This is a genomic window from Paenibacillus sp. BSR1-1 (assembly GCF_030403775.1).
GTDB lineage: Bacteria > Bacillota > Bacilli > Bacillales > Cytobacillaceae > Neobacillus.
Map to the genome: position 1 here is coordinate 115343 of NZ_JAQMWQ010000003.1, position 57671 is coordinate 173013.

At 38.4% G+C, this 57671-nt stretch carries 59 protein-coding genes (2 of these 59 running past the window's edge); 50 read left to right on the forward strand and 9 right to left on the reverse strand.

The window, feature by feature from the left end; translation table 11 throughout:
- The 6 genes from PH210_RS06330 to speB (PH210_RS06355) all read left to right on the forward strand — a co-directional run.
- Positions 1 to 867: the 3' portion of an NCS1 family nucleobase:cation symporter-1 gene (locus tag PH210_RS06330; protein ID WP_289983988.1), read on the forward strand. 597 nt of this gene lie to the left of the window's left edge; the window shows 867 of its 1464 coding nt (coding positions 598–1464); its start codon lies beyond the left edge, outside the window; it ends in the stop codon at positions 865 to 867.
- 123 nt (positions 868 to 990) lie between these two features.
- The gene (locus PH210_RS06335; protein WP_289983990.1) at positions 991 to 1740 is read left to right on the forward strand and encodes an aspartate/glutamate racemase family protein; all 750 of its coding nucleotides are present in this window, start codon (positions 991 to 993) and stop codon (positions 1738 to 1740) included.
- Between the two features lie 511 nt (positions 1741 to 2251).
- Entirely contained in the window at positions 2252 to 3616 is a 1365-nt protein-coding gene (locus PH210_RS06340) for a sigma-54 interaction domain-containing protein (protein ID WP_289983991.1), read from the forward strand.
- A gap of 99 nt (positions 3617 to 3715) precedes the next feature.
- Positions 3716 to 4708, forward strand: coding sequence for an agmatinase (gene speB, locus PH210_RS06345; RefSeq protein ID WP_289983993.1), 993 nt, complete (start codon positions 3716 to 3718; stop codon positions 4706 to 4708).
- Positions 4709 to 4747: 39 nt separating this feature from the next.
- On the forward strand, positions 4748 to 6142 hold the full coding sequence (locus PH210_RS06350; RefSeq protein ID WP_289983996.1) for a purine-cytosine permease family protein: 1395 nt from the start codon (positions 4748 to 4750) through the stop codon (positions 6140 to 6142).
- A gap of 77 nt (positions 6143 to 6219) precedes the next feature.
- Positions 6220 to 7179 carry an agmatinase gene (speB, locus tag PH210_RS06355; RefSeq protein WP_289983998.1) on the forward strand — a complete coding sequence of 320 codons (960 nt, stop codon included), beginning with the start codon at positions 6220 to 6222 and terminating at the stop codon, positions 7177 to 7179.
- A 64-nt stretch (positions 7180 to 7243) separates the two neighbouring features.
- Here speB (PH210_RS06355) and PH210_RS06360 read toward each other — a convergent pair whose 3' ends face one another.
- Positions 7244 to 8563: a helix-turn-helix domain-containing protein gene (locus PH210_RS06360; RefSeq protein WP_289983999.1), complete on the reverse strand. Its 1320-nt coding sequence runs from the start codon at positions 8561 to 8563 to the stop codon at positions 7244 to 7246.
- A gap of 220 nt (positions 8564 to 8783) precedes the next feature.
- Here PH210_RS06360 and PH210_RS06365 point away from each other — a divergent pair, with 220 nt between their 5' ends.
- The 13 genes from PH210_RS06365 to fabG all read left to right on the forward strand — a co-directional run bounded on the left by PH210_RS06365 (position 8784) and on the right by fabG (position 22080).
- Positions 8784 to 9299 (forward strand): flavin reductase family protein, encoded by a 516-nt coding sequence (locus tag PH210_RS06365; protein WP_289984002.1) that lies wholly within the window; start codon positions 8784 to 8786, stop codon positions 9297 to 9299.
- A gap of 22 nt (positions 9300 to 9321) precedes the next feature.
- Entirely contained in the window at positions 9322 to 10785 is a 1464-nt protein-coding gene (locus PH210_RS06370) for a 4-hydroxyphenylacetate 3-hydroxylase family protein (protein WP_289984004.1), read from the forward strand.
- 28 nt (positions 10786 to 10813) lie between these two features.
- The gene (locus tag PH210_RS06375; protein WP_289984005.1) at positions 10814 to 11398 is read left to right on the forward strand and encodes an FAD synthetase; all 585 of its coding nucleotides are present in this window, start codon (positions 10814 to 10816) and stop codon (positions 11396 to 11398) included.
- A 94-nt stretch (positions 11399 to 11492) separates the two neighbouring features.
- Positions 11493 to 12749 (forward strand): Zn-dependent hydrolase, encoded by a 1257-nt coding sequence (locus tag PH210_RS06380; protein WP_289984006.1) that lies wholly within the window; start codon positions 11493 to 11495, stop codon positions 12747 to 12749.
- Positions 12750 to 13038: 289 nt separating this feature from the next.
- Positions 13039 to 14199, forward strand: a complete 1161-nt coding sequence (locus tag PH210_RS06385) for an ABC transporter substrate-binding protein (protein WP_289984007.1) — start codon at positions 13039 to 13041, stop codon at positions 14197 to 14199.
- Positions 14200 to 14210: 11 nt separating this feature from the next.
- Positions 14211 to 15077, forward strand: a complete 867-nt coding sequence (locus PH210_RS06390) for a branched-chain amino acid ABC transporter permease (protein ID WP_289984008.1) — start codon at positions 14211 to 14213, stop codon at positions 15075 to 15077.
- A 13-nt stretch (positions 15078 to 15090) separates the two neighbouring features.
- Complete coding sequence (locus PH210_RS06395) at positions 15091 to 16116, forward strand: branched-chain amino acid ABC transporter permease (protein WP_289984009.1); 1026 nt, start codon at positions 15091 to 15093, stop codon at positions 16114 to 16116.
- A complete protein-coding gene (locus tag PH210_RS06400) occupies positions 16106 to 16900 on the forward strand; it encodes an ABC transporter ATP-binding protein (protein ID WP_289984011.1) in 795 nt (264 codons plus the stop codon). The genes PH210_RS06395 and PH210_RS06400 overlap by 11 nt, the downstream gene beginning before the upstream one ends.
- The gene (locus tag PH210_RS06405) at positions 16893 to 17597 is read left to right on the forward strand and encodes an ABC transporter ATP-binding protein (RefSeq protein WP_289984012.1); all 705 of its coding nucleotides are present in this window, start codon (positions 16893 to 16895) and stop codon (positions 17595 to 17597) included. The genes PH210_RS06400 and PH210_RS06405 overlap by 8 nt, the downstream gene beginning before the upstream one ends.
- Positions 17598 to 17646: 49 nt before the next feature.
- Positions 17647 to 18099, forward strand: a complete 453-nt coding sequence (locus PH210_RS06410; RefSeq protein ID WP_289984015.1) for a RidA family protein — start codon at positions 17647 to 17649, stop codon at positions 18097 to 18099.
- A gap of 31 nt (positions 18100 to 18130) precedes the next feature.
- Positions 18131 to 18805, forward strand: a complete 675-nt coding sequence (locus PH210_RS06415; RefSeq protein ID WP_289984017.1) for a DUF1028 domain-containing protein — start codon at positions 18131 to 18133, stop codon at positions 18803 to 18805.
- A gap of 1021 nt (positions 18806 to 19826) precedes the next feature.
- Positions 19827 to 21263, forward strand: a complete 1437-nt coding sequence (locus PH210_RS06420; RefSeq protein WP_289984019.1) for an APC family permease — start codon at positions 19827 to 19829, stop codon at positions 21261 to 21263.
- 43 nt (positions 21264 to 21306) lie between these two features.
- On the forward strand, positions 21307 to 22080 hold the full coding sequence (gene fabG, locus PH210_RS06425; protein ID WP_289984021.1) for a 3-oxoacyl-ACP reductase FabG: 774 nt from the start codon (positions 21307 to 21309) through the stop codon (positions 22078 to 22080).
- A gap of 85 nt (positions 22081 to 22165) precedes the next feature.
- Here fabG and PH210_RS06430 read toward each other — a convergent pair whose 3' ends face one another.
- Positions 22166 to 22993 (reverse strand): AraC family transcriptional regulator, encoded by an 828-nt coding sequence (locus PH210_RS06430; RefSeq protein ID WP_289984022.1) that lies wholly within the window; start codon positions 22991 to 22993, stop codon positions 22166 to 22168.
- A gap of 212 nt (positions 22994 to 23205) precedes the next feature.
- On the opposite strand from PH210_RS06430, the gene PH210_RS06435 reads away from it, so the two are divergent.
- The 12 genes from PH210_RS06435 (at position 23206) to PH210_RS06490 (ending at position 32288) form a co-directional block, all read left to right on the forward strand.
- Positions 23206 to 24468 carry a class-III pyridoxal-phosphate-dependent aminotransferase gene (locus PH210_RS06435; protein WP_289984024.1) on the forward strand — a complete coding sequence of 421 codons (1263 nt, stop codon included), beginning with the start codon at positions 23206 to 23208 and terminating at the stop codon, positions 24466 to 24468.
- A 31-nt stretch (positions 24469 to 24499) separates the two neighbouring features.
- Complete coding sequence (locus PH210_RS06440) at positions 24500 to 25516, forward strand: phosphotransferase enzyme family protein (RefSeq protein WP_289984025.1); 1017 nt, start codon at positions 24500 to 24502, stop codon at positions 25514 to 25516.
- 65 nt (positions 25517 to 25581) lie between these two features.
- Positions 25582 to 25956 carry a hypothetical protein gene (locus PH210_RS06445; protein ID WP_289984026.1) on the forward strand — a complete coding sequence of 125 codons (375 nt, stop codon included), beginning with the start codon at positions 25582 to 25584 and terminating at the stop codon, positions 25954 to 25956.
- 52 nt (positions 25957 to 26008) lie between these two features.
- Positions 26009 to 26302: a BMC domain-containing protein gene (locus tag PH210_RS06450; RefSeq protein WP_289984028.1), complete on the forward strand. Its 294-nt coding sequence runs from the start codon at positions 26009 to 26011 to the stop codon at positions 26300 to 26302.
- Positions 26303 to 26409: 107 nt separating this feature from the next.
- Complete coding sequence (locus PH210_RS06455; protein ID WP_289984029.1) at positions 26410 to 26715, forward strand: BMC domain-containing protein; 306 nt, start codon at positions 26410 to 26412, stop codon at positions 26713 to 26715.
- Between the two features lie 30 nt (positions 26716 to 26745).
- Positions 26746 to 28296 (forward strand): aldehyde dehydrogenase family protein, encoded by a 1551-nt coding sequence (locus PH210_RS06460; RefSeq protein ID WP_289984030.1) that lies wholly within the window; start codon positions 26746 to 26748, stop codon positions 28294 to 28296.
- 1 nt (position 28297) lies between these two features.
- Positions 28298 to 28627 (forward strand): BMC domain-containing protein, encoded by a 330-nt coding sequence (locus PH210_RS06465; RefSeq protein WP_289984031.1) that lies wholly within the window; start codon positions 28298 to 28300, stop codon positions 28625 to 28627.
- 46 nt (positions 28628 to 28673) lie between these two features.
- A complete protein-coding gene (pduL, locus tag PH210_RS06470) occupies positions 28674 to 29534 on the forward strand; it encodes a phosphate propanoyltransferase (protein ID WP_289984033.1) in 861 nt (286 codons plus the stop codon).
- Positions 29535 to 29545: 11 nt separating this feature from the next.
- On the forward strand, positions 29546 to 29809 hold the full coding sequence (locus PH210_RS06475) for a EutN/CcmL family microcompartment protein (protein ID WP_289984034.1): 264 nt from the start codon (positions 29546 to 29548) through the stop codon (positions 29807 to 29809).
- Between the two features lie 17 nt (positions 29810 to 29826).
- Positions 29827 to 30102: a BMC domain-containing protein gene (locus tag PH210_RS06480; RefSeq protein ID WP_289984035.1), complete on the forward strand. Its 276-nt coding sequence runs from the start codon at positions 29827 to 29829 to the stop codon at positions 30100 to 30102.
- Between the two features lie 83 nt (positions 30103 to 30185).
- A complete protein-coding gene (gene mdh / locus PH210_RS06485; RefSeq protein WP_289984037.1) occupies positions 30186 to 31127 on the forward strand; it encodes a malate dehydrogenase in 942 nt (313 codons plus the stop codon).
- A 504-nt stretch (positions 31128 to 31631) separates the two neighbouring features.
- A complete protein-coding gene (locus PH210_RS06490; protein ID WP_289984040.1) occupies positions 31632 to 32288 on the forward strand; it encodes an apurinic/apyrimidinic endonuclease family protein in 657 nt (218 codons plus the stop codon).
- A gap of 172 nt (positions 32289 to 32460) precedes the next feature.
- Here the strand turns inward: PH210_RS06490 and PH210_RS06495 are convergent, their stop codons facing one another.
- On the reverse strand, positions 32461 to 32934 hold the full coding sequence (locus tag PH210_RS06495) for a hypothetical protein (RefSeq protein WP_289984041.1): 474 nt from the start codon (positions 32932 to 32934) through the stop codon (positions 32461 to 32463).
- Between the two features lie 267 nt (positions 32935 to 33201).
- On the opposite strand from PH210_RS06495, the gene PH210_RS06500 reads away from it, so the two are divergent.
- Both PH210_RS06500 and PH210_RS06505 read left to right on the forward strand, forming a co-directional pair.
- Positions 33202 to 33624: a hypothetical protein gene (locus PH210_RS06500; RefSeq protein ID WP_289984044.1), complete on the forward strand. Its 423-nt coding sequence runs from the start codon at positions 33202 to 33204 to the stop codon at positions 33622 to 33624.
- A gap of 60 nt (positions 33625 to 33684) precedes the next feature.
- Complete coding sequence (locus tag PH210_RS06505; RefSeq protein ID WP_289984046.1) at positions 33685 to 33984, forward strand: hypothetical protein; 300 nt, start codon at positions 33685 to 33687, stop codon at positions 33982 to 33984.
- A gap of 221 nt (positions 33985 to 34205) precedes the next feature.
- On the opposite strand, the gene PH210_RS06510 is transcribed toward PH210_RS06505, so the two are convergent.
- The 3 genes from PH210_RS06510 to PH210_RS06520 form a co-directional block, all read right to left on the reverse strand.
- Positions 34206 to 35222: a DUF3231 family protein gene (locus PH210_RS06510; RefSeq protein WP_289984047.1), complete on the reverse strand. Its 1017-nt coding sequence runs from the start codon at positions 35220 to 35222 to the stop codon at positions 34206 to 34208.
- 263 nt (positions 35223 to 35485) lie between these two features.
- Complete coding sequence (locus tag PH210_RS06515) at positions 35486 to 35719, reverse strand: hypothetical protein (RefSeq protein WP_289984049.1); 234 nt, start codon at positions 35717 to 35719, stop codon at positions 35486 to 35488.
- A gap of 243 nt (positions 35720 to 35962) precedes the next feature.
- Positions 35963 to 36859, reverse strand: a complete 897-nt coding sequence (locus tag PH210_RS06520) for a LysR family transcriptional regulator (RefSeq protein ID WP_289984051.1) — start codon at positions 36857 to 36859, stop codon at positions 35963 to 35965.
- Positions 36860 to 37117: 258 nt separating this feature from the next.
- On the opposite strand from PH210_RS06520, the gene PH210_RS06525 reads away from it, so the two are divergent.
- The 7 genes from PH210_RS06525 to PH210_RS06555 all read left to right on the forward strand — a co-directional run bounded on the left by PH210_RS06525 (position 37118) and on the right by PH210_RS06555 (position 47427).
- Entirely contained in the window at positions 37118 to 38077 is a 960-nt protein-coding gene (locus PH210_RS06525) for a formylglycine-generating enzyme family protein (RefSeq protein ID WP_289984052.1), read from the forward strand.
- A gap of 129 nt (positions 38078 to 38206) precedes the next feature.
- Positions 38207 to 40327: an arylsulfatase gene (locus PH210_RS06530; protein ID WP_289984053.1), complete on the forward strand. Its 2121-nt coding sequence runs from the start codon at positions 38207 to 38209 to the stop codon at positions 40325 to 40327.
- A gap of 1534 nt (positions 40328 to 41861) precedes the next feature.
- Positions 41862 to 43532: an ABC transporter substrate-binding protein gene (locus tag PH210_RS06535; RefSeq protein ID WP_289984428.1), complete on the forward strand. Its 1671-nt coding sequence runs from the start codon at positions 41862 to 41864 to the stop codon at positions 43530 to 43532.
- 52 nt (positions 43533 to 43584) lie between these two features.
- A complete protein-coding gene (locus PH210_RS06540) occupies positions 43585 to 44541 on the forward strand; it encodes an ABC transporter permease (protein ID WP_289984055.1) in 957 nt (318 codons plus the stop codon).
- 12 nt (positions 44542 to 44553) lie between these two features.
- The gene (gene opp4C / locus PH210_RS06545; protein WP_289984056.1) at positions 44554 to 45477 is read left to right on the forward strand and encodes an oligopeptide ABC transporter permease; all 924 of its coding nucleotides are present in this window, start codon (positions 44554 to 44556) and stop codon (positions 45475 to 45477) included.
- A gap of 10 nt (positions 45478 to 45487) precedes the next feature.
- Positions 45488 to 46465, forward strand: coding sequence for an ABC transporter ATP-binding protein (locus PH210_RS06550; protein WP_289984058.1), 978 nt, complete (start codon positions 45488 to 45490; stop codon positions 46463 to 46465).
- The gene (locus PH210_RS06555) at positions 46462 to 47427 is read left to right on the forward strand and encodes an ABC transporter ATP-binding protein (protein ID WP_289984061.1); all 966 of its coding nucleotides are present in this window, start codon (positions 46462 to 46464) and stop codon (positions 47425 to 47427) included. The genes PH210_RS06550 and PH210_RS06555 overlap by 4 nt, the downstream gene beginning before the upstream one ends.
- A 298-nt stretch (positions 47428 to 47725) precedes the next feature.
- On the opposite strand, the gene PH210_RS06560 is transcribed toward PH210_RS06555, so the two are convergent.
- On the reverse strand, positions 47726 to 47977 hold the full coding sequence (locus tag PH210_RS06560) for a hypothetical protein (protein ID WP_289984062.1): 252 nt from the start codon (positions 47975 to 47977) through the stop codon (positions 47726 to 47728).
- A gap of 449 nt (positions 47978 to 48426) precedes the next feature.
- On the opposite strand from PH210_RS06560, the gene PH210_RS06565 reads away from it, so the two are divergent.
- The 3 genes from PH210_RS06565 (at position 48427) to PH210_RS06575 (ending at position 49996) form a co-directional block, all read left to right on the forward strand.
- Positions 48427 to 48867: an SRPBCC family protein gene (locus PH210_RS06565; protein WP_289984064.1), complete on the forward strand. Its 441-nt coding sequence runs from the start codon at positions 48427 to 48429 to the stop codon at positions 48865 to 48867.
- A gap of 282 nt (positions 48868 to 49149) precedes the next feature.
- The gene (locus PH210_RS06570) at positions 49150 to 49413 is read left to right on the forward strand and encodes a CPCC family cysteine-rich protein (RefSeq protein ID WP_289984065.1); all 264 of its coding nucleotides are present in this window, start codon (positions 49150 to 49152) and stop codon (positions 49411 to 49413) included.
- A 409-nt stretch (positions 49414 to 49822) separates the two neighbouring features.
- Positions 49823 to 49996: a hypothetical protein gene (locus tag PH210_RS06575; RefSeq protein WP_289984067.1), complete on the forward strand. Its 174-nt coding sequence runs from the start codon at positions 49823 to 49825 to the stop codon at positions 49994 to 49996.
- A 108-nt stretch (positions 49997 to 50104) separates the two neighbouring features.
- On the opposite strand, the gene PH210_RS06580 is transcribed toward PH210_RS06575, so the two are convergent.
- Positions 50105 to 50539: an Rrf2 family transcriptional regulator gene (locus tag PH210_RS06580; RefSeq protein ID WP_289984068.1), complete on the reverse strand. Its 435-nt coding sequence runs from the start codon at positions 50537 to 50539 to the stop codon at positions 50105 to 50107.
- Between the two features lie 203 nt (positions 50540 to 50742).
- Here PH210_RS06580 and PH210_RS06585 point away from each other — a divergent pair, with 203 nt between their 5' ends.
- From PH210_RS06585 to PH210_RS06610, 7 genes are all read left to right on the forward strand, one after another.
- Positions 50743 to 51606 carry an SDR family oxidoreductase gene (locus PH210_RS06585; protein WP_289984069.1) on the forward strand — a complete coding sequence of 288 codons (864 nt, stop codon included), beginning with the start codon at positions 50743 to 50745 and terminating at the stop codon, positions 51604 to 51606.
- 89 nt (positions 51607 to 51695) lie between these two features.
- Positions 51696 to 51914, forward strand: a complete 219-nt coding sequence (locus PH210_RS29730; protein WP_354669966.1) for a macro domain-containing protein — start codon at positions 51696 to 51698, stop codon at positions 51912 to 51914.
- A 387-nt stretch (positions 51915 to 52301) separates the two neighbouring features.
- On the forward strand, positions 52302 to 53018 hold the full coding sequence (locus PH210_RS06590; protein ID WP_289984070.1) for a sporulation protein: 717 nt from the start codon (positions 52302 to 52304) through the stop codon (positions 53016 to 53018).
- A 590-nt stretch (positions 53019 to 53608) separates the two neighbouring features.
- Complete coding sequence (locus PH210_RS06595; protein ID WP_289984071.1) at positions 53609 to 54253, forward strand: TetR/AcrR family transcriptional regulator; 645 nt, start codon at positions 53609 to 53611, stop codon at positions 54251 to 54253.
- 79 nt (positions 54254 to 54332) lie between these two features.
- Complete coding sequence (locus PH210_RS06600; protein ID WP_289984072.1) at positions 54333 to 55070, forward strand: ABC transporter ATP-binding protein; 738 nt, start codon at positions 54333 to 54335, stop codon at positions 55068 to 55070.
- Positions 55063 to 55770 carry an ABC transporter permease gene (locus PH210_RS06605; protein WP_289984075.1) on the forward strand — a complete coding sequence of 236 codons (708 nt, stop codon included), beginning with the start codon at positions 55063 to 55065 and terminating at the stop codon, positions 55768 to 55770. The genes PH210_RS06600 and PH210_RS06605 overlap by 8 nt, the downstream gene beginning before the upstream one ends.
- A gap of 819 nt (positions 55771 to 56589) precedes the next feature.
- Complete coding sequence (locus PH210_RS06610) at positions 56590 to 56871, forward strand: immunity 53 family protein (RefSeq protein ID WP_289984429.1); 282 nt, start codon at positions 56590 to 56592, stop codon at positions 56869 to 56871.
- A 521-nt stretch (positions 56872 to 57392) separates the two neighbouring features.
- On the opposite strand, the gene PH210_RS06615 is transcribed toward PH210_RS06610, so the two are convergent.
- Positions 57393 to 57671 carry the final stretch of a DUF3231 family protein gene (locus tag PH210_RS06615; protein ID WP_289984077.1) on the reverse strand. 735 nt of this gene lie beyond the right edge of the window, so 279 of the gene's 1014 nt are visible here — the last part of the coding sequence; the start codon falls outside the window, past its right edge; the stop codon is at positions 57393 to 57395.

The window sequence follows — 57671 nt, forward strand, 5'->3', positions numbered from 1 at the left end:
TTTTGGTCAATCAAAGTAGCAAATGGTATCGGGCCTATTTTCGCCGTGGAGGCAAAAATTTCTGGCGGGGCATTTTGGAACAGCTTTTTAATCGGTGTAACGGGGATGATAGGAGCATTTGCTACTTTAGTATTAAATATCCCTGACCTCACACGTTTTGCCAAAAGCCAAAAGGACCAAACTATCGGCCAGGCTGTTGGATTACCGATAATGATGACGTTTTTTGGTTTGATGAGCATCATGATTACTGTGGGAACAATTATGGCCTTCGGTAGACCGATTACCAATCCGGTGGAAGTCCTGCTCCAATTTAAAAATCAACCTGTAGTGGTCTTATTGGGGGCATTCGCCCTATTAGTTGCTACTCTCTCTGTCAATGTTGTTGCAAACGTTGTTTCCCCGGCATACGATTTGATTAATTTAGTTCCTAGTAAACTCAATTTTGTTAAAGCAGGCATTATTTCTATAGTAGTAGGAGTATTTTTTGCACCATGGCTCTGGATTGATAATGCAAATTTAATCTTTACTATTGCAGGAGCAATTGGAGGTGCACTAGGACCGGTAGCAGGCATTATGATTGTAGATTATTATTTAATACAAAACCGTAGCTATGATTTAAATAGTTTCTTCGTTAAGGATGGGGATTACACCTATAGAAATGGATGGAATCCGCGGGCTTTTGTCGCAATAATACTAGGTGCAATTGTGGCCTTAATAGGCCTTGTGGTTCCTGCACTACACTCTCTCTATACTTATAACTGGTTTTTAGGAATAATAGTGGGCGGACTTACCTATTATTTCTTGATGCGATCTAAGCAAAACCAGGCAGTATCAACATCGGTAGAAAAGAAAGTTTCAAATGAATAATACAAACATAATAAATGATTCAACCTGCAATTTTACCTTTCCCAACATCTAGATTCAATAGCATAAAGCATTCTGAAATAAGTTAATGGTTTAGATTATGAAATTGATTGGGAGGATAAAAAAATGAAAATTAAAGTAATCAATCCGAATACGACGTTGGAGATGACGAAAGGAATTGAACATGCAGCCTTATCCGCTGCGCGTCCTGATACACAAATACTTGCAGTAAGCCCGAAAATGGGCCCATCTTCAATTGAATCCTTTTATGATGAGTACTTAGCCATTCCTGGGGTGATTGAAGAGATTAAAAAGGGAGAAGAAGAAGGGGTGGATGCTTATGTTATTGCCTGCTATGGCGACCCTGGATTACAGGCAGCCAGAGAAGTGACTGACAAACCTGTGGTAGGGATTGCGGAAGCATCGCTTTATTTAGCATCTATGCTTGCTGCGAGATTTTCGGTTGTAACTGTGCTGCCTAGAATTAAATCGATGTTAGAAGAACTCGTTGATTCCTATGGTATGAGTAAACGTGTCTTAAACATCAGATGTACCCCACTCGCAGTGCTTGATTTTGAAAGAGATCCTGAAGGCGGCATTGAAACATTAAGACAGGAAGGAAAAAGGGCTGTGGAGGAAGATAAGGCAGAAGCTATCTTGCTTGGATGTGCAGGTATGGCTGAATTTGCAAATAGCCTTGAAAAAGAGTTAGGTGTACCGGTTCTCGATGGAGTAACAGCGGCAGTGAAATTTGCTGAATCCATTGTCGATCTAGGTAAGAAAACAAGTAAGCTTAACACCTACAAATACCCTGAGAAAAAAGAATACATCGGCAACTTAGCCAGCTTTGGTGTTAGTGCCGTAAAGGAAAAATAATTTTTAGCTTCAGCGATTGTTAAACAGCAAATGTACCCAGGCAATTTCCCACCTAATTTTAGGTGGGGATTTTTTATTTTTAAATAATAAATATTTTTTTAGTTTAATAGATAAAATTGTTGGTTGATAATAATGTAAAAACTCGAAATATTTAAGCCAGTGACTTTTACGAGTGATGGAATATAAGAAAACGTATGGAGGTCCTTTAGCAGATTTCGGTCAGTCCATTGAAGCAACAAAAGATGGGGCTATATCCTTCTTGGTCATACACATTCCTTTGCATCTGGTGATGAATCCGATAGAGATATGTATTTAATAAAATTGAGTAGTGCGGTTAATAAATAATCAAATATGATCGAACGTCTCAATGATGTGACATTCGATTTTTTTAGATTCGATACAGAATAGAAAAATCCTCTTATCAAAAAATTATTCCTAAAATATTTCTAAAAATATTGAATTTTTAGTCATTTTTGAATATCATTATCTCAAAAATGACTAGGAGGTAAAAATGAATCTAAGCGAGAATGATACGATTCTATTAAAACATATTTTAGAGCATTCTTTTGATGAAATCTTTATTGCGGATGCAGCCGGAATGGTTTTATATACAAGCCAGACCACTGAACTAGTATTTGGTATTCCCCGCGAGCAAATCGTCAATCACAACCTTTTCGACCTTGAAAAACAAGGACTTTTTTCTCCTTCTGTCATTGCCAATGTGTTAAGAACCAAAAAGAAAGATACACTCATTCAAGAAACCATCCTTAATCGAAAACTCATCATCTCCGGATACCCCATTTTTGATTCATCAGGCCTATTAATCGGCGCGATGAGTGTTTCAAGGGATATAACGGAGTTCGAGTATTTAAAAAAGGAAAATGACCAGGTCGCAAAGGCATTACAGCTCTATCAAGAGGAAAATGAAAAACTACGAAAACAGGCTGCCAGCCCCTTCTTACATAGGAATGATAAGATGGCCAAAGTTTTCGATATTGCTTCAAAAGTAGCAAATATAAACGTTACGGTCTTACTTGAAGGGGAGTCAGGCACAGGTAAAAACCATATTGCCCATATGATCCATCAAATGTCTTCAAGAAAAGCTGAGCCCTTTATTGAAATGAACTGTGGTGCAATACCTGAATCTTTATTTGAGTCAGAGCTTTTTGGATACGAGGAAGGGGCTTTTACCGGTTCTAAAAAGGGCGGGAAGAAGGGTTATTTTGAATGCGCAAGAAAGGGAACCCTTTTTCTCGATGAAATCGGAGAACTGCCTATGAATCTTCAAGTGAAATTACTGTCGGTTTTGCAAAATCATTCCTTTATGAGAATTGGTGGAACGAAAGAAATAGAAGTGAACTGCAGAATTATTTGTGCCACCAATCAACAATTAGAAACGCTGATCAAAGAAAGGAGATTTAGAGAAGATCTATATTACCGGATTAATGTCGTAAAAATAGACATTCCTCCACTAAGGGAGCGAAGGGAAGAAATCATTCCACTCATATACGAGATTACCGAGCAGCTGAATCGTAAATATGGTTTAGACAAATATTTTACCCCAACAATGGCCGCCTGGCTAAGCCAGCAGCAATGGCCAGGTAACGTCAGAGAGTTACGAAACTACATTGAAAAACAGATTATCACAACAAGTGGTAACGAAATTGACCTCGAATCAGATGAGGATACAAATCAGAATTCCTCCATCGATGCAAACCAAGAAATCCCTTTAGACGATTACATAGAAACACTGGAAAAGGAATATATCGTGCGGATGTATCAAAAATATCCCAGCAGCATTAAACTGGCCGAAAAATTGGGAATTAGCCAATCCACTGCGAATCGGAAAATCCAAAAATATGTCGGAACCAGGTAGTCAATTTTGACTAATGTATCGACCATATTCCCTTTCTATCAACGCTGGCATGAAAATTGCATTCTCCATTAGTAAGAAATTTTAAAAGGAGGCAGTTTTATGTCAAATCAAGATGAAAAACAATTTTTAAATTTACCTTTTACGGGAATCTGTACGTTTGGGAAATATCCTGTCTGTCCAGATTTGGATCAATTAAATGCGGATGTAGCTGTCATTGGAGTACCAAATGATATGGGCACCCAATGGAAGTCAGGAGCAAGAATGGGACCAAGGGGGATTCGTGAAGGTTCTACCCTTTACAGCTTTGGCTTAAATGGGGCCTATGATATTGAAAAAGACATTATGTATTTGGGACCTAAATGGAAAGTGGTTGATTGCGGCGATGTGGACATGGTCCATGGGGATCTCATGCAGTGTCATGAAAATACGGAAGCAGCCGTACGAAAAATAGTCTCAAAAGGTGCCATGCCGGTTGTATTAGGCGGCGATCACTCCATTACCATCCCAGTTGGTAAAGCATTAGAGGAATTGGGACCATTTCACGTCATTCAAATCGATGCCCATTTGGACTGGGCGGATCATCGTTCAGGTCAGCGTTATGGTCACGGCAGCAGTATCCGCCGGTTATCAGAAATGGACCATGTTCAGAGGATCTTCCAATTTGGGATTCGGGGAATCAGCAGTAGTCTTAAGGAAGATGTCGAGGCTGCACGAGAATACGGCAGTGTCATTTTATCACCTAGACAAATCAGAAAAATGGGAATAGAAAATGTAATCGAAATGCTTCCAGAGGGAGAAAAATACTATGTTACTTTAGATATTGACGGACTGGATCCATCCGTGGCACCGGCAACAGGCACACCTTCACCAGGAGGATTTATGTATGATGAAGTTAATGAAATGCTAGAAGGAATTGCCAAAAGAGGGAGGGTGATTGGCTTTGATTTGGTAGAGGTAGCACCCCCATATGATCCGGCAGGCATGACAGGTCAAGTAGGTGCCCGGTTAGCATTAGATTTACTGAGCTTTGTTTTAAAGGAAAAAGAGAATGCTGAGGACCGCAATTTGCATAAGAAGGAAGTTCACTCCTAGGATAAATCAAGAAAATAATTGATAACAGGGGGAAGGTCTATGAAAATTGAGACAAGAAGCATTGAGTATATTCCAGCAAATGAACGGCATGGAAAACCAAGAGGATTATTTTCCGTTTGGTTTGCCGCCAATATGCATATTACCACACTTGTAACCGGATCACTTTGTGTCACTTTTGGTTTAAATCTTTTTTGGAGTGTAGTAGCTATTATTGTGGGGAATTTACTAGGAGCCATTTTCATGGCATCCCATTCTGCTCAAGGACCTAAACTTGGTATTCCGCAAATGATTCAAAGCCGTGCCCAATTTGGTGTTATTGGCGCGGTGATTCCTTTAATTCTCGTTATTTTTATGTATTTAGGCTTTTTTGCCAGCAGCGGGCTGTTAGGGGCACAAGTATTAAGCAGTGCCTTAAACCTTAATTTAACTGTAAGTATCATTATTCTGAATGTCATCACCTTTATCGTGACAATGGTTGGACATGATCTTATTCATAAAATCCAAAAGTATTTAACCTGGGTGTTTTTTCTCGTCTTTATTGCGGCTACAGTTATTGTCTTTAAACTGCCTGTTCCGGCAGGAAGCTGGTCTCCAAGCGGGTTTAATCTGCCGATTTTTATGTTAAGTGTTAGTGTGGTCGCCACTTGGCAGATTTCCTATGCACCATATGTTGCGGACTACTCCAGGTATTTGCCCATTGATACCAATTATTCTAAAACCTTTTGGTATACGTATGCAGGGACCATTTTAGGAACGGTTTGGATGATGGTTTTGGGAGTCCTATTGACTACGGCCATTCCGAATTTCTTAAGTAATTCTGGTACGAATCTCGCGAACCAGTTTGGGAGCCTCTCTATCATTATGTTTGTTGTGATCATCTTAGGGCAGCTTTCCATCAATGCGTTTAATCTATACGGTGCCTTTATGTCAACGGTAACCACTGTGGAGCCTTTTTCAAAAATTAAAGTGACGCCAAAGGTCAGGATGTTTTTCGTTGCTGGAATTGCAGTGGTCGGTACTTTGCTCTCTATATTAGGACAGGGAAATTTCTTATCCAATTTTATCGACTTTATTTTATTTATTAGTTACTTCTTAATCCCATGGACAGCGATTAACCTCATTGATTTTTATGTTGTCCGCCACGGGGAGTATAGTATTAAAGATATCTTTGATCTTAATGGTAAGTACGGAAAAATTAACAAAATTACCTCTATTTCTTATATCATTTCTGTCATTGCGGAAGTCCCTTTCATGAATACTTCTATTTATGTAGGACCAGGAGCGAAAGCAATGGGAGGAGCAGATGTTGCCTGGATTTTAGGACTAGTTGTTCCGTCGGTGCTTTACTATGTCTTGATGAAACGTAAATTAAAATCTGAGGAGACCATTGAGGGACCTATCTCCTTTGAAGATGAACAACTTCACAAAATTTAATGTGTTAATTTTTCAAGGATAGAAAATGGGAATAGACGATTCCCATTTCTATCCTTTTTAATGAAGGAGGAATGACGATGAGCAAGAACTTTGAACTACCGAACCCCAGTACGATGCCCAGATTTTCGGGAATCCGTACGTTTATGCGATTACCGTATCAACAGGAAATCGACAAAAAAGATTTTGTCATCCTCGGTGCACCCTTTGATACTTCTGCGACTTACCGCTCTGGTGCGCGATTTGGCCCCGAGGCCATTCGCCGCAGCTCTGTCCTGCTAAGGCCGGCAAATGTTTACCATCAAATTCGTCCTGTTGATTATCTGGAGGGAGTGGATGGAGGAGATGTTATGGTTATTCCCGGCAACACGGCTCAAAGCCATCAATACATTACGGAGCATGTCAAAGCGTGGGCGATGGAGGGGGTGGTTCCGATTGTGCTTGGCGGGGATCACTCGATTTCTTTACCGGAATTACGGGCACTCGCCAGTGTTCACGGTCCATTATCTCTTATTCATTTTGATGCCCACGGGGATACATGGGACGAGTATTGGGGAGAAAAGTATACGCACGGAACGCCTTTTCGCCGGGCGTTTGAAGAAGGGATCATTGATCCGTCTCGTTCGATTCAAATTGGGATGCGCGGCACCGTCTATGATCCTAATGATATTAACGAAGCGCGGGAACTTGGGTTTGAAGTCATTACGGCCGATGAAATGCGGGTTATCGGGCTCACAGAAACGATGAAGCGCGCGCGCGAAAGAGTTGGAAACAACAAGGTTTTTCTCACCTTTGACATTGACTTTCTCGACCCGGTCTATGCACCCGGAACCGGCACTCCAGAAATCGCTGGATTTACGAGCGCAGAAGCCCAGCAGATGCTGCGCCAGCTCTCAGGAATAAACTTTATAGGCTTTGATCTGGTAGAAGTGCTGCCTGCACTCGACCCCACTGAAGTAACAGCCTTAACAGCCGCCAGTGTCGTCTTTGAATTTTTAAGTTTATTGGCTGTTGCGAGAAGGGAACATACTCAATCATAGGACTGGGAGTATGTAAAAACGGATGCCATCTTAACATGGCATCCGTTTTTACATTACATTGCTATTATTTCTGATTTTCCTGTAAGACATTGCTTACACGATATATTTTCCTCGGCCGTCCTTTCGCGCTAGGAGCCTCGTCCCCGATAATTTCGGCAATTCCTTGTTCAACCAAACCAGTTAGAATTCGCCGGGCGTTTCTTGGAGTCATTTTTAGCCATTCTGCAATCTGTGAGGTAGTGATAGAACCATTACCCATTCTTTTTTGAACCGATAAAATTTTGTTGAAGGTTGTAATCGTAATTCCACTGTGTTTAAGTTTCTCACTTATTTCCTTGTTTTCCGTCCGGTATTGGTAGGTGATCGATTCTTGTTCTTTTAATGGTCCTTCAATATTTCCATTATCATCAACGAGGAAAGCACAAAAAGAGTCATAGTTTTGGGCATGATGGATGGCAAGACGAGCATTCTCTTCAGCAGATAGGGCCGTATCACCGTAACCTATCCCAATATTAGACGGCATGTCCGTAATTAACGCTAATTTTTCCAGAAGAGAACTAATTGGCTGCTCCGTTTCTTCCACCGAACCTCTTGTGGAAAAAATAACAAAGATGCCCGTTCCCACTGAGACAAACGATCCTGAAATTGATTCAGCAAAGTTTATAACGGCAGCCTGAATTTCTAAATGTAATCGGTGTAAATCATATGTCACCATGTTATGAACATCTTTTTTCTCTATTCCTTCAACCTTTACGAGTATGGCGGCAATCTGTGATTGTTTAAAGTGCAGTGTTTCCCACTGTTGAACGGCTGATGATAATGTTTCGCGTATGTTGCTTCTTGTTGGAGTCACTCTATAAGCGGGAATGTTCTCCTTGCGCAATTGATCATAAATGGCCCGTAAACATGTGACACAAAGATCCACTTTCCCCGTTCGATAAAGTTGTTGATGAAAGGATAGTAGATTGCTAACAGGTGTTTCATTCGTATACTCATGGACATGAATTTGATTGCTCGGAATTCCAAGATCTCGGAAGGTTTCATAAACATCTCGTTTTGCTAGCATATCAATACTGGCCGTCTCAACGTTCTTCTTATCGTTGTAACCGATTTCAACTAAAGTCTTGGTTAAACTTGCACCATCTAATTTAAAGAGGTAATAAGGTTGGTTAACGCCGCTCTTTAGATATGAATGATAAAGAGCCGGCCCTGTCAGGATCCAAAAGTCTACTAAATGTTGATTATTTCGGATAATCTCTGACGCTTCCTCCGTATCCCGATAGATGAAGGGAACAGGCTGGAGCCGGTCACTAAATTCAGTTGCAATTTCAGAAGTAAGACGGATATAGTCATCTGGTCCGATAAATCCAGCTCTTGGTTTCAAAGTATCCCCCCAAAAATGTTGTTTCCTTGTAACTATAATTTACTATTTTTGAATAATCTTCTTCAACTATAAGTTTATCTCATCTTTCAAAAATTTCCAATATAAACATATTGAATATTGAGAAAATTCCGTTGACAATCGTTCTTTTGCGCTGTATAGTCACATTAAAGGAATACATTAAGAATAATTCCGTTAATAAAAAAGGAGGAATGGTTATCACATGGATTCATCAACTAAGGATTCCCGAAATACTGTCTCTACAGTGGAACAAAATCAATATAAGCATGTTATCGGACACTTTACGACCGGTGTCTCGATTATATCCGTAACGAATAACGGAATCGATTTTGGGATTACAGCCAGCGCCGTCAGCTCCGTTTCTGTTGAACCTCCCATGCTGCTTGTTTGTGTCAATAAAAATACGGGAACATGTCATGCGATATCGGAATCGAAATCCTTTACAGTCAACATTTTGACGGAGGATCAGAAAGATTTAGCCCTGCAATTTGCTAAGGCCAATACAGATAAATTTAAGAATGCAGACTTTAGGTATGGTGAGCTCGGAAATCCTGTCTTTAACCAAACATTGGCTTATCTTGAATGCCGTGTGGTGGAAGAAGTTACGGGAGGAACACATTCTGTTTTTATGGCGGAAGTACAAACCGCTCATGCAGCCACAGGTGAACCATTGGTTTATTATCGCGGAAAGTTTGGTCAATTTATAGAAAATAAGTGATAAATTTGGGGGAGGAAATCGAATGGCATTAATGACAGGTAAACAGTACCGTGAATCACTGAATGACGGCAGGGAGGTCTATATTGATGGAGAAAAGGTTCGGAATGTAGCCGAACATCCATCCTTTAAGCCGATTATTGATGTAAAGGCGAGAATGTATGATATGGCGCTTGAAGCCAAATATGCCGATACCTTAACGGCAAGACTTCCTGATGGGGAAATCGTATCCCGTGCTTACAAAGCCCCTGAAACAAAAGAAGACTTAGCAGCCATCCGCAAGCATGTCGAAACCGTACTCGATGATCTTAACGGGGTCGTTTACCGGGTGGGGGACGAAACGATTGGGGAAATGTGGTCCCTATATGACGCCCAGGATAAATTGAATGAAATCGATCCAACTTATGCAAAAAATATAAAGTATCATATTGACCGAGTGGCAAGGGAAGACTTGTTCCATGTATCAGCCAACACGGACCCGAAAGGTGATCGAAGCAAACTGTTCAGTGGAAAAGACGGTGGGACACTGCTTCATGTCGTCGAGGAAAATGATAAGGGAATTGTCGTTAAAGGGGCAAAATTTGAGACAGCCGCCGCTTATGCCCACCAAGCCTTCGTCAAACCGACGATTTTGGACTGGAATGCCGGATCTGAGAAAATGGCCCCATTTGCCTGCGGATTCATCTGCGATATGGGCTCGCCGGGACTTAAACATATTTGCCGGACTTCCCTTGGTAAAGACCGAAATGCAGAAGATTATCCGATTGCGACAAAATTTGAAGAAATTGATACTTTACTTATTTTTGATAACGTCTTAATCCCTTGGGAAAATGTCCTTTTCCATCGCTCCTTAGATTCTGCCGCCTATATACGTTCTACTCTTCATCGCTATTCTGCCTTTAATTACACCCTTAGAATGCTTCGCCGAGCCGATTATTTAATCGGAGCAGCCTTATTAAATGTCGAACAAACCGGTTTAACCCATCTGCAGGCCGTAAAAGAAAAAATATCTCAATTAATCAACTACCGTGAGGGAATCAATGCTCATTTAACCGCCGCTGTTGCGGAAGCGGAAAGAAGTCCGGGCGGATTAATGATGCCAAACCAATCGCTTCTTTATACCGGCCGTGTATTCGCACTAGCGAACTTCCCAGCCATGGCCCATTTAACAAGAGAACTTGTCGGTGGCCAATTAGCGGTAACGCCGGATTCAGCAACGATGGCAGATCCGGAAATCAAGCAATATTTTGATGAATATTATGCTGTTGGCGAGTGGACGCCTGAGGACCGTGGGAAATTACTCTATTTTGCAAGGGACTTATTAAATTCCTCCTACGCAGGCCATCGAACCACGTTTGAATTATTTGCCCAAAGTCCGCCTTTTGCGCAACAAATGGCCGTGTTTAATAACTTTGATCTGGAACCACAGCGTGAATTGGTGCGAAAGGCAGCAGGGATCAACCAGTCCGTTCGTATTTCCAGCCGCTAATTCCTTAAGTTAGAAAGGAGTTATTCCATTGGAAATTCATCCAACTGGTACGCTAAAGCTTCCATCCTCCGTGCTTACCATCGGTGCATTTGATGGTGTGCACCGCGGCCATCAGGCTTTAATTTTAAAAACAAAAGAACAGGCAAAGGCTCATGGTGTTCCATGTGTGGTCTATACCTTCGATCCACCGCCGAAGGTCCATTTCAAAAAAGGCCAATTGATCACCTCACTGGATGAAAAGCTCAACCGCTTAAAGGCACTTGGCGTGGATTATGTTATCGTGGGCAAATTTATTGAATCATTTATGAACAAAACGGTTTCTGCCTTTATTGAAGAGCTGCAATTCATCCACCCCGTTGAAATCTGGGAAGGACCTTGTTTTCAATTTGGAAAAGGCCGTAGTGGTACCATTGAAGATTTAAAAACTCATTTTCATGTCGGTGTATTACATCCGATGCAATGTGAACAAGGTGAAATTATTTCATCCACACGTATTCGTTCCCTTCTAAAGCAAGGAAATTTTTCGTTAGCGAAAAGCCTTCTTGGGGATATCCGTTCTATTTCCTTTTTGGAAGAAAGAAACTACGCGGGAACGGCCATGAAAGCAAATTAGTAGAGTGAGTGAAAATCCGGAGCAGCAATCATGGTGTGAAACCATTCGTTGCTCTCTTTTTTATGAAACAGAAAGAAAGTGAGGGCATAAAGGTTTGAAAATAAATCTTAGCAGGTTACAAAAAGACATTGAACGATATGCAACATATGGGAAAAATGAACACGGAGGTGTTACGAGACCTAGTTTCTCTCATGAGGATCATCAAGTCCGAAGATTGTTTATCGAAGAGTTAACGGAATTGGGCCTGCAGGTAACGATTGATGGTGCCGCCAATATTTGGGGCAAATATGAAGGCACCAGCAAAAAGAAAGGGAGTATTGTTATTGGATCCCACTTGGATTCCGTTCCCAATGGAGGGAAATATGATGGGCCGCTGGGGGTACTAACGGCAAAAGAAATCATCACAACATTAAAAGAACATCAGATCAAACTGAATCATGATCTTGAAATTGTTTCCTTTACGGCAGAGGAATCAAACGATTTCAACTTATCTACCTTTGGCAGCCGCGCATTTGTTGGGAAACTAAAACCTCAAAACTTACGAGAAACCCGTGATTCTAAAGGAGCTCTCCTTCAGGAAGAACTGATGAAAGTGGGAGGGGGACTTGATCAATTCTCCAACCTGGAGTCGATGCAAAAAGAGAAAAAAGCATTTATTGAAATCCATATTGAACAGGGGCAGCGGTTAGAAAATGCCAATATTTCTATGGCGATTATTGATAGAGTCGTAGGGACATTTCGTAGTTTCGTTACCGTAATTGGTGAAGCCAATCATTCCGGAACCACGATGATGAACAATCGAAAAGATGCTCTCACCGCAGCAGCTGAAATGATACTTGAGGTAGAAAGGTATTGCAGAATAAAAGGAAATATGGTGGGTACAGTTGGAAAATTAACGGTCACACCGAATGCGGCCAATATTATTCCTGGCCAAATTGACTTTATTTTAGAGGTTAGAGCCGAAACGGAGGAAGCCATTCAAAACGGGGTAAACGCCATCAATCAGGTTTGGCAGAAGATTGCTGAAAAAAGAGAGGTAGTCATCCAGCAAGAAGTCTTTCTAGATCAAAAACCTGTTGTGTTAGATGAGGACCTTGTAGCCATTCTTGAAAACACTGCCAGTGAAATGAATGAGCCTTATTTGAGGCTGCCAAGCATGGCCGTCCATGATGCCGCCCATATGGCAAGTGTCACCAAATCAGTTATGGTCTTCGTGAAAAGCATTGGCGGGAAAAGTCATTGCCCTGAGGAGTATAGTGAACCTTACGATATTCAAAAAGCAGCCAATTTAGTGTTGCAGGGCATTGTTCAGTTGGATCGCAAGATGTCTGAAACAGAGCTTAGTGTTTAATTAGAAGGAGAATTATTTTTTATAAAATATTGAATCTTTTGAAAATTGAATTGACTTAATACTATGGACCTGTTATTTTTAATTAAAAGAATAATTAAAGAAAATATCCGTAAATAAAACAACATACTCTCCCTAGAATCTACCGCCTATTTTCCTTTCAACTCTTCAAAGCATCAGGACTTAACCCCAAAACTACCATATCGATCACCCTGTCATTGATTTTGCCCATATAGGTTTTTACATTTACAAATTTCTATATAAGTTAAAAGAAAAAAGGGGGACAAAGTTGGTGCATTCCAAAAAATTAGTTGTTAAAAAGATGGTCATGTTTTTGGTATTAGCCTTCTTATTGGTAGGGTGTTCAGCAAAAAATTCTTCTACTGGTTCTAGTAACTCAGCAAGCGGTGACACGTTACGTGTTGGTCTTCAAGCACCCATGACCGGTGATAATGCCCAATATGGACAGGATATGAAAAATGGTGTGGAGCTCGCGTTTAAGAAGATTAATAGTGAAGGCGGGATCAATGGGAAGAAGCTTGAGTTAATCGTAGGGGACGATAAGGCCACTCCATCTGAAGCCGTTGCCGTAGTCAATAAAATGATTAATAACGATAGGGTAAAGGCCATTATTGGGGGTTATAATTCCTCGCCAACTTTGGCTTCTCAAGAAGTATCCGGACCGGCAAAAGTGCTTCATTTAAACATGGGGGCCAGCCCTGATTTGTCTAAAACCAAGAATCCATACCTTTTCCGTGTCATTTTAACGGGTTCCGTATATGTTCCTGCCGTGATGAATTATATGGCAAAAGAAAAAAATGTGAAGAAAATTGCCGCGATATTCGAAAATACCGACTATGGTATCACGATGTATGATGCTGCCAAGCAATCAACGAAAGATCTTGGGGTAGATTTTATCACGGCTGAAAAATATAACCCAGGCGATAAAAACTTTTCGGCTCAATTATCCAAGATTAAAACGCTAAAACCGGATGCCGTCATGGTCGTAGGCTTGTACAATGAGGTCGCCTTGATCGAACAGCAGGCCAAGCAGGCTGGGTTAAATGTCCAGTTCTTCTCTCCAGATGACTCGATGTATTCAGAGCAGCTGATCAAATTGGGTGGAGATGCGGTAGAAAATCATATTTTTGCCTCCATGATTGATTTAAATGCCAATACTCCTCAAATGAAAGAGTTTAAAGCTTTAGCTGAAAAGAATAATGTTCCTGCCCAGGCGAATACAGCCATTGCTTTTGACGCAGCCATGGCGATTGCCAAGGCATTAGAAAAAGGCGGAGGAAACGCCGATAAAGACCGTGATGCCCTGGCAAACATTGATATTTCAGGAATCACAGGTCCGATTAAATTTGATAAAAATGGTGATCGTTCCAACACACCAATGATCATGCAAGTTCAAAACGGTACCTTTAAAGTGATTAAAGATTCAGAATAGGGGGATAATTTGTGTTCGTAGATCAATTAATCAATGGAATTGTCCTCGGCAGCATTTATGCGTTAATGGCAATTGGTTACACCATGGTGTGGAATGTGCTGCGTTTTATCAACTTTGCACATGGTGAAGTCTATATGGGAGGGGCATTCGTGTCCCTTTATCTTCTATTATTAGATACGCCGATCTGGTTAGCTTATCTCGGTGGCGTATGTGCAGGGGCTTTTCTCGGCTATCTAATGGAGAAAGTCGTTTACATGAGGATGCGAAAGGCACCAAAGTTAAATTTGCTGATTGCAGCCATTGGGATTTCGATTGTTCTCCAAAACGTTGCTCAATATATTTGGGGGGCAACACCTGAGCGATTAAACTCACCATTCCTGTCCAAGAATTTTACGATTGCTGACATGGAGATTAATCAGCACTACGTTTTTATCATTATCCTAACCATCCTTGTCATGATCGTACTAGAGCTATTTATGAATAGAACGCTAATGGGAAAAGCCGTTCAAGCAGCCTCGCAAGATATCAATGCAACACAATTAATGGGAATTAACGCAAATAAGATTATTTCAATCACATTTGCCATCGGTTCAGCTGTCGGTGCTCTTGCGGGTATATTAGTCGGACCTGTTTTCCTGGTGTATCCAACGATGGGTGTATTTGCAGGCCTGAAAGGATTTACTGCTTCCGTTATGGGAGGAATGGGGAATATACCAGGTGCCATGATAGCCGGTTTATTATTGGGGATCATTGAGAGCTTTGCTGCTGGTTTTATATCCTCTGGCTATAGGGATGCAGTCGCGATGGTCATCTTATTATTTATTTTATTAGTTCGTCCTCAAGGAATCTTTGGCAAGATCATTCAGCAGAAAGTGTAAGGGAGGAGAAGAGATGATACAAACCAATAAAACAGTTTACCGGAAATTCCTGTTGATTCTTGGAGTGATCGCCTTATTTTTCCTCCCCCTTGCCGTTACCAATCCATACGTGATGTATGTTATTAATCTCATTTTAATCTATACCCTGTTAGCCTTAGGTCTAGATTTAATTGTTGGTTATACCGGGCAAGTCTCAGTTGGACACGGAGCATTTTTCGGAATTGGCGCCTATGTTGCCGCCATATTGTCCAAAAACCTTGGATTTTCCTTTTGGGTAAATCTGCCGTTATCAATCATCCTAACAGCGTTAATCGGGTTTATCATTGGCTTTATTGGCTTGAAACTTATTGAAGAATACCTGGTAATGGCGACACTGGCATTCGGAACGATTATCTGGCTTGTCTTTTTAAATTGGACAGATTTAACTGGCGGACCAATGGGGATTGCAGGTATAACACCTCCGCCTCCGATCAAAATCGGCACCTTTGAATTTGTGTTTTTTCAATACCAGGACTATTACCCATTATTATTACTCTTTGTTTTCCTTGGTATTTTGGTTACAAGGTTAATCATTCGTTCTGGATTCGGGCGTGCCTGTACGGCCATTCGCGATGATGAACTTGCGGCTCAATCGATGGGAATCCCTGTTTTTAAAACAAAGGTCATTATGTTCACGATTTCAGCTGCTTTCTGCGGGGCTGCAGGTGCCTTATACGCCCATTTCCTTCGTGTCGTTAGTCCGGAAACCTTTACGTTTTCGATGTCCGTCACCATTCTAACGATGGTCATGATCGGCGGCCAAGGATCGATTGCAGGGGCGGTGATTGGAGCATCCATCCTGACTGTTTCCTCGGAGGCCTTGAGGGAAACCCCTGAATTGAGAATGATCATTTACGGATTTCTGATCGTTGTCATGATTATGTTTTTCCCTAAGGGAATAATGGGATTATTCCAGTTAGTCAAAAGACGTCTACAGAAAAGAACGATTCAAACACCCGAAACAACTCCAGAGAAAGAGGGGTTAAGTTATGAGCATTGATCTCCATAATGATTCCGCTATACTTACCATCCAAAATCTTTCTAAATCTTTTGGAGGCGTTAAGGCCGTTAACAATCTATCGTTTTCTGTATTGCAAAACAATATTCATGCGATTATCGGTCCTAACGGAGCAGGAAAAAGTACGTTATTTAACCTTATTACGGGAGTTATTAAACCAGATATGGGGAACGTCCAGTTTTTACATCAAGACATTACATCATTGAGACCAGATAAAATTGCCCAGCATGGGGTTTCACGAACGTTCCAAAATATTCGATTATTTCCAGATATGACAGTGTTTGAAACGGTGTTAATAGGAACCTATCAATTTACAGGCGGAAATCTACTGCCTGCCTTTTTCCGGACCAAAACCTTTCGGAACAAAGAATCAGAAGCGAAAGAACGGATTGAGGAAACCCTGAAATTCGTGGGATTATGGGACGTTCGAAACGAGTACGCTGCCCAGCTTTCATATGGAAATCAAAGACGTGTCGAAATTGCTAGAGCATTAGCCACGAATCCACATCTGTTATTACTTGATGAACCTACGGCCGGAATGAATCAGAAGGAAACGCAAGAGCTGATGAGTCTATTTTCAGAGGTGAATCAGCAGGGGATTACCATCTTAATCATTGCTCATGATATGCATCTCGTATATTCGTTATCTAACCAAATTACGGTGATAAATTTTGGAGAAAAGCTAGCAGAAGGTCCTCCTGAAGTGATTCAAAATCATCCAGCTGTATTGGAAGCCTATATGGGGAGGGCTGAAACGCATGCTTAATGTTCAAAATCTAAGTACCTATTACGGCCAAATATGTGCTTTAGACAATGTTAGTTTAAGGGTGGAAGAAAGGGAAGCCGTTTCCGTTATTGGGGCAAATGGTGCTGGTAAAAGCACGCTATTAAAAACGATTATCGGAGAGATCCGTCCCAAAACTGGAGATATTCAACTGTCAGGCAAATCAATTGTTAAAGAAAAAACGTTTAAACTAGTAAGCCAGGGGATGTCGCTAGTTCCAGAAGGAAGACATGTATTTCCTTTACTCTCCGTTTGGGATAACTTACTTTTAGGCGGTTATACGCTGCCAGCTAAATATCGCCAGCAGCGGGCGGAAAAAGTAACAGAACCTTTTCCAATCTTAAGAGAAAGAAAGGATCAATTAGCAGGCCTTCTTTCTGGGGGAGAACAACAAATGCTAGCAATAGCCAGGGCGATGATGACAAGTCCAAAGCTATTATTATTAGATGAACCGTCCATGGGTCTTTCTCCCAAACTAGTATTTGAGGTTTATGATAAAATCACCGAACTGCATCAGCAGGGAACGACGATCCTTTTGGTCGATCAAAATGCGGAAATGGCGATTGATTTTTGCAGCCGCGGCTATGTTTTAATGGCAGGGCGTTTAGCCGGACAAGGAACAAAAAGCGAGTTAAAAGAAAGTGAAATCGTGCAGCGTTCCTATCTTGGATCTGCTTAGATTCAGAATTATTCCTATAAAACATACCATTAAAGGAGGAAATATTATTATGTCAGTTCATGGTGAAACAAAAAAAGTGGAAATTCAAAGATTTCGAAAGTTCAAAACGGATCAGTTTTATCCGAAAAACATGGGAAAACCAGAACATCACATTGCGAATGAGTTTAGCATGGCTGTTCGAGCAGGAAATCGCATTTTCTTGAGAGGGCAGACAGGATTTGATTTGGATGGGAATTTTCACGGAGTTGGAGATGTGGCAGCACAGGCGGAGATGGCTTGTGCATGTGTTAAACAGCTAATTGAAGAGGCAGGCGGCACGATTCAGGATATTTGTAAAATAACTGTTTATCTCATGCACCGTGAAGATAGAAGCAAAGTCTATCCGGTGATCGCTAAACATTTTAAGGATGTCTATCCGTGCAGTACTGGTTTGCTCGTAAGTGGATTTGCCATGCCTGAGATGTTAATGGAAATTGATGTAGAGGCCGTCATTAGCGAATAAATCAAGAAAAATTACGACAAGGAGGAGAAAAATGACATTTTCGGTAGCAGGACGCTGTTCTTCCACAGGTGCCTTAGGGGTAATTGTTACGTCCAGTAGTCCATCCGTTGGGGCAAGATGTCCCTGGGTTAAAACAGGAGTTGGGGCTATTTTAACCCAAAACGTTACAGATCCAAGATTAGCTGGCATCGGTTTTACGGTGTTGGAGAATGGATTTGATGCAGAGTCCACAATCCGATCGATGAAGGAAGCTTCTCCGTTTCCAGAGTACAGGCAGCTAGCGGTTGTCGATTCAAAAGGAAACTCTGCTGCTTTCACAGGTAGTAAGGCTTTAGGTGTACACGGAGAATTTTGTGCAAAAAATGTTGCAAGTATCGGGAATCTTCTCAGTAACTCTAAGATTCCGGAAGCCATGGGCCAGGCGTTTCTAGAAACTGAAGGCCGGCCATTGGCTGAAAGGTTAATTTTGGCGATTGAAAAAGGCTTTCAAATGGGTGGGGAGCTGGACCAGGAGCATTCGATTGGTCTTCTGGTCTATACGGATGAGCCATTCGCCTATGTTGACTTAAGAGTGGACTATAGTGAACAACCTCTTGAGGATTTAAAGAAACTTTGGGAAATCTACAGTCCACAAGCAGATGACTATAAAGTAAGGGCGATTGTTCCAGAGTTGGCTCCATCTTATGGCGTTATAGGAGATGAATAACCTTTAACCGGGTTATCACGAAATCTGTTTCAAATAAATTAGAACCCCGCTAATCTATGATTAGCGGGGTTAGTTATTTTAAGTAGTCAAAAAGTCACTTCAGATTACACAGCAGGTCAAAGGGCATCCTTGAGATTGCCCTTTTTGTTTTCCCCTTATCTTTTTTTCGTTTTCAATAAGGCCGCGTAGTTGAAGGTAGGCGTTGAATTTCTCCTCAGAGGAAAAAAAGAGGGAGACTTGGCGGAGAAGTCCTATTTTCATGAGGGGGCGAGCGATCTCCTGTTTGTTTTCCAAATTTGCGGGGCGGTCCACTTAAGTATATGGATTGATGAATCCTACTCTACGTGACCATTAGGGCGTACAGCTTTTTGCATTTTTAGACTTACCCTTTCCGAATGAGACATGCTTTCAGACAACAAGATTAAATAACACCCCATCAAATTGAATTAGGGCACAGCAAACTAGCCCAAACTTATACAAAATAAACACCAAAATTGGAGTTATAATATTCAGAAAGTTCCGTTTTTTACAATATATTTATTTTTTTAGATGTTATATTATTTCTATCTAGTTTATAGAAGAGATTTTTTACAGGGAGGGAGGTCCGTTTGTATCAGACAAAAAAATTTTCGAAGGAACATATGACTAAATGAAAATGAAGTACTAGTATTAAAAAATCCTTTCACATTCTACCAACGAATTATTTTGAAAAACGCTAACTGAATTAACTGGTTGGGCTCAAGTAACTATTTAACTTTTTTAGAAAACGCTTACACATAAATTTCTACTTTTGTGACGGACAAGACCAAGTTTAGGCAATTTAAATGATTGTATTTAACAGCAATAATTCCATCGTATCTTTTGCTTTTATTCTCTTGATTAAAAACATCTACTAAATTTTAAACAGATTTTTGTAAAGCAATACTATCAACTTCTTTCCAATCACCATCTCAATGGCTTTAGTCTAATGCCTTAAGGTGAGAGTTTTCTGTCGGGATATGATAAAAGGGAGGTAAAACAAATGTCTGTTGAAGAAAGAGAATTAAATATTGAAGTAAAATTGCCTACTGATATTTCAAAATTTGGTTATACGCAAGAACTTGATCGAACGATGAACATTTGGCAACTAACGGCATTCGGACTAAACTATATGGTTCCTATTGCTCCTGCCATTATTTTTGGATTGTTGCTTCAAACCTCAGGTGGAACGGTAGCACTTCCCTATTTACTGGCTGGAGTTGCTATGCTTTTCACTGCCTTCAGTTACTCGGTCATGGTCAGGAATTTCCCGCTTGCAGGGTCAGTTTACAGCTATGTTGGAAGAGGATGGAATCCACATTTGGGATTTATATCTGGATGGGTATTAACATTGGATTACATATTAATCCCAACGGTTACTGCATCTAGTTCAGCATATTTTGCCCAACAATATTTTCCCGGAATTCCTTATTGGATTTTATTAGCGATATTCTCAATCGGTACAGGGTTATTAAACCTATTCGGTGTTGAATTAATATCCAAATTGGGATTAGGACTTCTCATACTTGGTGAATTTGTTGTTTGGCTTTCCATCATTATTTGGGCTCATGCCGTACATGGTGGAATGGGAACTGGGACTTTATTTAATGCTGAACCCTTTCATTTTACCAATTTTTCCACTTTAGCTGCTGGTACTTCACTAGCCATCTTTAGCTTTCTGGGCTTTGATGCGATAACAACCTTAGCGGAGGAAACGAAGAGACCCAAGAGGGATATTCCAAAGGCGATTTATTGGTGCATTGGGATCGGAACAATAACGATGTTTGCATGCGGATATTTTGGGATGCTCGTCATACCTGATTGGCAATCTCATATGAATAATGAAACTTGGGTAAATACCGTATTATTCCAAGTATCAAAAATGACAGGTGGAGATGGTTTTGGAATCTTTTTTACAGCAGGGTATTTAACAGAATTAGCTGTCTTTAATCTTGTGGCAACTGCTGCAGGAGCACGCCTTTTATATGGAATGGGTAGAGACAATCTGCTGCCAAAGAATGTATTTGCAAAAGTGAATAAAAGATGGAAAACACCTCATTGGAGTATCCTTATTATTGTTTCCATCGAATTTATCTTAGGCCTTAGCTCAAACATGGCAACACTTTCAAATCTAGTAAACTATGGTGCGTTATTCGGATTTGCTGCATTAAATTTTTCGGTGGTTTGGCTATACTATGTGAAGAAAAAAGGAGAGTCATCAATAAAACTTGGAAGTATACCAAATTGGAAACCATCAGGAATTAGCCATTTCCGTTATTTGGTATTGCCAATCATTGGATTCCTGATCATCTTGTATGTATGGATAAGTATGGATCGATTGGCACAAATCATTGGCACTTCATGGCTTGTCATTGGAATCGTCTACTTGGCAATAAAAACAAAAGGATTCCGTAAGCTTCCGCCACAATTAGAATTATAGAATGATAACTTAATAATACATTTTAGCAGGAGGAGATCCATTCATGTTGACGCCATTAAAAGGGAAAACCGTGATCGTAACAGGGGCAAGCAAAGGGATTGGGAAAGGAATTGCCGAAGTTTTTGCAAGGAAAGGAGCAAATGTGGCCGTTGTTTCTAGGAATATAGAGATAGCAGAGAGCAGCGCAGATGAAATTCGGAAAAACGGAGGAATTGCAAAAGCATTTGCAGGAGACGTATCAAGCCTAGATTCCATGAAAAAAATGGCAATTGATGTAGCTTCTTCATTTGGAGGTGTGGATATTCTCTGTTCCAATGCAGGGGTATTTCCAAACTCCTCCATTGAGGATATGAGTATTAATGAATGGGATCTTGTTATGAATACGAATGCTAGAGGTGCCTTATTTGCTATTCAGGCTTGCCTTCCTTTTTTAAAAGAAGCTGAATATGGCCGTATTATCCTTACATCATCGATAACAGGACCGGTTACTGGCTACGCCGGTTGGTCACACTATGGAGCAAGCAAGGCGGCACAGCTTGGATTTATGAGAAGCGCCGCATTGGAGTTGGCTCCACACAATATCACGATTAATGCGGTGATGCCAGGTAATATTTTAACTGAGGGATTAGTAGAATTAGGGGATGATTATATAAATAGCATGGCGGCCACAGTTCCAATGAAACGAATTGGCAAAGTTGAAGATATTGCTTATGCAGCCCTTTTTTTGGCCTCCAAAGAAGCAAACTACATTACAGCTCAAACAATTGTGGTGGATGGCGGCCAAATTATTCCTGAAAGTTTAGATGCATTAGCCTAAGTGGTTATATGATAAAAAAAAGAAACCCTCCCTTTTGAAAAAAGGAGAGGGTTTTCCTGTTCATCTATTTTCCCTTTTAAATGGTTTAAGAGTTATAAAAAATCTCCCGAAATCTTTCAGGTGATAAATTGGTAAAATTTTTGAATGAGTGAATAAAATGCGACTGATCATGGTAGCCTTGTTCAAAAAGTATTTTTGACAGATCATAGTTATAATCATTGAGGATAACTTTTAAGGCGTTTTGGAATCTAACAATCAGGCTAAATTGTTTCGGGGAGACTCCAATTTGTTCTTCGAATTTTTTTCTTAGATATCGATCCGTATAGCCGATTTCGTCAGATAACATCTCAATTTTTATTTGTCCTTTGGTGGAGTAAATCTTTTGAATTGAATATTCGATGATGAGCTGGCTGGGAGACTTTTCTGCTTGACGCTTTTCCATAAGCCTTTCAAACAATTGGATTCTTTCCTCAAAAGTTTGAGCCTCGACAATTTGTTCGGCAAATGTGGGGTCCATCTTGATTACATCGTTAAGGGGAATTTTCTGATCCAGTAATCCTTTCATATTGTAATGAAAGTAAAAAAGTTGTTGTTCAGGATAAAAGCGGACCCCAAAATAGTCGCAATCCTCTCGAAAGCCTTCTTGGATTCTCATTCTTTTGGACGGGGTTGTCCATAAATATACTTCTGGTTTGCTTGGGTGACAACAAAACAAGAGATCGAACGCACCGTCCGGGATGATGGAAACGAGCTTTGCCCCATTTTGTTTTATCTTAAACTGGAAAAATACCGCGATATTTCTTTTACATAAAAAACTTGTGGGTTTTTTCTCCAAATAATAGTCAGAGTTTTTTTCAATTTCAGGTTGAGATGGTAAATAAGAAACTGTTTTTGGCTGACTATATAAATTCAAACTTTATAACCTCCCTCAGTAGACTGCTCCAAGATTATTTAAGAATAGTTGAATCTATGTATTTATTCTTTTTTTTATTATACAAATTAATAGACATAAATTAAAGAATATTATTCTGAATGTTCCGATTTTTACAATAACAATACTTTTATTGATGTTATAGTAAGCCTATCAAGTTTGAAACATTGTCATATTCCAAGGAGGGATACAGTTTGTATTCGACTAAAGAAATATCGAAAGAACAAGTAATTCAACAATCTATTGAATGGTGGAATCCTGGAAAAACAAAACAATGGCAAAAGGATGGCGTTGACTTAGTTATTGGGAAACGAGAGGGCTACTATTTTTACGATATGAATGGAAATAGATTAATGGATGTCCATTTGAATGGAGGTACATACAACTTAGGACATCGGAATCCTGAAATTATTTCAACCTTAAAGAATGCATTAGAAGAATTTGATATCGGAAACCATCATTTTCCATCCATCACCCGGGCGCAGCTTGCAAAAGCACTTGGAAAGGCTACTCCTGACAGCCTTCACTACTCCATTCTTTCTTGCGGTGGGAGTGAAGCAATCGACGTTGCCTTAAAATGCGCCAGATACGCCACGAAAAGAAAGAAATTTGTCTCAATCATCAACGGGTATCATGGCCATACCGGATTAGCTGTATCACTAGGAAATGAGCGGTATTCAAAGCCGTTTTTAAGCGAGGGGAATCCATCGGAGTTTATTCATGTCCCATTTAATGATTTACATGCGATGGAAGCTGCATTAAGAAACGAAGACGTTGCCTGTGTCATTATCGAAACGATCCCAGCAACATACGGTTTCCCTCTTCCTGAAAAAGATTATCTTACGTCCGTAAAGAGGTTGTGTGAGAAATATGGAACACTCTATGTTGCCGATGAAGTGCAGACTGGTCTTATGCGCACAGGGAAACTATGGGGAATCGAACATTATAATGTGGAACCCGATATATTGGTCACTTCGAAAGGCTTTAGCGGTGGAATCTATCCAATTGCTGCAACGGTCGTAAGTAAAAGGGCGGGCCAGTGGATGAATGAGGATGGGATGGCACATATTTCCACCTTTGGAGGTTCTGAATTGGGATGTATTGTAGCAATGAAAGTATTAGAAATTTCCCAAAGAGAAGAAGTTGTCCAAAATGTGAATTTTGTTTCCCGCTATTTACGATATGAATTGGAGAAGATCAAGCAGCGCCATTCAGACTTCTTTGTTGGAATTCGTCAATTAGGTGTTGTGATGGGGCTCGAGTTCGATCACCCGCAAGGTGCCAAGCATGTGATGAGTTCACTTTATGAAAATGGTGTATGGGCCATCTACTCCATGCTTGATAATCGCGTTTTGCAGTTTAAACCAGGTCTTCTTTGCGACAAGAATTATTGTGACGAGCTGCTGGAACGTTGTGAACTTGGAATTAAGCAGGCAGCAAGAAAACTGGACTATTAATCGAAAAACTGGATTAGGAGGGAGAAAAAATATGGGAGTAGCAAATGAACCATCCTATGCAGGTGTTTTAAATATCTTTCATGAAGTGGCAAAAAATTCACTCGGATTGTATCCCAAATTAACCAATGCAAACATCGAGCTCTTAAATTACTCAGAGAACGCTACCTATCTAGTGAGAGATTTTGCAAATAATAAGAAATATATTTTACGAGTCAATCGTCCTGGTTATCACACAAAGGAAGAAATTGAAAGTGAGTTACTATGGTTAAAATCAATCAATCGGGATAGCCCGATTACTGTTCCTTTACCTTTCCCTGGGTCAAATTGGGAGAATGTTCAGGAAGTTCATTTACACGATGAACAATCACCATTTTATTGTACGTTATTTGCTTTTTTAGAAGGGGAATCGCCAAGTGAGGAAAATGAACAAGAGTTAATCGTTCAATTTGAAAATCTTGGTGAAATTACTGCCCATCTCCACAATCACAGTATAAATTGGAAACCGCCGCAAACAATCAATCGCTGGTCCTGGGATTACGAAAACGTCATAGGGAATGATCCTATATGGGGCAGATGGCAGGATGGGAAGGGAATAACCCCACAAAGACTCGAATTGTTCCAAAAGGTATCGGAAGTGATCAAACACCGGTTAGATCAATATGGAAAATCTAATGACCGCTTTGGTTTAATCCACGCCGACTTGCGTCTCCCCAATTTAATTATTGAAGATAAAGTCATTAAAGTGATTGATTTTGATGACTGTGGATTTAGCTGGTACATGTTTGATTTAGCCACTTCATTAAGTTTTATTGAGCATCAGCCATATGTGCCCGACCTTATTCGTGCATGGGTGAAAGGATATCGTAAGGTACGCCCGCTATCGAAACAGGAAGAAGATGAGATTCCAACCTTTATCTTAATGAGGAGATTAATGCTCATCGCTTGGATCGGCAGCCATGATAACCCTACCAGCCAAGAACTCGGAAGTAAATATACAGAGCAAACGGACGCATTAGCCATTCGATATTTAGAAAGATTTAATTTGTAGGCACATTAATTTTGACAAACTGTACAGAGCTATAAAGATTTGCTGAATGGAGGGCAGGACTGAACATGAATGAAACGATAATTAAAGAAATTACGAAACTCGTTCTCTTAAAGTTGGAAGAGCATGATGAAGCTTTTCCTCTTAATAAAAATGAAAATAACATAACCAGTTTCAAGAATTCGGGAAAAGAACATCAGCCGTACACTGCCAATCCCAAACCACTATCTAATGAAGAGATAAAATTGTGGGATACCATTTCCTCCAGCTTGAATGGTGGTAACGATAAAATTCTTTCGAACAATAAGCCTTCAGCAATTACATCACTGGAGGTTTCAGAGTTGAAAAAATGGGAAGAAGTAGCTGCCATTATTCGGAAAACTGCATCGCAAAATGAAGCAAACACAGAAGGGCAAGTTAAGTTATATACAACATTTTATTAAAAGGTAATTTGCAATGAAATAGGTTGAAAGTTGACAAAATGGAGGAATAAACATGACAAGAATAATTGATGGAGCTTTAGGGATGATTGAAACAAAGGGGCTCGTAGCTGCATTAGAAGCATCGGATGCAATGGTGAAAGCAGCAAATGTAAATTTAATAGGAAAAGTGCACGTCGGTGGTGGAATCGTAACGGTTATGGTAACAGGAGACGTGGGAGCAGTGAAAGCTGCAGTAGAATCGGGAACTGCTGCTGCAGAACGTGTCGGACAGCTTTTATCCACTCATGTGATACCTCGTCCACACAATGAATTGGAAATTATTTTACCGGGATCTGATAAAAAATAATAGATTTTCAAAAAGCATTTTGTAGTTTCGTTATTTTGGGATTCATATCCCTGCCGCTATCTTGGACACAGAAATCTTTTGATCATTTTTGAGAAGAGGGAATGATGTTGTACGGTGCGATTGGATTGCTCGAAACAATGGGTGTGGCAATTTCTATTATAGCAGCAGATGCTATGCTAAAAGCAGCAGACATCACAATTATTAAACATGAGACAAGAGATGTTGCACTTGTCACTCTACTGATTGGCGGCGATTTAAGCTCTGTCAGGACAGCGATTGAAGCGGGAGCCATGATTGCAAAAAAAGCCGACTCCCTTCTAACATCCGGGGTCCTGCCAAACCCGGACCTTGAAACAAAGCAGTTTTTCCAAAAAGAGGTAAATTCACGTTGGGTATCCCAGCTAGTTCAATAACAATCTATATATCTATAAGGTAGTGATGACATGTATGCAGTAGTTGACCATGATTTACTTGCACTACAGGAAATGAGAGAAGTCGTTCGAAAGGCCAAACAGGCTCAGCTTAAGTATATGTCGTTCTCACAGGAACAGGTTGATCAAATTGTTAAAGCAGTCGCAGATGCAGCCTATGAACATTCGTATGAATTAGCTGTTCTTGCTGTGAAGGAAACTGGGATGGGCATGATTGAGCACAAAAAGATGAAAAATGATGTCGCCTCTAAAGCAGTATATGAATCAATAAAAGATGAAAAGACGGTTGGCATCATCAGGAAAGACAAAGTCAAAGGAATGGTTGAAATTGCCGCACCATTCGGTGTAGTTGCCGCGATTATCCCAACAACCAACCCAACCTCAACAGCTATTTTTAAAACGTTGATTTCTTTAAAAACACGGAATGCCATTGTGGCCAGCCCACACCCGTATGCCGTGAAGTGTACAACCGAAGCTTTGAAAATTTGTGAAAAAGCTGCTACCCGGGCCGGGGCGCTAGAGGGGTTAATTGGCTGGCTATCCTTTGCTTCCATGGAAGCAACACAGGCACTAATGAAGGATCAAGATGTTAATTTAATCCTTGCCACGGGCGGAGGCGGACTCGTTAAAGCAGCGTATAGCTCCGGGAAACCGGCTTATGGCGTCGGGCCAGGAAATGTTCCCGTTTATATTGAAAAAACAGCAAAACTAAAAAAAGCTGTATCAATGATTGTCGATAGCAAGACATTTGATTACGGTACCATCTGTGCGACGGAACAGTCGATTGTCGTGGACCAGGAGATTGCCTCAGATGTGATTCTTGAGTTGAAACAGAACGGGGCTTATTTTTTAAATCCGGAAGAAAAGAAAAAAATGGAAAAGGTCATATCACCTGTTCCAGGAAAGGTAAATCCTGCGATTGTCGGAAAAAGCCCTGTGTCAATTGCTGAGCTTGCAGGGATTTCAATTGATGAAACAATTCGTCTCTTCGTTGCTGAGGAAACTGAAATTGGCAAGCATGCCCCTTTCTCATTAGAAAAGCTATCGCCGATCTTTGCACTTTATCGTGCAGAAAATACAGCCGATGCCAAAAGAATCTGCAGTCAGCTGCTCGATTTGGGAGGCAGAGGCCACAGCCTATCGATTCACACGGAAAATGAGCATGTGGCTAAGGAATTTTCCCTGGACATGCCTGTATCAAGAATCTTCGTCAACACGCTTTCAACATTGGGAGCAGTTGGAGGTACAACAGGTTTTGACCCATCCTTTACATTGGGATGTGGGTCGTTCGGAGGCAATATCACTTCAGACAATATTACCGCCAGGCATTTAATGAATATAAAAAGAATGGCTTATGGAATTAAAGAAGTGTCAATCCCTAAAAAAGGAATTATGAATCCGGACCGAAGTACAGCCGTGATACAAGAGTCAGCCCAGCAGAATCGGATTGTTGAAGAAGTAATCCGTGAAATAGGCTTAAATGAAAATTATCAGGCAGCTGATATTGTCCAAATTGTCGTACAAGTTGTAAAGCAATTCAATAAAGATCAAGGAGGAAGATAAAATGCCAAGAGAAATGACGGCACTTGGAATGATTGAAACGAAGGGCTTGGTAGCATCCATTGAAGCAGCTGATGCAATGGTGAAGGCGGCAAATGTGCACCTTGTTGGTAAGGTCCATGTAGGCGGAGGAATCGTGACCGTGCTGGTTCGCGGTGATGTGGGTGCAGTAAAAGCGGCGACTGATGCTGGGGCAGCTGCAGCCAACCGGGTAGGTGAAATCTTGTCAGTCCATGTGATTCCAAGACCTCATAATGAGCTAGAAATAATTTTGCCACAAATCCCTAAGGCAGTCCCTTCAGAAAGTGAACCGGATTTATCGGTAATACGATAGGAAATCTTAACTATTTGGGGTTTGCCAAAAGTGAGGTGAAAACAAAATGGAACATCCCTTGCTTCAATCAATCGTTGAAGAGGTTCTTCAACAGTTGAGCGAAAAACAGGCACCTTTAGAACAGCACCTGATCCCTATAGCTGTATCAGCACGCCATGTGCATGTATCAGAAAAAGATCTGGCTGTTCTGTTTGGAGCCTCTTATCAATTGAGGATAAAGAAACGGCTTTCCCAGCCCAATCAGTTTGCTGCTGAAGAAACAGTAACAATCGCGGGTCCAAAAGGAACGATTGAACGCGTTCGTGTCCTTGGTCCGGTAAGAAAACAAACGCAAGTGGAAGTAAGCATAACAGATGCGAAAAAGCTTGGACTTGACCCGCCAGTCCGGCAATCTGGCCACCTAAATGGCTCCAGTCCAGTGACCATCATAGGACCGAAAGGAAGCCTCTATTTACAAGAAGGCCTTATCATTGCACAATCGCATATTCATACAAATCCTGCAGATGCGAAAAAGTTTGGATTTGAAGATGGCGGTTTTGTTACGGTTCAGGTGGATACTGCACGGCCCATTACCTTTGAGAGGGTTTTAGTCCGGGTTTCACCTTCGTATATGACTGAAATGCATATTGATACGGATGAAGCTAATACCGGATTAATCCAAACAGGCCAGCCTGGGAGGATTATTATCCACCGGCAGCCGAAGGTTATCCAGGGTTCCCCAAAAATTACGGATTTTCCGGAGGAACGTTCGAATCATCAGGTTTTTGGTGGGAAATTATTAACCGATCATGAAGTACAAAAATATGTAGGTGAAACTATTTATATTAAAAAAATGAGTATTGTTACCCCATTGGCAAGGGATACAGCCCGCGTTACCGGGAAGAAAATTGTGATTATTGATGCATAAGGTGGGATGACATGCGGCTTGGGATTGTGATTGGAAGTATATGGGCAACAAGGAAAGAGGAGGGCATGACCGGGTTAAAACTCCTAGTAATACAGCCCATTAAACCGGATGGGTCTTTCATTCAAACACCGATTATTGCGGCAGATCGAATTGGTGCCGGCAAGGGGGATCAGATAATATTTGCAGAAGGCAGCTCAGCGCGGGCGATTGTGCCTGACGTCGTTTCTCCACTTGATGCAGCGATTATCGGAATTGTAGATCAGACAGAAATATGATAGAGAAGGTGAATGGAATGGCAAAAGCAATTGGAATGATTGAAACCTACGGGTTAATAGCCTCGATTGAGGCTGCAGATGCTATGCTGAAAGCGGCAAATGTCACCATTGTTAATCAGGAAAAAATAGATGGTGCACTTGTTTCGATTTTGGTTGAAGGTGATGTTGGTGCGGTACAGGCTGCTGTTGAAGCGGGAAAAGAGGCTGCAGCAAGAGTGGGTGGGCTGCGAGCTGCACATGTCATACCAAGGATAGATAATGAAATCTACGGAGTCATGAAAAAGTCCAAATAATTGGAAGGAAATAAAGGGGACGATTCCTCAAGAAATCTAAAGGCATTGCCTAATTACGAAAAAAGAATGGAAGGAGGAGAAACATGGTTTTTAAACGTCCAAAAATTGCTGTTATCGGGGCTGGTCATACGGGCGCAACAACCGCTCTAATGCTTGCACAAAAAGAACTAGGGGATATTATTCTCGTGGAAATACCGGAACAGGAACAGCCAGTAAAAGGAAAAGCACTCGATATTCTCGAATCTGGTCCTATTTTACGCTTCAATGCCAATGTTAAAGGAACATCGGATTATGCCGATATAGAAAATGCTGATCTTGTCATTATTACTGCTGGCATTCCACGAAAACCAGGCATGAGCAGGGCGGATCTCGTCTCAACCAATGCGGGTATCATTCACTCCATTTCTCTTAAAATCGCAAAATATGCACCAAATAGTTACATTCTTGTCTTAAGCAATCCTGTAGATGCGATGACCTACGTTTGCTATAAGGCAACACAATTTCCAAGGAACCGGGTGATTGGCCAGTCAGGTGTTCTTGACACAGGAAGATTTAATACTTTTGTAGCAGAAGAGTTGAATATTTCAGTTGAGGATATCTCAGGATTTGTCCTGGGCGGCCATGGGGACGAAATGATCCCATTAATCCGTTTTTCATATGCTGGAGGAATTCCGCTTGAAAAGCTGATTTCGAAAGAGCGCCTAGACAGTATAATAGAAAGAACTAGACATGGCGGTGGCGAGATTGTTACTTTACTAGGAAATGGGAGTGCCTATTACGCTCCATCCTCCTCACTTGTCATCATGGCAGAAGCAATCATCCGCGACAAAAAGCGCATTCTTCCTGCAATAGCTTATTTGCAGGGGGAGTATGGCTATAAAGATTTGTGCTTAGGAGTTCCGACAATAATTGGCGGAAATGGAATCCATAGTGTAATTGAACTTCCATTAAATATAAATGAAAAAGAAGCCCTTGACAGATCCGCTAAGTCAGTTGAAGCCATTTTACCTATTGTAAACACTTGACTTTTTAGCATTATGTTAATTGGGAATACTTAAAATGATATATTATAATATGGGTGCCTTTTCCTCTTCAAAGTAAATTACTTTTAGGACAGGCATTATGTTCGTTTTTTAAAGGTGTAATATACATAGGAATAACAAGGGCGAAGGAATATCTTTGCTGTGCTTGTCTTATTAGGGGATTTGAGTCACGGGGGATTTTAATCAAATATTACTAGAGAGAAACAGGAAGAAAATTTAATTTGAAAAGATTAATTTGGGCCTATCATCATTTAGGCTCTTTTTTTGAAAAAATGATCTATAGTATGGTGAAATTATTATTGTCCTATTATTAAGGTTTTTCTATATAGTTGTTTTAAGATAAAGGAACTAAGAAAATGTAAGGTATTTCTAGGCGATGTACAGAATAAATATATTTATATGAATCGTAGAGCATAAAAGGGTAGACGAAATTTCGTCTACCCTTTTATAAATATGAAAGCTAATACAGAAATTTGGGGGATTCTAATGGAATACGTATATGCAGAAACCTTAAAAAATGAATTCAAAGTGTTAGCAAGTTTTTACACCGAACAGGTTAGAGGAGAGGAGTTTCACTGCCGGAACATTGCTTTTGTTATGCAAAAAGGGAAACAAAATATTAAAAGACCAGATGCATTTATCATTTTAATGAATCCAGGCACATCTGCTCCAAAAGGTAAAAAATCTACCTCTCCGTACTTATATTTAGAAGCACCCAGTAAATTACCATTAGTGGAGGCAAAACCGGATCCCACCCAATACCAAATTATGAGGTTAATGAGATTAAAGGGCTGGAATTGTGTAGGGATATTGAATCTCTCCGATATACGTGCTGGTAATTCAGATGATTTTAAGATTCTATTAGAGAAGGCTGAGTTAACTGGTTTTCATTCCCATAGCATTTTCTCTTCGACTAGAGTAAATGAGTTAGTGTCCATTATCAATTGCAGCAATGGACCGATTATTACAGCTTGGGGAACAAATGAACTACTCGAACCTTTGGCGAATCGGGCATTAAGTATATTACCTTCATCTCGATTAAAAGGGTTAGAGCATATAAACAAACCCTTCTATTATCATATCAATCCAATTTTAAAAGTACGGCAATTAGAAGTTCTAACCAAGCTACACGAAATGATATAAAAATTAGTGGGGGTTAAGTATTTGGATCAAACAAATTAATAAAGTATTTACATCAGATACAGATAAAAGCCTCAAGAGTAGAATATGTGAAAGGTTCCTGTGGCCATTTTTAGTGAAACTAACACAGCAGGTCAAAAAGGGCACCGTTGAGGTTGCCCTTTTTGTTTTCCCTTTATTTATTTTTCGTTTTCAATAAGGCCGCATAGTTTGCCGCCTTTTCGGGTGAAGCAGTAAGTGATTTCTCATAACCCTTTTGGAAACTGCTTTTGTACGCCCTCACAAACCTTTGACCAAGTATCCGCTCGGCCGCCTGTACGGCATTCAATTCCGGATGGGCATGAAGGTAGGCGTTGAATTTCTCCTCAGAGGAAAAAAAGAGGGACACCTGGCGGAGAAGTCCTATTTTCATGAGGGGGCGAGCGATCTCCTTCTTGTTGTCCAAACTCAGCTGGGATGTAGGTACCTGCTGCCAAGCACGGGAGATTCTAAAATTATGCCGGTCTTCAAGCCCGGAACGGATTCCTTCATAAAAGCCTTCTTTCTTCCCCATTTCGACGGGATCCGGAGGCGGCTGGCCGTCAGTGTGAAGGGCGCCTGTCAAAAGGAAGCCGGCAAATATGAAAAAAGCCATAAGTTTCCGTATCACAGCTTTTTGCTCCTTTCTGTTTTTTTCGTTTCCATAGTATAACCAATCATTTTCTTCATATGTAGGAAAGAAGATGGAAATCTATCTAGGAAGCTTAACTTTTTTTCAAAAATGAGGAGGTTAGTTTCAAAAACAAATTATGAAAAATGGCTCTTGTTACATAAGGCCGAGTATTTTATTCTTAAAAAAAAGACTAAAAATCAAAAGATTTAATAAATTGCAGCAAGATAAGATTTTCAAGCGATTGTTAATAGGAAGGTAAGATACATGCTTTATATATGGGATATTGAGAAGATCATTATAAATACATTACAAGAGCTAAAGCTAAAATTTAATGTTGAATTTAGCGATAAACTCACTGCACCGATGAGTTATAACTTATCGACAAATACGATAAAGTTTAACTACATCCAAATTAACGGCTATAACGCTAAAATTAACTTTAAAGTTAAAGCAACAGATGAAAACTTTGTGAAAATTATTCTTTACCATCAGCTAGGTTATTACTTAGAATTCAGGAAAAATCCACGAGTTTTAAAGACCCTCTATTATGGTAAGGAAGAGGAAAAGAAACAGCTTTTGGAAGAAGTCGAAGAGAATGCGTGGGAACATGGAAGAACATTCGTACCCATACATCTGTTAGAAGCTTATGATCAAGTACGTGAATTGGATAAACATCTGTTAAAGTAGTGAATCGATGATTCTATTATAAAATTGATAGTAAAAAATACTTAAGAAAGTGGTTGAACAATGCAAGTTCCAGGATCTATCACTCAAGAAGAAGAAGCAGAGCTCCCTTTTTTCAACAGCCATGATGAAGCTTTTATTTGGTTTAAGAATAAATACGATAATAACTTCATATTTACCGGTTCTGAAATGATCGACGAACTGAAATGTCATTTTTATTATTTAATTATTAATCGGGAAATATATGAAGCCGGTCAGAATGAATTGGTGACAAAAGGCATTATCACCGATGCCATAAAATACATGGGCAGTTATCAAGAGGTGCAAATTTTTGATGATGGAAGTATTCATGTCGCACATTAAATCAAAGCTCATGCTTAAAAGAGTAAAGGGTTCCGTTTTCGGGTGCTTTCCAAATAAATGAAATGAGAATTGACGTATGAATAGGCATACGTCTTTTTTCTTTATTTATCAAGGTTTCCGCGGAATTTCTTTAACTTTGACATAGTAATTGACATTATTATTATTTGCATAACATTAATAAGCTAGGAATGGTTCCTAGCGTCCAGTTTCTGAAATAGTATTTATTGCTCCTTTCCGCCAGCAAGTGATTCTCGGTCACTTGCTGTTGGAGGCTGCTCTAACCATCCATTTTTTATCATTAGGTTTGCTCCGTCTTCTGCAAATAGCAAAAGTTCTAAAATTAGTCGCTGGTAATGAGCACCTATATCTCTTCTTGAATTGACACTCAAAGCCGAACCATAATAGGAAAGGGTTAATTGTGTAGACAATTGAATTTGGTACATCATATATTTATCTGAAAAGGTTATAGAAGTAGAGTTCGTGATCATCGATTGCCAGGAAGTAGGTGAATTTAATTTGTCTGCTTTAAAGACCGATTCAAATATTTGTATGTGTTTATTGGCAATGTCAAGTCCCCTTTTGAAATGTTGACGAACCTCTTTTGATTGGGCTACTTGGACGAATCCCACTTTTAAAGCAGCATGTAATTGCATTTTTAGGACGTTGAAAGTAATATCACCAATTTCGATAGCATTCAAGGGACGACGATCTCCAAGCCATCCAGTTAAAAAACTTTGATGCTTTACAAAATCGATCGAATCCGGTGGAGTAATAATAGGAGGTCGAGTAAAAAGTCCTTTTGAAAGCATTAAATCAATGGATTGATCAAAAAGCTCCATCGTTTCGGACATACAGGTTATATAATACTTACGTAAGTCAGAACGAACTGAAGTACTAACAGACAAAGAATATCCTGTCATGCCTTGCAAAGACATGATATAAATATAATTTAGATAGAAAGGGTCTTGAAATAGACGTGGTGCGTGAATGTTTACGTCGTCTTTTTCTGTAAACCCACGTGGAATAGGGTAATTTTCATTTAACATGAATACTGTAATTTCTTGGATATGCTTTTTGGATACTTCAAGGGAAGTCTGGTAGATTGATTTGACTTCGTGATCTTCGATATGTTCGAGTGCATAACGAAAGAAACAAATGGACATTGTATCAAAAATATATTGAGTCCAAAGGCTTGCAATTTCCGGAGCAGTTAATCGGATTGGGATATGTCTCTCCAAGGTTCATCCTCCAATTTACGAAATTGGTTAGTGTTTTTATTATTTTCTTAGAGAATGAAAAATATGTTAAAAATCGGAAACTTCGACCATCATATTGTGAAAAATTGTACTTAAGTTAAACGGAAGCAAGAGTTAAAGATTGGGATGGCGGATGCGATCCCTTTTTTTTATTGCATTAACGGAGTAGGTTAGCTAAACAAGAATAAAAAGCGTTAATTCACTTGGAATAACGCTTTTTATTGAGGTAACTTTCTAAATTTGAGCTATTCCATACTTAAAAACTGCCTAATAGACAAACTTGCATATTCCAAATAATCTTCTCGTGATCTATTGCTGTTCCTCTTCCAATCGATTGAAGCCCCGTAGATTATCCAACTTAACATGGTGGCTATGGTTCTTAACTTTTCATCACTTTGATCCTGATATTTTTTTAATAGTGATTGAAAAATAATCTCTTCAAGTTCCTTTTTTAATATGGTTTCTATGTTCACTGCCATATCATCATAACTTCTTTGACATCGGTCTGATAGGCTCATGTGAAAATTCGTAGTTGATAAAAATAAGCTCTTTAGCATATTTATTACTTAAATTAAGGAGCGTACATAAATTATACCTTTTTCAAAGTCAACGTTGTCCATCTTAAAGCAAGAATTTCTCCTCGTCGCTTTCTGGTAAAGATTGCTAATAAAAAAATTAAATAATTGTCTCGAATCCCATTTTAAGAAAAATTTAGTTTTGACTCAAGGAAGATTTTGTTTAAATGCTTTAATAAATTGTTTACTATGTTCGGATAATTTTTTGCGTCTTGATCGAACAATTCCAACTGAAAAGCGTAATGGATGAGGAAACACAAAGGGAATTGTAATAATGCTACCATTTTGAATACTAGTAAGTTTGTTTAAAAATAAATTCATTGTAATAATAAAACCCAAACCCTCTGATACTGCTTCAGTAATAACATTAACGTTGTTTGTTGTAAATAATATATTTATATTAGGTACATAGTTAATCAGTTCATTTGCATACCCTGCCAAAATAGGATCTTCTGTAAGAATCAAAGATTGATTAGCAAGATCCTCAATTTGTACCTTTTCTAAATAAGCAAGGGGAGAATTTTTGCTGGCACAAATTACTGTGCCACCTTCGAGAATGGTTTCAAATTCCAAATCGGGATTAGAAGCTGCCATTTCGTCAGTAAATATTGTAATACCAAAATCAGTCTTTTCCGTTTTAACGTCGGACAAAATTGCATTAGGATTTTTTTCAAAAACTTCTACTTGGCTATAAGTGTATTTTTTTTTATAAGTAACAAGTGCGCTTGGGATTACTAACATAGCGTTAGGACTGACAGATAATGATATATTGATTTTTTCAGGATATATCTTTTGATGCGCAAAAATGGAAATATCTTCGACCTTTAGCATAATTTCCTGCGCCTTACTTACAATAATTTCTCCATCTTCGGTAAGCTCAGCACCCAATCTAGAACGATTAAATAACTTTAATTGAAGTTCCATTTCTAAATTAGTTATGGCTTTACTAATACCAGACGGAGAAATATGAAGATTCTCAGCAGCTTTAATTAATGATTTTGTTTTAGCAACCTCAAGTAAGTATTCCAATTGTATTAGATTCATAGGATCACTCCGATTCATTTAAGTGAAAAATATTCAACTAAACCTCACTAATTTACACTTTATATTAACTTAAAGAGAAAGTATATTAATTTCAAAGATGTTACTCGTTCTTTGAAAATTTTTATTCGTAAATGATGGACAAACCAAAATTAGTTTTGGAGGTGTAATTTATGGTGAATATTTTTTAAAAATTTTCACGAAATAGCCAGTGCAGGAAGCTTTTTGTTGAAATAATCATGCTAAAAGTGAGGGGTATGAATGGAACTAGAAAAAAAATCCGGCTGTTGTTTGCCAAAAAAACAAAAATCAACTGTATCTCAATCCTCAGGATTAAGTGTTGTGAAAAGTTGTAAGGGGAGTTCTGACAAAAATGCAATTTACGTTCCAGGTGGCGAATTTTTAATGGGAACCGATGATCCTGAAGGGTACAAGGACGATGGTGAAGGACCAGTACGTAAAGTAAAAGTTGATCCTTTCTACATAGACGCTTGTACTGTAACTAATTCTCAATTTGAAGAGTTTGTATCTGATACAGGCTACAAAACTGAGGCAGAAATTTACAACTGGTCTTTTGTTTTTCATTCGCTTGTGTCATATGAAACACGAACGAAGGTTACTCAATTTGTTCAACAGACTCCTTGGTGGTTAGTTGTTAATGGTGCGAACTGGAGACATCCTGAAGGGCCGGATTCAACACTTAAAGATAGACTTGATCATCCAGTAGTTCATGTATCATGGAATGATGCTATAGCATATTGCAACTGGGCAGGGAAAAGACTGCCCACTGAAGCAGAATGGGAATTTGCTGCTAGGGGAGGTTTAGAACAAAAAAAATATGCTTGGGGAGATGAATTACTACCCAACGGTCAATATTATGCAAATATTTGGCAGGGGCAATTCCCCAATGAAAATCGAAGATTAGACGGATATAAAGGAACTGCCCCAGCTCGATCATTTCCACCGAATAAGTATGGCTTATATAATGTTTCAGGAAATGTCTGGGAATGGTGTTCTGATTGGTTTAGTCCAACCTATCATATATATGACACAAAAGAAAATCCCAAAGGTATACCAAACGGAACATCTAAGGTAATACGTGGTGGCTCTTATCTTTGTCATGAATCTTACTGTAATCGTTATCGAGTAGCTTCCCGTAGTTCCAGTACACCCGACAGTTCAACTGGACACATGGGATTTCGTTGCGCTAAAGATGCTTAATCAATCATTTCACGAGAAATTTTAACAAGTGATTTTGATTTCACTTTAAAGGTGTTTCAATAGTTTAATATGCCCAATGAAAGTTAGATTAACAAATAAGTTTATTTCTAGATTAAAGGAGACGAAAAAATGAAAAATAATATTGTATACATTGTCCTTGACGATATGGGTTTTTCTGACCTAGGTTGCTATGGTTCGGAAATTAAGACGCCTAATATAGATCGTTTAGCACAAAATGGATTGAGCTATAATAATTTTCATGTTACGCCACTTTGTTCCCCAACCAGAGCAAGCTTATTGACAGGTAGAAATCATCATTCTGTTGGTATGGGGGTTCTAGCAAATTTCGATTTAGGTCCAGATGTACCGAACTCACGAGGTAAAATCAAATCTTCAGCAGGAACATTAGCGGAAATTCTAAAGGAAAATGATTTTAGTACTTATGCTGTAGGGAAATGGCATTTAACACCAATATATGAAGAAACACCGGCTGGTCCTTTTGATAACTGGCCGTTGGGAAAAGGTTTTGAACGGTTTTACGGATTTTTAGATGCTTGCTCTGATCAATTTACACCTACTTTAGTTTACGATAATCATAACGTGGAGCCTCCCAAAAAAACTGGATATCATCTTTCTGAAGATCTTGTTGATCATGGAATAAAGTTTATTTCTGATCACGCTTCAATTTTTCCTGATAAACCATTCTTTATGAATCTTGCATTTGGTGCGCAGCATTATCCCCATCAAGTCCCACAAAGTTATATCGATATGTATAAAGGAACATATGCAAAAGGATGGGATCAAATACGCGAAGAAAGATTGGAACGTCAAAAATTATTAGGAATCGTACCACAAGATACAGTGCTTGCGGAACGTAATCCTGGTGTGAAGGAATGGGATAAGCTTACATCTGATGAAAAACGACTTTTCGAAAGATTTCAAGAAACATATGCAGGGTTCCTAACTCACACAGATGAACAGATCGGTCGATTCGTTGATTTTCTTGAAGCTATTGGGCAATTGGACAATACGATGATTGTATTTCTTTCTGATAATGGGGCGAGTCAGGAGGGGGAATTTGATGGGATTTTGGAACCAGATTCTTATTATAACGGAATTCCAACGACTGCTGAAAAAATGTTCGATCGCATCGATGAAATTGGTGGACCAAATGCACACCCTAATTATCCTCGTGGGTGGGCTCAGGCAAGCAATACACCGTTTAAATACTATAAACAAACAACTTTTGACGGAGGAATTCATGTTCCTTTGATTTATCATTTCCCAAATCGAATCAAGGATATTGGAAGTGTCCGTAATCAGTTCCATCATGTCATTGATATCACTCCGACCGTTCTAGACTTGGCTGGAATAAGTGCACCTAAAGAAATCAAAGGAGTTAAGCAAATGCCGTTGCATGGAAAGAGCATGCAGTATACATTTGATAATCCCAAAGTTCAAACTATCCGTGAAACTCAATACTTCCTTATGGGAGCACAGCGAGCGATTTGGCATGACGGCTGGAAGGCAACCTCTTTTCATACGAAAGGAACACCTTTTGAGGATGATCGATGGGAATTGTATAACACGATTGAAGATTTTTCTCAATCCAATAATTTAGCTGAAAGGTTTCCAGAGAAACTGAATGAATTAAAGGAAATCTGGTTTGTAGAAGCTGAAAAATATGATGCTCTCCCAATTATTGATAAAACGATTGAATTATTTTCTTATGTCTCCCCTGATGATAGAGTAAGAAATCGTACAGAGTTTACTTACTATCCAAACATGGGCTATACTCTTGCAATGCCATCTATACTTAATCGTTCTTACAAGATTAAAGTACCGATTGATTGTCTAAGTAAAGAAAGTAAGGGTGTATTAATTGCGCACGGAAGTCCAAACAGTGGATATACAATGTATATTCAAAATAACCGTATATACTATGAGTATAATTATGTGGGGACTGTCTATAAAATTGAATCTAATCTAGAAATACCAGTTGGAAAGTCAACGATACGTTTCGAATTTGAGAAAACAGGTCAATTTAAAGGAAAAGGCAGCCTATTTATCGATGATCACCATGTTGGAGAAGTTGATATGCCAAGGACCTTACCGTTTTTGATTTCAATGGAAGGATTATCTGTTGGACGAGATGCATATTTACCTGTAAGCAAAAACTATGCAGATAGAGGAGACTTCGCATTTACAGGGAATATCCAAAAAATCGAGTTTATTTTGCAAAATGATTAGGTTGAAGTTTTTAAATAGGGTAGAACATGTTAGTTAAATGAAAAATGTTCATTAAACAATCTTTTATAAGGTTTGAACTGTATTACGGTAACCTATAAGTTCCTTGATGGGGTAGGTGTCTATAGTTCGAGCCTAGTTGGATTATTAAAAACAGACTCTTGGTAATCCTTGATTATCAAGGGTTTTGTAATACGCTCTAAAAACTAAAAGAATGACCCATTTATAAAGTAACCCTATTTAACCTCGAGGGAGGAGAACGGGAAATGCAACTAAAAAAGAAGACCAGATTTCGAAACATTTTCACAAAAATGGTTGCTCGAATAGTATTTTAAGTAGCCACTTCGGTTAGGTCCTGTGAAGCTTTAGCTATACAATAGGTATGGCTTAGGGAGTTGAAAGAAATAGAACAATAAAAACAGCAGTTTTTTCAGGTGGCTCTATATTATAGAGTTGCCTTTTATTTTCGTCATGTGTAGGCATTAATTACATATTTGGTGTTGTATTTTTTTGAACAAGGAGATCTCATAACTGAACCGAGTAGATTTGTCGGTAATCGATCTGATTTCAAGGTCTGCAATACCTTTTCTAAGGCAACTTTAGTAGTAGGATTAGGTAAACTAATGTTGCTTAACAACAATCATTAAAACCTTCTGTTGCTTCACGGATTTATTTAACCTATAAAAGTAAAAAGATACAACACTATATCTAGTGATGTACCTTTTTTATATTGTCTGACATTCTATGAGAGTCCTTTGTTTATCCTTTAACACTTGGGTATTCATTATTGAAAGGACCTTTTTGTCATTTATACTATTATAGCATCACTAGAATATACTCAGAAATGATGACCCCCGCATGATGTTTCAATTGCTTACAGAGTTAAACCACCATCTACAAGTGCAATTGAACTTGTGGCAGCCCTTTTTCTTGTTTTTAGTAACGACTTTAAGTAATTCCAATATTTTTCAAAATACAGGTTGACAATTTCTCTAGCGGGTATTATATTTGTGTCTATAAAGAAAAAAGCCGAGTAAACTAGTAGGTTAAGTAAGGATAATGGAATTCGAGAAGCATATGATTTTGCACCTCACTATTAGTCTATATTCTTTTCATAGAATACCTTTATAAAAACAAATTTTTTAGCCGGTCGGACTACCGAAGGCTCCTATCTCAATTAAATGAGATTAGGAGCCTTTTTTGTTAGTTTCACCAGAATAGAAAGAAAAAAATGATGAAATCTGCCGATTGGACCGCCAAAGGCTTTTCAAACAAATAGGCGCCTTTTTTATTAAAATCACGTCCAGTGATGTGGAAAGTATGTAACTCATTGGTGGGAGGTGACATGTAGAGATCATAGTTACATTAGAAGGACTAGCATTTTTTTTGGTCATTTTTCAAGAGGGTATTAAACAAATCTATTTAACCAGTCATTCAAGGAGAATGACTGACTAATAGGTTGTTTAAAAGATAAAAAACAGGGGTGAAATAAGTGAAAAAGAGTTTTAAAAGTTTTATAAGCATTATTTTTCTAGCGATGATTCTTTCAGCTTGTGCTCTAGACTCATCAAGTTCAAAACAATCTGCTGTACCAGAAAAGAAAGTAAATACGCCTGCAAAGGACAGAGGAGTCAAAGTATTTAAGGCAGCAAACCTTTCAGCATTACCTGAAAAGGCCAAATCCCGAAAAGATTTATTTATTGCAGGAATATCTGCCCCCGGCGGTGTTTTTTTACCGTATTTCTATGAAAATGGGTGGGATGGGAATGCCACGGATCCTATTTTTGCTCCATTGGTTAACCTAGATAAAGAAGGCAAGCCTGTTGGAATTCTAGCAGATAAGTGGAACATATCAAGTGACCAGCTTACATATACGTTTCATTTAAGAAATGGAGTAACATTTAGTGATGGCTCTCCTGTAACAGCGGATGATGTGGCCTTTACCTTAACATTGCTGCATGATCCAGCTTATGAAGGATACCAAGATATATCTCTTGCTGCCATACAAGGCGGTAAGGAATACAAAGAAGGGAAAGCGAAAACAATTGAAGGTATCAAAGTAAAAAACAAGCAGACTATTGAAATCACAACCACCGAAGTAAACGCGAAGGCGCTGCTCCTATTAGGCGGTCAAGTGTTATCAAAAGCCTATTATGGCAAAGACTATGAATATGGAAAACTTGATTATTTAAAGGATCTTTATTCAAAGCCGCTTGGAGCAGGTCCATACAAATTTATCAAATATGTCCCAGGACAAGAAATCCGTTATGAGGCAAACGAACATTATTATGCAGGGAAACCAAAGACAAAAAATTTAATCTTTAAAGTCATCGATACTTCGACATCACTTCAATTATTTGAAACAGGAGAGCTTGATTATGCTAGCTTCTCTGCAGATGACGATACAGTGGGACAATTGCAAAGCTTAGGATTTGCTAATGTCCGAGTAGGTCCAGTTAATGACTTTGGCCTTATTTATGTAAATAATTCTCGTCCACAGTTTAAGGATAAGAAAGTTCGGCAGGCGCTTATTTATGGTTTGGACCGTCAAAAGATTGTAGATGTCAAATTCAAAAGTTATGGTGAAGTCGCTAATATACCAGTTTCAAAGGTTTCATGGGCTTATAACGATAAAGGTATTAATAAATATGAGTTTAATGCTGGAAAAGCAAAAGAATTACTAGATCAAGCAGGTTGGAAGGCAGGAAAAGATGGTATCCGTGAAAAAGACGGAAAACCATTTGTTATTCACTACCTAACGAGAACGGCGGAAGACCCCATCATCCCAATTGCTAAGGAAAATTATGAGGATATTGGTATTAAATTTGAACCTGAGATTATGGACTTTAATGCCTTAGTAGCAAAATTAAACAAAAAAGATTATGACTTTGCGTCCGTATCGACTTCACAAATTTTAGATCCAAGTGACCCTGTAGAAGAATTTGCTACGGGTAACCCGAATAATGCTGCCGGATATTCGAATCCAAAGGTAGATGAGCTAATCAAAAAAGGGCTTAATACATTAGATATAGAAAAACGTAAAGAAATCTACCATGAGTTATATAAAGAATTGAATGAAGATCCACCTGTCATTTTGGTTCATTACCGCCAAAGTGCAAGAGCCATTAGCGGTCAAATAAAAGGTTTAATTCCTGATAATTACACAGGCATCGGTGCTAGCTTACCAAACATTTCGATTAAAAAGTAATGATTGAGTGCCTGGCCAAAAGCTAGGCACTTTCAATGTTAGGAGAGTTCAAATGAAACAGTATGTATTACAGCGATTTTTACAAATGATCGTGATATTATTTGGAACATCTTTTATTATCTTCTTCTTGTTTGCTATTCTTCCAGGCGACTTCATTGATTCTAATATTAGTTTGACCCCGCAAAGGGCTCAAGAATTAAAGTCTCTTTATGGCCTGGACCAACCTATATTACACAGATACTTAAACTGGCTCGGAAATGCTCTTCATGGTGATTTCGGCTACTCATTAAAACATCAGGAAAAGGTGCTATCACTTTTAAATAAATATGTCTGGAATTCTTTTTTTGTTGCCATTTTTGCTCTCATATTAACGTGGTCCATTGCATTATTAACAGGAGTATTATCCGCTATTAAACAATATTCCTGGTTTGATGGCGCTGTAACATTTTTGGTGTTTGCAGCGATGTCGTTTCCTTCCTTCTTCATTAGTTTGCTCTTTATTAAATGGTTTGGAGTAGATCTTCAGATTTTGCCGATTGGGGGAATGATTGAAACGGGCAGTGAAAATACAGGAGTTTCCTATTTACTTGAAGTGGGAAAGCATATGATTCTTCCAGTAACAATCTTAACACTTTTAAGTGTCGGATCTTTGACCCGATATTTTAGAACAGGAATGCTTGAAGTGATTCGCCTGGATTATATACGAACTGCAAGGGCAAAAGGCTTAAAGGAACGTGTCGTTATATTTAAACATGCTTTAAAAAATGCGATACTTCCAGCGATTACACTTCTTGCATTTGAACTGCCCGGTCTTTTTTCCGGAGCGATTATCATGGAGCAAATCTTCAATTGGCCGGGGGTTGGAAGAATTCAACTAGAATCTGTTAGTTTCCGCGACTATCCCGTTTTAATGGCCTTTACAATGTTTTTATCTTGTCTGACTATCATTGGAAACTTTTTGGCAGATGTTACTTATGCAGCGGTTGATCCTAGAATTCGGTTAAGATAGGAGGGAAAACAAATGGAAACACAAAGCTTACTTGTAAAACAACAAAATTCGAAGACAATCGTTAAATCACCATCTTTATGGAAGCAAACTTACCTTCGATTAAAGAAGAATAAAATGGCGATGGTCAGCCTGTTTTTTCTGATGTTTATGTTTTTGCTTAGTTTTATCGGGCCGTATTTCTCTCCTTACATACTTGACAGAACCGACGTCGCCAATATGAACCAGCCGCCTAGTGCATCACATTGGCTTGGGACAGATAATTATGGACGGGATATTCTGACAAGATTAATGATGGCAGGACAAATATCCTTAACGATTGGTATTGCTGCCATGTTCTTATCTATTCTCATTGGGAGCTTACTTGGTGCTATCTCTGGTTTTTATCGTGGTATCGTCGATTTAGTGATTATGAGATTAGCAGATATATTAATGTCCATACCTGGGTTACCACTATTGTTGATGATGGGCGCCATACTATCTGAATGGAAGGTACCAGCAGAATATCGACTATACCTCATCATGATCATGCTCAGCTTCGTCGGGTGGCCTGGTCTTGCCCGTCTGGTGAGGGGGCAAATTCTATCATTAAAGGAGCAGCCTTTTATGCAGGCAACAGAGGTGCTCGGTTTAAGTGACCGTCGAAAAATATTCCATCATCTTATACCAAACACGGTCCCTATCCTCCTAGTGGTAGCAACCTTAAATGTGGCAGGATCGATATTAAGCGAATCGGCTCTAAGTTATCTCGGGCTCGGTGTTGTTCCCCCCACGCCATCTTGGGGAAATATGATGGATGCAGCTAATAATTTTATGGATTTCAGGAAACGGCCTTGGCTTTGGATTCCACCAGGGACAGCCATATTCCTAACAGTGGTTTCTATCAATCTGCTTGGAGACGGACTAAGAGACGCGCTTGATCCAAAATTAAGAAGGTAGGTGAGGGGTTATGAGTGAAATGTTGTTAGAAGTGAACCATCTTGTCACGAACTTTCATACAGAAAACGGCATCGTTCAAGCAGTGAATGACGTTAGCTTCTCCATCCGTGAAGGTGAAACCGTTTGTATCGTTGGCGAGTCAGGATGTGGTAAGAGTATAACCGCATTATCTTTGATGCAACTCATTCCTGAAAACGGAAAAGTAGAAAGTGGAGAAATTCTTTTTGCTGGTAATAATTTATTGCAATTAACGAAAAAGGATATCCGCCGTCTCAGAGGGAATGAGATTGGCATGATTTTTCAAGAACCAATGACTTCTTTAAATCCTGTTTTTACCATTGGAGAACAAATGATAGAGCCGATTATGGAACATCTTTTTCTAAGTAAAAAGGATGCATATAAAAAAGCAAAAGAACTGATCACGATGTTGGGAATGCCTAATGCAGAAAAAATAATCCAGCTTTATCCTCATGAATTAAGTGGGGGGATGCTGCAGCGGATTATGATTGCTATTGCCCTTAGTTGTAACCCGAAACTGATTATTGCAGACGAGCCAACAACTGCCCTGGATGTTACGATTCAAGCTCAAATTCTGGATTTACTTAGAGATATTAAAAAAGAGTTTAAAACATCTATATTGTTAATAACCCATGACTTAGGGGTCGTAGCTGAAATGGCAGATTATGTCGTTGTCATGTATGCAGGAAAATTAGTAGAAGAAGGACCTGTTCTTGAACTTTTCGCCGACCCGAAGCACCCTTACACAAAGGGGTTACTCCAAGCTAAACCTGTAATTGGCGAACGAAAAGAACGACTATACACAATTGCAGGTCAGGTACCTAATTTAACAGATTTAAAAGATGGATGTTATTTCGCTGATCGATGTGAGCATGTCCAGGGGATTTGCCGTAAGAAACAGCCTGATTTGACGGATGTGGGTCAACATCAAAAGACGGCGTGCTGGCTGTATAAGGAAGGTGCAAGATGAGTGATACATTAATAGAAGTTTCTAATCTAAAAAAGTATTATACTTCTTCAAAGGGATTATTTAAAAAACTTAGCGATCCAGTTAAAGCAGTTGATGGCGTAAGTTTTACGATTAAAAAAGGGGAAGTCTTCGGACTGGTAGGTGAATCAGGAAGCGGTAAGTCAACCATAGGCAAAACCATATTACGCATTCAAGATAAAACAGGAGGAGAAGTAAAATATAAGGGACAGGACATCTTTAATCTTTCAAAAAAAGAACTGCGCCATTTACGCGTCCAAACGCAACTAGTTTTCCAAGATCCATTTAGTTCATTAAACCCAAGAATTCGGGTAGGTGATGCCATTGGTGAAGCCGTGGTGGAACATGGGATTGTTTCAAAACAAGAGGTCCGCGCGCATGTGCTAGAGGTTATGGAAAAGTGTGGTTTATCCCCTTTCCATATTGATCGGTATCCACATGAATTTTCTGGAGGTCAAAGGCAGCGTATTGTCATTGCCCGGGCTATGGCCTTAAATCCGGAATTCATTGTAATGGATGAACCTGTTGCATCCCTTGATGTATCTATTCAAGCTCAAATCATTAATCTTTTTAGTGACCTCCAAAGGGAAAATGGGCTATCATACTTGTTTATTTCCCACGATATAAGCGTGGTGGAACATTTATGTACGAAAATTGCTATTATGTATTTAGGTAATATTGTGGAATTAGCATCAAAAGAAGACCTATTTAATCAACCACTACACCCTTATACGAAAGCACTCCTTTCAGCTGTTCCAATTCCAGATCCGACGGCTAAAAGAGAACGTATTTTATTAAAAGGGGATATTCCAAGTCCTATTAATCCGCCTTCCGGTTGTAAATTTCGATCAAGATGCCCATCAGCAACTAATTTGTGTTCAGAAAAAATACCTGAATATCGTGAAGTAAACAAAGACCACTTTGTTGCATGTCATTATGTATAACGTGATGACATTCAAATAGTAGGATTTGCTGTGACTGGAGATGTTTGTATTTTGTTCATAAAGCAAATCAAAATATCAGGCAAAAAAGTGCTGGAAAGCCAGATGAAGGGAACAAGGAAATATAAAAATTGTTGCCGCCCAATCCAAATAGCCTGGAATGGATGAGTATAATAAACAACCCAATTTCTCCTTTTAATTTTGAGAAATTGGGTTATTAAATAAAGAAAAAAATTTTACTTTGTAAATTTACATCTTTCTACTTAAGGGAATTAGCAAGGAAAAATTAAACAAATAAGGGCTACGCAATCTGAGAACTACACCTTGTACCAACTTGTCCTGATTGTAATAAATCATTTAAGGCTTGCTGATTAATTAATTCATATAAATCAGAAGGTGGGTCTAAGAAAATTCCTCTCCGATTAGCAACAGAAATAATTATCCCTATTTCATAATACATATTTTTCGTAAGAATACCTTTTTCAATATTATTAATAATTTCATAGTAAAAACGAATTAATAACTCTTCAGGCAACTTTTCATAGAAATTCATTTTTAATTCACCTCAAACACCACAATTGTAGGCCTGTTCAATAATTATACTATTAATCGTATATAATTTGTGTAAATATTGTGTAAAAATTAAAAACATTATGATCTTTTTATATTGAAATGGAATGTTTGATAATCGACTGCACCCTATAACCTAACAATCCACCTTCTTCAGCTAAGGGTGCAAGAGTTAAAGATTCGAGCTTTCATTGAGGCAGCTTTTCTTATTTAGTTAACGAAGCAGTTTGGTTGAACAATCATTATTAGCTTTTTTCCACAATCGGGCCAGGTTGTGGAGGATTGGAAAATTTCAGTTCTTAAAATAATAAGATTATTAGAAGAAGGAAAAAGCTGTGTATTTATTGATGTAAATTTATGTCTTTTATGTAATAAGTATATTTTGTAGAAATATAAATTTACAATTCATACATAGTGAAAGTGGGAATTATAATGGCAACAGGAACACATACAGTAGAAATTCCAGTAGATGTACAAGCAGTGTGGGATTATGTTAGTGATCTTGAAAAATGGGCAACGACAGTACCGGCCTATAAAGAACATAAAATTATAAATGACAAGCAATCTATTTGGACATTTGAAGGTAGTGTGAAAGGTATTAAAAAAACAATACAAGCGAAGGTAGATATTACCGAATGGAATGAACCTTCAAATATTAAGTTTGTACTAAAAGGTTTATCAGATAATTTTACAGGCAGCGGTCACTTTACTTCAGAAAATGTAAATAGTAAAACAACAATGACTTGTAGGGTGGAAGTCCATGCAGGCGGATTATCGGGTGCGGTGTTAACACCAATTATTAAATGGGCTGTTCCCAAAGTGGCATCTCGTTTAACAGAATCTATCGCACGTAAAATTGCAGTATTCTCCTAGTTAAAAATCGCTTCATAGGAAAAGATGTTAACAATCTAATTAATGTACTTAAACAAAGGGAGTAAGAGTTTAATATCCAGGGCTGCCATCTTTGGCGGCTTTCTTCTTGTGCTAACGAAGCAGGCTAGTGAAAAAAAGCCCCAAAGTATATTTTTACTTGGGGGCATTCCTTTCATTGGGAAGATATTGCACTTTCTTAGGTGTAAATATAACTACATCAGAAGAATAGATTTCAATTTTTAAATTGTGTTCGATCGGTTTTGCAAGTTAGAGGTGAAGTTCGTGAAATATACTTGTCCTTGTTGTGGGTATAAAACATTAGATGAAGAACCACCAGGAACATATGATATTTGCGGTATTTGTTTTTGGGAAGACGATGGACTTCAATATCGAGACTCTGATTATGAAGGTGGTGCAAATGAGGTTTCATTAACACAAGCACAACAAAATTTTATTAAATTTGGGGCTTGTGATGAAGGCAGTATTAAGTTTGTAAGAAAACCAAATCAAGAAGACATTAAAGACCCGAACTGGAAATCGTTATGAGTATACATTTGCATATATGATTATGTTTCTTATTCAAGTAACAGGTGCAAGAGTTGAAGATCAAGGCTGTCATTTTGGCAGCTTTTCTTATTGTGTACACGGGGCGGGTTAGTTGAAGAATCTGTTTTTTCATTTAGGCTGCCGAGTGTAAAACCTACAGGGAAAATGCTAATAGTTGAATTACGGATAGGGAAAGTGCAACGTCATTATAAAAAAATAAGGCCGGCAGGGGGCGGCGGAACAGATACTTCCGCTTTTTTCTCTGCCAATGCTGTAACCACAGGTAAATAGCTTTTGTCTTTATTGCCACTAACCTGTTAAAATTAAAACATACACCACTTGTGAAACACGGAATGGAAACCCGTTGGATTGCCGAAGGAGAAATATGAAGGTGATTGGGGGAGAAACGTTGAAGAAACGGTCAAGGTTGCGTAGACGGATTCGGGAATGGCTAAACAAGAGGAAACAACAGAAAGAAGAGAACCCGCTACCGAGTTTTGTAAACAGTTGGACGAATCGCCATCAGGAAGAATTGGAAAAGCCAAAAGAATTTTATAAAAATGAAAAACCAACCGAGGAATAATGACGGCTGCGATGCTTCCATAACGAAGGATCGTTTTTTTCTTATTCAAGTAACGGAGCAGGTTAGTTGAATAAGAAAGAGAAAAGACATTCCTTTGGAATGCCCTTTCTAACAGATATTTTCTTTAGTAGCAATATCTCTCACAACATCTTCTAATGTAACATTTCTTAAAACCTTCTCCATTGCCAATTGTGCTGCTGTGAATAATGGTTCAATTGTATTTTGGATGTTCCTACCTACGGGACAATCAGGATGTGGACTTTCATGTATGCTAAACAACTCTTTCTCCTGTACAACATTCACTGCCTTATATACGTCGAACAGAGTGATACAAGATAATTCCTTTGCGAGTTTAGCACCTGCAATTCCTGGGTGTACCTCTATCAAACCAGCTTTTTTTAGCATTCCCATTAGTTTTCTTATAACGGCTGGGTTCGTGTTAACACTCGTAGCTAAAAATTCAGAAGATGTTACTCCTTCATTATTTAATTTAATTAGAGCCAATATATGAATTCCTACTGCAAATCGACTGCTGATGGACATGTTCAGTCACCACCCCTTTTAACTAATCCTTATATTATTTTATTTCTTCATCATGTAATTGTTTTGATTACAAGTTTATTATACCAAAATACGAACAAAATAATATATATTATTTTGCCTGTTGACAAATCGACCACATGTAACTAAAATGAATACATGTAATTGATATTGTTACAGATAAAATTTAACTGGAGGGAATATTAATGAAAATTTTAGTAACTGGAGCAACAGGAAAATTAGGTTCCAAGGTTGTAGAATCATTGTTGAAATCTGTACCTGTAAGTAATTTGGTGGTGAGTGTCCGAAATCCAGAGAAAGCAGAAGGACTTCGTAATCGTGGAGTGGAAGTTCGTCAAGGTGATTTTGACCGTCCAGAAACATTAGATAATGCTTTTAAAGGGATTGACCGATTATTAATTATTTCTGCCGATGGTGACAATGAAACAAGAATCCAACAACATGCTAATGCTGTCCAAGCAGCTGAACGTGCAGGGGTAAAATTTATTGCTTATACAAGTTTAGCCAATGCAACAGAAAGCAAAAATTTAATGTCTCCACCTCATGTTGCGACAGAAGCAGCCATCATTAAAACGGGTATCCCATATTCTTTCTTACGTAACAATTGGTATTTGGAAAACGAAATTGGAAGCATTCAAGGTGCTATTGCAGGAGCTCCATGGGTAACTTCTGCTGGAGAAGGTAAAGTAGGTTGGGCACTGCAACAAGATTACGCAGATGCTGCTGCAGCAGTTCTTGTTGAAAACGGTCACGAAAATACAGTTTATGAACTTTCTGGTCCACTTTTAACTCAAGAAGAATTGGCATCTGCTCTTGGTAATGTATTGGGTAAAGAAATACCTGTACAACAAGTAAGTGACGAAAAATATGCAGAGATCATGAAAGGTTTAGGTTTGCCTGATTTTGTGATTCCGATTGTAGTAGGAATTCAAGAAAGCATTCGCAACGGTTCACTAGAAGTTGAAAGCAATGATTTTGAGAAAGTTCTTGGTCGTCCAGTTACTCCAATTAACGAAGCACTCAACCAACTTGTTAATGTAATTTCATAAACAAAATAAAATTTACTTAACAGAACCGACATCAAGTCGGTTTTTTTGCAGATCTATAATCCTAAAAAGGAGATTATACGGTTGGACCTATTGTTCCAAAAGGAACGACATTAACATATCAGCAAAGGGATGAATTAGCATCCTGTTATATTTCTTGTCTGGAATTAGCAGCTGAAATTGAAGATATAAAAACCGTTGTTTTCTGTGCAATATTAACAGGGGTGTTCGGTTTCACTAAAACAGAAACTGCTCAGATTGCAGTTACTACAGTAAACCAATGGTTATCGGAACATCCAATTCATTTTTGAAAGAATTTTTTTATGTGTTCGGGAATGAGGATTACAGTGTATATTTAAATGTTTTTGCTCGATGATTTTCAGGCAAACTTTTTGCGACTTCTCAAACTAGAGAAGTTTTTATTTTGACAGGGTATTGTTTAAAATGAAAGTTTGTGAAGATATGTACTTAAAGTAACGGGTAGCTTGAGTTCAAGATTGATCGCTGCGGCGGTCTTTTTTGTTAGTTGTGTTAACGAAGCAGTATAGTCGAAGAATGTGTTTTCATTTAAGTATTGTAGATGATTTAATAAAAGTATGCTTAACCATATTCAGTAACTTTAAATATAAAAAAATTCAAATCCATAGGGGGAAAGATGGTAAAGGTAAAAAGCTCTATTTTCACTGTTTGTACTATTAATGCTTGTTAGTTGCTCTAAAGTTGATAATATAAGAGACCCTATTTCAATCAAGTCTGTAGATTTGGAATATTGTGCAACAAGTCTTCAAGGTACTGAAATTGATTCTTTGATCATTAATGCAAACGATACTGTAAAAGGAGACAAGGTTTATCTCCAAACCGAAGATGATTATCACTGGTTTTTCGAAATGCTCCTCGAAAACAAAACAGAGCTCTTTGAAGAAAAGAAACCAAATACCTACCTCGTGAAAATCCGATTTTCGGAAGAGAATTGGAGTATTGACTATGACCCAGGTAAGTATAATGGAAAAAAAGTTTCATTTTATATCAGTAATAAATTAAGAAATGATTTTATTAATATGTACAAAATAAAACATCCAGTTAGTACCATTCTAAAGAATCCTATTGTTCACCCTAATGGGAATTTGGAGGGATATGTGACTGTCAGCAGTGGTAACCGTACATTGGTCTTAGAAGAGATTGCTCTCTCATTATATATGTCAGATTTGTCAGATGAAAATTCACCGTGGAAATCTTGGATAATATCAAAAAAGGTCGTTATCCCACCAAATACTGAAAAGAGATTTCCATTTAAAATTAAACTTCCAACAGAAACACCAACTTCTGAAAGCCAAGAAGCGATATTTTTAAATACGGAGATAAAGCCAATAGAACTTTATATTGATGACTATGATGAAATAAAAATTTTTAAATAACTGTAGAAAGTTATTGTTCTAGGGAGGCAACCTTATTTTATTTACGAATTGCATTATTTTAGGATTCCAGCTGCTAATTCTTAGGCACCTTTTCTTGTTAAACTAACGAAGCAGGTTAGTGAAAGAAGGAGAATGTGGTTCCCCTTTTCTTCAAGAATGAATGTACCATTGTTTTGTATCGTAAAAAATAAGGAAAGAGCATATCAAAGATTAACGGTTTGTTGCTTTCTATAAGGAAGTAGCTAATTCAAGGCTTTTCTGAAGTTGGGTTCACATTTTTGAAAAATAGAAACAAGCCCTAATAAATCAGCTGTTTTCTTTTTGCAGGAAGGAGTAGGTTTGTAAAGAAGCTTTTTGTAGATTTTTTAGAGAGTGGCTTTTGCATGAATATTTTTATACATTTGGAACATGTGGAGTGTATAGTAATTGAAGTCATTACTATAATTCTTGCGGTGGTGGCTTCCAGCCCCGCCTTAACCGTATTAGATAAAAACCACTATTCAAATTATCTTATGGTAATACTTTACATTTTCACAAATAAGAGATAATATACATACATATATATGTATGTATTTATGGAGGGTAGCATCTTGCCAAGAAATAAATATCCAGAAATAACGGAAAAAAGAATCTTGGATACAGCAACAAAGTTGTTTGTGGAAAAGGGATGGGAAGAAACTACCATTCAGGATATTGTTGATGATTTAGGAGATTTAACCAGAGGTGCATTTTACCATCACTTTAAATCTAAAGAGGATATAATAGATGCTGTTCTCAATCGATTGGCAAATGAAAACGACCCTTTCAAAAAGTCTAAAAATATCTCTGGATTAAACGGACTAGAAAGGTTGAGAATGGCTTTTTTATTGTCATTTGAAAATATTGGACAATTAGAAGCCATTAAAACGATACCAACGATCCTAAACAGCCCCAAATTGATTGCCAAACAATTACAGGATTGTGTCAATTCAGGGGCTCCCGATATACTCGCCTTTATCGATGAAGGGGTAATGGATGGGTCTATTTCTGTTCAATATCCTAAGCAGACATCCGAAACATTTATGCTGCTGACCAATATTTGGTTAAGTCCTATTATCTTTTCAGTGGACACGGAAGAATATCTATTAAAAGTAAAACATTTACAAGAATTATTTAATAGTATCGGACTTCCAGTGATTGATGATCAGATAATTGATATCCTTGAAAAATTTCATAAATCTATTTTAAATATCTAAGTGGACTGCCATTGGGCAGTTTACTTTTACATAAATACATACATTTATATGTATGTAAATGCTTTAGGAGGAATTTGATATGGATTATGAATCTGCAGTAAAAATATCTGGACTAGTAAAGACCTTTAATCAAAAAGAAGTCATAAGAAATTGTAACATGACCGTTTCAAAAGGAAGAGTTTATGGACTATTGGGCGTAAATGGAGCCGGAAAAACAACAATTTTCAAACTGCTATTAGGATTACTTCATCCCACTGCCGGACACATAGAAATTTTCAGCGAGGATATTCGAATTAGTAAAAACAAAATTCTAAGGGATGTAGGAAGTATGATAGAAACTCCCATATTTTACGAACATTTATCCGCTATTGAAAATTTAGAAATTCATCTTTCCTATATGGGTATTCAAAATACAGATATTCAAAAAACGTTAGGAATAGTTGGGTTACAAAATATAGGTAATCAACCTGTTTCTCAATTTTCTCTAGGTATGCGTCAGCGTTTAGGGATTGCAAGAGCAATCATCCATCATCCAAAACTCTTAATTTTGGATGAACCGATTAACGGGTTAGATCCAGTGGGAATACGGGAAATGAGGGAGCTTTTTCAAGAACTTGTAAAAAAGCATGATATGACTATACTTGTTTCCAGCCATATATTAAGTGAAATCGAACAAATCTCAGATGTTATAGGAATTATCGTAGATGGAAGCATTGTTGAAGAAATAGAGTTAGCCTCTATCGAAAAGGATTTTGCAGACGGCTTAGAAGAATATTTTTTTAGTATTGTGAATGGAGGAATGAAACATAGTGGTTAACCTATTGAAACTTGAATTGAAAAAGACCAATATTCGTACATACATTATTTCAGCCTCTATCATTGGAATCTGTATGTTAGGAATAATATATCTATTCGCCTATGCTCCAAAGATTGAACCAAAAGACCCGGACATGAAAATGTTTGCAGGATATGAAAATATCATTCCATTATTTAATACAATATGTATGTTTGCCTTCAGCTTATTATCATCTGTAATGTTTTCAAAAATAGTAATTGAAGAATATGCAGGGAAACGCACCACTCTGCTATTCTCATACCCTGTCAGCAGAAGAAAGGTTTTTCTGGCAAAGATTGCTGTGGTTTCACTGTTTGTGGTAACTGCAATGATCACCTCATGCATAAGTATATTTACTATTTTTGGTATTAGTGAATCTATTTCCCCAGTGGTAGACGGAAACATCACTTTTGAAATTATTAATAGGGCTGCCAAAACCACATTTTATATGTCTATTTCTGCTGTTAGTGTTGGTATTATTTCTATGGCTATCGGCTTTATAAAAAAGTCTATACCGACCACTATTATATCTTCAGTCTTGCTTTGCTCTCTATTAAGTAACATCGTGGCAGGTTCTATATCTGCGGATAGTGCAATCATTATTTTCACAATAATTCTTGTATTGATAAGTGTTCTTGTCATCAACATAATGACAAGAAAGATTAACTGCATGGAGGTATGAGAAATATGGAACAAAAAATTGAAAATGTAATAGATCATACTCTTGAAAACCTCGCACCGGTATTTTATCTGTCTAGTATAATAATGGGTATTCTTTTGGTCTTATTAGGAATTTCATTATATTTCCTTAAATCATCCAAAAAGAAGTCAAGAACTGTCTGCTTGAGTTGTATAGGAATAGGTATATTCTCCATCCTCAGTGGTATTATACAAATGTAATACTAACAGCTGCCACGAACTAGAAGGAAAATAAAAGCGTTATAAAAAGATAATTTCATTAATAGATGTGATTATCGGATGGAGGACCAAATAGAATAAAACAAGTTATATGTTTTATCTAGTAGGTTTATATTTATATGGTAAATTGGGGACAAATTAGGAAAAAAGGAAGGGTACGATTTGTCTTATCATATGTCCCGTCATATCGATACCATTAGTTATTGATTATTACATAATTAAATTTCTTCTCAATTCATTTCGATGGGCTTTTATCTTCAGAGAACTTTTGGTTACATGGATAATTTGTATAATAATGGGGCTTGTATTAAGTTTATTCGGTCGAAATAGGTTGGAGAATAATTGGCAAAAAAACAAGTCATTTTTCGAATAACATGGAGGCGGTGATCCAGAAGGATTGTCGCTTTTTATATGGGAATTTAAGTAATACGCTTAATGTGACTAAAGAAGCAGGTTAGTGCAAAAAGGTATCTTTGTACGAAGCCGAGAATACCTATACATATAAATCACTGGTGCTTGAGTAATAATATTTCAATGTAAAATAAAAGGGACGGAGGGAACTTTTATCGGAACTTTAGAATGGATACAAAAATGGTACTTACAACAATGTGACGGGGACTGGGAACATCAATTTGGTATTAGTGTTCAAAATCTCGATAACCCAGGATGGATGTTAACAATTGACCTTGAAGGAACAAACTTAGAAGATAAACATATGGACAAAATAGAGATTATTCGAAATGAGCAGGATTGGCTTGATTGTTGGATTGAATTTGATAAGTATAAATATAAGTTTCATGGAGCAGGAGGACCTAATAATTTAGAAGAAATTCTTACTATTTTTAAAAATTGGGCAGAGTTATAATTATAATAAATCGAATTATATATGTGAAAAAATACACTTAAAGTAACGGGTAGCTTGAGTTGAAGATGGAGTTGCAGGCGGCAGCTCTTTTTTTCGTTGATCAACTAACGAAGCAGGATAGTGGAAGTAACGTCTAACACTTGTCCATAAGCCAACTAAAATGGAACAAGCCGAGAGCTTTAATTCCCTCAAACAAATATATTATAACAACAAAAAAACCGTCCATACGGGGAATTTGTACCAAACAAAAAAGTTTTAAAAAAGAGGTAAGCACAATCTGTGATCACCTTTTTTTAACTAATGTGGAAATAGAAGATACGAAATACTTATCCTTATGCTAAAGTCGGCATTCTTAACAGAGAATTTAATCTATGTTTGAAGTTATCCATTAAAAATGCTGCTTTAATCAATAAAGAAATTAAAACGGAAAATAAGCGAATAAGTTTTTTCAAAGCTATCCCCCACATTGAGATTTAGTGTTAAAAATAACACCACCATAATTCTGTGCATGAAAATTATATTTATTGATTGTTTGTAATGATTTGAGTACGGTCCTCCATTTGTGGAGGCTCTTCAAACCACCCTTTTTTTATCATAATGTTAATTCCTTCTTCACCGTAGAAAAAGACATCCTTGGCAATTAATGTTGATTGCATTATTAAATCTCTTCTTAAGCTGAAAAATGTCCCAAAACTCATTCCTACAATGGCGAATCCGTTGAGGAAGGTGGTACAGTGCATCATCAGTTTGTCAGAAAACGGCGAGACTGTGGATGTAGTGACTGTACTTCCAGAAGTAGC

What these genes read in the sequence shown, in the direction of transcription:
- PH210_RS06500 (WP_289984044.1), top strand. Translation starts at nt 33,202, where the DNA reads ATGCTTTATATATGGGATATTGAGAAGATCATTATAAATACATTACAA.
- PH210_RS06520 (WP_289984051.1), bottom strand. Translation starts at nt 36,859, where the DNA reads ATGAATCTAATACAATTGGAATACTTACTTGAGGTTGCTAAAACAAAA.
- PH210_RS06440 (WP_289984025.1), top strand. Translation starts at nt 24,500, where the DNA reads ATGGGAGTAGCAAATGAACCATCCTATGCAGGTGTTTTAAATATCTTT.
- PH210_RS06335 (WP_289983990.1), top strand. Translation starts at nt 991, where the DNA reads ATGAAAATTAAAGTAATCAATCCGAATACGACGTTGGAGATGACGAAA.
- PH210_RS06445 (WP_289984026.1), top strand. Translation starts at nt 25,582, where the DNA reads ATGAATGAAACGATAATTAAAGAAATTACGAAACTCGTTCTCTTAAAG.
- PH210_RS06465 (WP_289984031.1), top strand. Translation starts at nt 28,298, where the DNA reads ATGCCAAGAGAAATGACGGCACTTGGAATGATTGAAACGAAGGGCTTG.
- PH210_RS06505 (WP_289984046.1), top strand. Translation starts at nt 33,685, where the DNA reads ATGCAAGTTCCAGGATCTATCACTCAAGAAGAAGAAGCAGAGCTCCCT.
- PH210_RS06370 (WP_289984004.1), top strand. Translation starts at nt 9,322, where the DNA reads ATGGCATTAATGACAGGTAAACAGTACCGTGAATCACTGAATGACGGC.
- PH210_RS06560 (WP_289984062.1), bottom strand. Translation starts at nt 47,977, where the DNA reads ATGAATTTCTATGAAAAGTTGCCTGAAGAGTTATTAATTCGTTTTTAC.
- PH210_RS06475 (WP_289984034.1), top strand. Translation starts at nt 29,546, where the DNA reads ATGCGGCTTGGGATTGTGATTGGAAGTATATGGGCAACAAGGAAAGAG.
- PH210_RS06555 (WP_289984061.1), top strand. Translation starts at nt 46,462, where the DNA reads ATGAGTGATACATTAATAGAAGTTTCTAATCTAAAAAAGTATTATACT.
- PH210_RS06490 (WP_289984040.1), top strand. Translation starts at nt 31,632, where the DNA reads ATGGAATACGTATATGCAGAAACCTTAAAAAATGAATTCAAAGTGTTA.
- PH210_RS06450 (WP_289984028.1), top strand. Translation starts at nt 26,009, where the DNA reads ATGACAAGAATAATTGATGGAGCTTTAGGGATGATTGAAACAAAGGGG.
- PH210_RS06395 (WP_289984009.1), top strand. Translation starts at nt 15,091, where the DNA reads ATGATACAAACCAATAAAACAGTTTACCGGAAATTCCTGTTGATTCTT.
- PH210_RS06415 (WP_289984017.1), top strand. Translation starts at nt 18,131, where the DNA reads ATGACATTTTCGGTAGCAGGACGCTGTTCTTCCACAGGTGCCTTAGGG.
- fabG (WP_289984021.1), top strand. Translation starts at nt 21,307, where the DNA reads ATGTTGACGCCATTAAAAGGGAAAACCGTGATCGTAACAGGGGCAAGC.
- speB (WP_289983998.1), top strand. Translation starts at nt 6,220, where the DNA reads ATGAGCAAGAACTTTGAACTACCGAACCCCAGTACGATGCCCAGATTT.
- speB (WP_289983993.1), top strand. Translation starts at nt 3,716, where the DNA reads ATGTCAAATCAAGATGAAAAACAATTTTTAAATTTACCTTTTACGGGA.
- PH210_RS06420 (WP_289984019.1), top strand. Translation starts at nt 19,827, where the DNA reads ATGTCTGTTGAAGAAAGAGAATTAAATATTGAAGTAAAATTGCCTACT.
- PH210_RS06480 (WP_289984035.1), top strand. Translation starts at nt 29,827, where the DNA reads ATGGCAAAAGCAATTGGAATGATTGAAACCTACGGGTTAATAGCCTCG.
- PH210_RS06525 (WP_289984052.1), top strand. Translation starts at nt 37,118, where the DNA reads ATGGAACTAGAAAAAAAATCCGGCTGTTGTTTGCCAAAAAAACAAAAA.
- PH210_RS06565 (WP_289984064.1), top strand. Translation starts at nt 48,427, where the DNA reads ATGGCAACAGGAACACATACAGTAGAAATTCCAGTAGATGTACAAGCA.
- PH210_RS06540 (WP_289984055.1), top strand. Translation starts at nt 43,585, where the DNA reads ATGAAACAGTATGTATTACAGCGATTTTTACAAATGATCGTGATATTA.
- PH210_RS06535 (WP_289984428.1), top strand. Translation starts at nt 41,862, where the DNA reads ATGATTCTTTCAGCTTGTGCTCTAGACTCATCAAGTTCAAAACAATCT.
- PH210_RS06405 (WP_289984012.1), top strand. Translation starts at nt 16,893, where the DNA reads ATGCTTAATGTTCAAAATCTAAGTACCTATTACGGCCAAATATGTGCT.
- PH210_RS06600 (WP_289984072.1), top strand. Translation starts at nt 54,333, where the DNA reads ATGGATTATGAATCTGCAGTAAAAATATCTGGACTAGTAAAGACCTTT.
- PH210_RS06350 (WP_289983996.1), top strand. Translation starts at nt 4,748, where the DNA reads ATGAAAATTGAGACAAGAAGCATTGAGTATATTCCAGCAAATGAACGG.
- pduL (WP_289984033.1), top strand. Translation starts at nt 28,674, where the DNA reads ATGGAACATCCCTTGCTTCAATCAATCGTTGAAGAGGTTCTTCAACAG.
- PH210_RS06590 (WP_289984070.1), top strand. Translation starts at nt 52,302, where the DNA reads ATGCTTGTTAGTTGCTCTAAAGTTGATAATATAAGAGACCCTATTTCA.
- PH210_RS06550 (WP_289984058.1), top strand. Translation starts at nt 45,488, where the DNA reads ATGAGTGAAATGTTGTTAGAAGTGAACCATCTTGTCACGAACTTTCAT.
- opp4C (WP_289984056.1), top strand. Translation starts at nt 44,554, where the DNA reads ATGGAAACACAAAGCTTACTTGTAAAACAACAAAATTCGAAGACAATC.
- PH210_RS06460 (WP_289984030.1), top strand. Translation starts at nt 26,746, where the DNA reads ATGTATGCAGTAGTTGACCATGATTTACTTGCACTACAGGAAATGAGA.
- mdh (WP_289984037.1), top strand. Translation starts at nt 30,186, where the DNA reads ATGGTTTTTAAACGTCCAAAAATTGCTGTTATCGGGGCTGGTCATACG.
- PH210_RS06530 (WP_289984053.1), top strand. Translation starts at nt 38,207, where the DNA reads ATGAAAAATAATATTGTATACATTGTCCTTGACGATATGGGTTTTTCT.
- PH210_RS06400 (WP_289984011.1), top strand. Translation starts at nt 16,106, where the DNA reads ATGAGCATTGATCTCCATAATGATTCCGCTATACTTACCATCCAAAAT.
- PH210_RS06585 (WP_289984069.1), top strand. Translation starts at nt 50,743, where the DNA reads ATGAAAATTTTAGTAACTGGAGCAACAGGAAAATTAGGTTCCAAGGTT.
- PH210_RS06515 (WP_289984049.1), bottom strand. Translation starts at nt 35,719, where the DNA reads ATGGCAGTGAACATAGAAACCATATTAAAAAAGGAACTTGAAGAGATT.
- PH210_RS06340 (WP_289983991.1), top strand. Translation starts at nt 2,252, where the DNA reads ATGAATCTAAGCGAGAATGATACGATTCTATTAAAACATATTTTAGAG.
- PH210_RS06580 (WP_289984068.1), bottom strand. Translation starts at nt 50,539, where the DNA reads ATGTCCATCAGCAGTCGATTTGCAGTAGGAATTCATATATTGGCTCTA.
- PH210_RS06365 (WP_289984002.1), top strand. Translation starts at nt 8,784, where the DNA reads ATGGATTCATCAACTAAGGATTCCCGAAATACTGTCTCTACAGTGGAA.
- PH210_RS06410 (WP_289984015.1), top strand. Translation starts at nt 17,647, where the DNA reads ATGTCAGTTCATGGTGAAACAAAAAAAGTGGAAATTCAAAGATTTCGA.